We start from the raw sequence: 57,671 nt of genomic DNA on the forward strand, positions 1-57,671 counted from the left end.
TCTTTTGCTGGAGAAGCAATGCCTCTTCCCAATGCTGTGACGGTAGCTGAGGCACCGTTCAATAGACTGTCAATGGCATCGGTTAATGCACACCTTCGGCGTGAATGCATATCAGGCGTGACAAGTGACATTGTTTTCTTCAATATAGGATGAACATTCATGGTGTTTTCGGCTGGTTGTATTTGTTTGGCGATAGATCTGATCACCAAATGCCATGAATGTTCCCTAACGTATCAACTAGACCATTGATTATTAGTAATTATTTGTGGGGATAGCTCAGGGTCAGAGTGATTGACCCATTGATTGGGTGCTATCCCTGCCAAACAAGCTATTTTTTTATTCTGCCCTCCTAAATATTCTTTTATAGAAAGTCAGCTATTTAACCAATCTTAACGTGAAATAACTCATTTTTAACCTACTTTTACACACTAATATCAAAGCTTTTTAAAAATCATAAACTCAATGACGAGGCCATAAGATATGTTTAAAAACGCTTACCAAATAGCACGGACAGTATTAATAATACAGGCGATAACCTCCCAAGTTGTCATCGCACAGGATCAAACAAGTCCTATTGAGTTTGACAAAATAGACGTTGTAAGCGACAGCCCGGATGGCTATATCGTCTCCAATACAAGCTCTGCTTTATGAATACTTCAGGGGCAGAGTTCGCCCTGATGATGGTACGACGGCTTACTTATCTGCTGCAATTAAATATTAGGACGCCATATGAAAAGACGTAAATTTATGCAGCTTACAGGACTGTCGTCGCTTCTAGCGGTAATGGGGAAGTCACCTATCGCTTCAGCTTCGACTTCAGAAAAAGCGTCAACAAAGCACCTGAGTTCTCATGCAGAGGTGATGGCAAAGTATAGCGACCTGTCATCAGGGCCTAAACTCACCATTGTAATGTTGGTCTACCCAGGTATGTTTCTGCAAGACTTAGTCGGGCCTTTAACCGTTTTTGAGTCTTTATTAAACAGAGATATTCACTTAGTTTGGAAAGATACTAACCCTCTTGATAACATAAATAATTCACCGATTCCAATCACACCAACAACTTCTTTTAATGATTGCCCAAAAGAATGTGATGTCCTATTTGTGCCTGGCGGTGTACCAGGGACTTTTGATGTTATGGAAGATCAAGAAGTGCTAACTTTCTTAAAACGACAAGCATCATCGGCAAAATATGTAACGAGCGTCTGTACTGGCTCGCTCATTCTAGGTGCTGCTGGCTTACTAACCGGTTATAAAGCAACGTCAAATTGGTTAACCTTAGAGGCTTTAAGTAAGTTTGAGTCAATCCCCGTTAAAAAGCGTGTTGTGGTGGATCGCAACAGAATTACAGGCGCTGGCGTCACAGCAGGAATAGATTTTGCCTTAGTGATTGCAGAAAAATTGAGGAACAAGTTCTGTGCCGAATCAATCCAGCTTTATTTAGAATATGATCCTCAACCACCATTTAATGCTGGCTCCCCTGATACTGCACCCAAAGAAGTGGTAACGTTTCTTGAAACGATGTTCGTCTCTGTCAAAGATATTGTCAATACTATTGCCAAGAGGACATATAAAAGACTATGACGATACCTCAGAGTCAGAGTAAAAATAGCTAATTATAGATAATCGCAGTATTTATCTTCGTCGATAAATACTGCTTTTAACTAGTTTGTAGACTCAACCTCATTTATACCGCCCCCACTCAATCAAGTGGGTCTTACTCTGCCCAAAATAGCTCAAAATATCGATAAAACTAACAAGCTAATAGGCTCAGAACTTAAACCGGTTAGCCAGCTTACTCAGATGTTCACTTTCATTACCCAAAACCAAACATGACTGTTCTGTTGATTGAGCACTTTCTGCAATCCGATCAGACGCCATATATATTGTGGCAATACTTTCACTCAAACTCCTGACGACGGTACTCTGTTGTTCCGTTGCTGTGGCAATCTGACTACTCATACCTGCAATTTTGTCTGAGACTTTTAAAATATTACTAAATGAAACACCGACCTCTCGTACCTGGTTTAGGCCTGATTGCATCTGTTCTTGGCTCGTATTCATCATATCTGCTGCTTGCGTTGCATTGTGTTGAAGTGAACTAATAACTTCAGCAATCTCTTCGAGTGATGACTGTGTTTTATGCGCCAAATTACGCACTTCATCAGCAACAACGGCAAAGCCTCTACCCGCCTCACCTGCTCTGGCAGCTTCAATAGCCGCATTTAATGCCAGTAAATTTGTCTGCTCAGTCACGCTTGAAATGACTTCAGAAATAAGTGTGATGTTATGGCTATCATGTTGTAATTTCAAAACCACGTCGGCGGTCTGACTAAGGGCTTGTGCCAAGCTCTCAGTATGCTCAATAGATTGCTGTATCTTACTACCACTATCTTGAGCCTCATTCCGAGCTTGTTCACTATATTGTGAAGCTTCAACCGTTCTTTCAGCCACTTCATCAAATCCGACATTCATTTGCTCAGTTGCTGCAGCAATCTGAGAGATTTCACTGCGTTGAGTATCGAGGTTTTGTGACGTATCTTGCATACGAGTTTGTAATTCATTACTTGTTACTTCCAATGAATTTACACTGTCATTTATCTCCTGAGCTAATGTCGTTAATCCTTGCTGCATCTGGTCGAAGTAGAAAGCAGCAGCGCCTAACTCATCTTGAGCAAACTCATCTAAGACTAAACGTTCGCTCAAATTCCCCTGCTCTACAGATTGCATTTGTCGGATCAATTTATCTAAAGGCACTGTCACTTTTCGTGTGATGAACAACACCATTATCAACATGAAGGTGACTGATATAACTCCCACTATTGCTGTCTGCTTAACTAACAGCTGGATATGCTCAGCCTCTTTCTCTTTAATCGCAATCGCTTCGTCTTGTAATTCCTGTTGCAAGTCACTCAACAAATCTACAATGGCATTAAACGGTGCCAACATAGGCCCCAGCATCTCTTGTCTGGCATCTTCTATACGGCCTTGATCAATCAACGCTAAATAATGCTGCTGCATAGCGATATATTGCGTTATTTGCTGCTGAAAGCTTTCTATTTTCTGCCGTATTTGTGGTGTATCAGCTAAGCTCAACATATGCGTCATCGCATCAGCCATTTTGTCATTATTAAAATCAATGGTGACCAGGATTTTCTGATGCTCATTCGCATCAGCAGTTAAGCCGTAATCCAGAGCAAAGCGTCTGTATGTCACAGTGTAATAACGAAGATCCGAGATAGTAGTCAACAGACTCACATTACGATCAACTACAGAAACAAATTTATTTTGTAACTCATAGATAGCGATTAGAGGGTAAATAGCCAAGGCAAGAATGATAACTATCGATGTACCAAAGGTGATACGCAAAGCTTTAGGTATGGAGATTTTTTTAAACATGGCTATTTCCCTATAAACAAGGCTAAACAAATAAGGGAAAACTTAACGTTCATAGAGGCCTTAGCCACCTCCCTTAAACAAGGCCATAATTTAATCAATCTTAATGATTTAGTATAACGATTATTTCTTGTTATTTTAATCGACAAAACAGATTAATAAACAGCTGCCGCCAAAACCATACAGCTAGTAAAGTGCTGTTATTTAGTTACTGCATCAAAGAAGAGCCCTAGGGAAGTTTTGTATTGTTTTTAAATACTGTTTGATTCAGTATTCAGGCTTCATTTGTAGAACCAAAAATTGGATATTTCAGATGGAGGTATTGTTAGGATAAATTTCAAAAGAATAAGGAAGAAATAACAGGCATAAAAAAAGCGCTTAAGAGCGCCTGATGCTGATTATTTTGAGAGGTTAAAACCAGAGTTTTCACCTGCGCCTTGAGTGTTACCATCAAAGTTACCACTAAAATTGATGGGAAGTACATAGAGACATCTGAGAGCCCAGGAAAGCCTAAACGAGTAAAAACATTTATAAAGCTTGTTTTATGGAAGGTTTTGGATGTTTATGGGGAAGGAAATGGAGGCTGGGGTCGGAATCGAACCGGCGTTAACGGAGTTGCAGTCCGTTAATTATATATGTATTTCAGAGTGTTACACAAGAAACACATTCTCTGACACCCAATCTAATAAATTTCTTTATTTTTTTCTTCAAAATTACCACCTAATTCTTAGCTTTGCGCAAACATCAATTAATCAGAAGTATTATCCATTATACACACGAGCCAGGAAATTTCTTAGATGAGATCGCCTATTGGATTTTTCGAAGTCACGGTTAGTGCTCTAATCCAGTGAATACGATTCTCTGTATACGTTTCCATGTAAATATACAGCTGCTCTTTAATATTCATCATAGCCATTATATCTCTTACAAACTCCTTCCCCATCCATAAGTCAGCTTCCCAGGCTGGCTTCCCTCTTACCTTACGATAAGTGCCAACTCCCTTTGGCGGTGGACTAAGTATTGGGACATTATCTTCCTTATACTTTCTATACATACGACTTCCAAACTCGTCTCTTTTATGAAAGTCATCCAGAGTAGCTGTTAGGTTACTTACCCCTAGCTCTCGACCAATAATCTGAGCTATAAAATTATGACCAGATAGTTTCTCTGAATAGAGACACTCACCGTAAAGAATGACCGATGGATAGTAATCGTGAACATGGTCAGAAGGTTGATAAGATATTGGTCTATTTGTATAAAGATTGTAATGCAGAGATGCATCGCACTTGAGGTCAGCACTCTTAACCATAACTACCACTTCATCATAATTTCGTCCGGTCATAATAGCTCCGCAACACGATTTAGTTTGCTTGATGCTGGTAGTATTTTCTGAGAGATTTTTTGCATTTTGATAAATCCAGTACCTTTCAGGCCATAGATCACATCTATAATATGTTAGATCGATATTACCTAAGCTTAAATATCACCATAAACGTGATGTTCAGTTAATATCCTTCTAGAAATCTTCTAAAAAGTAATGAAAGAGACTATGCCAACCTTGGCTTTTAATATGAAATTATGAAAGCTTTTTTAAGAGTTCCCTCAGATTTTTAGTGACACACTTAAGCTATATACGTAAAATAATTACGTCATAAACGTAAAATTTAACATACAATGAATACTGGATACTGTTATAACTTCCCTGCCGTAAGAGGCACTCAAGCCGGTCGCCCTTTCTACGTTGCAACGTGCCCATTAAGAATCATTCCAAGAATATTCATGTTTGATGAGGACGAGCTTCCTGCAGACTTGCGTGCTCAAAGAACTTTAAACAAGTCTAGAATCCCAGAAATGGTAAATTATTTAGTAAACAATCCTAATGATTATATTTTTTCTGCTTTGACGGCTTCAGTAGGAAGTGAAGTTAGGTTCAAAGAAAATATAGACAGTACTAATGTGGGAACTTTAAGTATACCTCTTGAAGCAAAAATACTCATTAATGATGGACAGCATCGAAGAAAAGCTATTGAAGAAGCTATATCGGAGTGTCCGGAGTTAGGTCATGACAATATAGCTGTGCTTTTTTTCATCGATGAGGGCCTTCTTAGAAGTCAACAAATGTTTGCTGATCTCAATAAATATGCCATCAGACCAAGTCCTTCCTTATCCACGCTATACGATAAAAGAGAAGAATCCTCCGAATTAGCTCGCTACCTTGCGATGAATGTAGCTCCATTTAAAAGTTTTACAGAGTTAGAGAGGTCGAATATATCCGTCAATAGTGGAAAACTTTTTACCTTGAGTGGTATCAAGCAAGCCTCACGAGCATTATTAGGTAAAAAACCTAAAGATAATTACACATCAGAGGATCAAGAGAAAGCGGCTTCTTACTGGACGAAAGTATTTGAAAATATTGATGAATGGAGAATGATTTATCATAAGGAGCTTTCCGCTGTTGAAGCAAGGAAGGATTTAATTGTCGTCCATGGTCTAGGTTTACATGCATTAGGCACTTTGGGGAATACCTTACTGAAGAAATATCCTGAAAATTGGGAGTCAATTCTAAAAGAGTTAAAAAAAATCGACTGGCGAAAAGCCAATCCAGAATTTCAAAAAAGGAGCATGCTCCATGGAAAACTTAGCAAAGCACAAACCAATATTACTCTTACTGCAAACTACTTAAAACTTCAGTTAGGGATAGAGTTAACGGATGATGAGTTGTTAATTGAAGAAAAGGTCAATTGATACTGATGACTGATACGAATCTATCTAAAAAATATCAAGATTTTCTAAGTACAGAACAATTTGCAGATACTGAAGCAAAGCACTTTATTTTAGACGTACAAGAAGTATATTTGAGTGATAACCGTCCCTGGGTAATTGGCTATAGTGGGGGTAAGGACTCAACTGCTGTTCTGATTCTGATATACCTTGCTTTATTGGATCTACCCAAGGCTAAGAGACATAAACAAGTATTTGTCGTTGCTTCAGATACGCTTGTTGAAACACCTGTTGTTGTAGACCACATCACTAAGTCACTTGATGCAATTCAGCTCGGTGCAATTCGTGATGAACTTCCTATAACTACGCATAAGGTCATACCTGATACCAAACAAACATTCTGGGTTAATTTGCTAGGTAAAGGTTATCCAGCTCCGACACGTCAATTCCGCTGGTGTACTGAACGTTTAAAAATAGATCCGGTGTCTGACTTCATAAAGGATAAAGTATCTAAATATGATGAGGTGATTGTTATATTGGGCTCACGGAGTCAAGAAAGTCAGTCTCGAGCTCAGGTAATTGCTCGGCATAAAATTACTGGTACCCGTTTAGCTAGACATACAACCCTCACTAATGCATTTATCTATACCCCAATTGATACTTGGTCTGTGGAAGATGTATGGAAGATCATCAAAGATCTTGATGAATATGACGCACCTTGGGGCGCCAGTAATTATGGATTATGGCTTCTTTACCTAGGCTCTAGTCAAGGTGAATGCCCCATGGTAATCGATGAATCGACTCCATCCTGTGGTAACTCAAGATTTGGCTGCTGGACATGCACCGTAGTCACAAAAGATCGTGCAATGGAAAGCCTTATCGAGTCTGGGGATGACTGGATGGAACCACTACTCAAATTCAGAAATATGCTCGCTGAAACTGGAGTTGTAGAGAACAAAAATACCTTCCGAAACCACAAAAGAAGAACTGGAAGAGTTTCTTACAAATGGGCTACCAAAGGACAGGATATTACTGATGAGCGTGGACACATCCCTGGGCCATATTGGCTTTCCTACAGAAAAAAATGGCTCAAAGAGCTTCTGGAAATAGAAAAGACTCTGAATGAAAAAGGTCATTCAATAGAGTTAATTACTAAACCCGAATTGCATGCTATTCGCAAAGAATGGCTAACTGACCCCAATGAGCCAGACTGGGAAGACTCTTTACCCCAGTTATACCGTTCTGTTTATAACGCTGACCTAGACTGGGTCTATGATGACAATGTGAACTTTGATAAGCACGACGCTGAAATTCTCAAAGAATTAGGGGAAGAGCACGGTGTCGATGCTGAGATGATCATGAAACTCATTGAAGTCGAAAATTCAATGGCTGGATTAAGCCAAAGAAGAGGCATCTTTAACAAGCTTGAAAGTGTTCTAAAACAAGACTGGGGTAGCTACGAGGAAATCCTAGATAAACACTCAAAATACCAAAGTAAAAAAGACTTTGATATTCATGCAGATCGAATTAAAAAGCTTGATGATGCGGTCAGCCAACTCGAGAAACTCGATCGAGAATTCAACTAAAACAACATGATCATTAAAAAACTTATACTAGAAAACTTTAGAGTTTTTCGTGGCGTTCATGAAATAGAACTTGCACCTCAACCACACCACGGAAATGACTCACACCAAAGACCAATCATTTTGTTTGGAGGCCTCAATGGTGCAGGTAAGACCTCGATTCTTAATGCAGTTCGCCTAGCGCTTTATGGAAAAAATTCACTCGGCTATTCGATCTCAAATGAAGATTACAAGAACTATCTTCAATCGCTTATCCATCATGAATCATCCGGCGAGCAATCAAAGCATGGCGCGAGTGTAACTCTGGTCTTTGACTTCAACCACAATGGTGAAACACATGAGTACACAATCAAGCGCAGTTGGGGTGAAGGTCAGGCTGATACTTTAAATGTCTTCCATGGTGACTTACTCAAAGAAGAGCTCAGCCAAGCTCAAGGACAAGGGTTCCTTAATGAGTTGATACCCATAGGTGTTGCAGATCTTTTCTTTTTTGACGGTGAAAAAATCGCAGAACTTGCTGAAGATAGCTCTGGGAAAATACTCCGAACAGCCGTTCAAAGGCTTCTTGGCTTAGATTTAATAGCTAGACTTCAGAGTGACCTTTCTATACTGCTAAGGCGCTCTAATGTTAAAGCAATGCCTGAGAGTGCAAAAAAACAACTCCAAGAGCTAGAAGAAAAACAGAAGAAGCAGGAATATGAAGCTGAGATTCTTGAAAATGAAATCTCATCACTTCACACCACCATTGTTTCAATCAAAAAGGAGTTATCTCAGGCTGAGCAAGCACTGTCTGAAAATGGTGGTGAATGGGCAAAAAGCAGGCAAGCAGAACAAACCAAATTAGATCAACTGTTGAGTGAAAAAGTTGAGCTGGAAAAAGCTATACGACTGGAGATGGATGCGTCGTTTCCTTTATCGCTCGCACCAAAGACTCTCAAAGCCTTGTTGATAAAGCTTGAGACTGAATCGGAGCTGAAACAACAACTCGCATTCAAAACACAATTGAGTGAATTTTTACACAAAGTTGACCAGCGCTTGGATAGCGTGATACCTGACAATACTGGCGTGATGGCTATGTTGAATGACGTTGCAAAACAATATTCGGATATAGTTGCTGAGAGCATCGAGCTAGACATCTCTGACAGAGAGTTAGGTCAACTGCAATATCAAATAAATGAAGCAGCTTTGAATAGTAAATATAGATTTACTGAAGCTAAGGAAAGGCTTATCTCAGTAGAAGAGCAAATTGAGAAAATATCTGTAAACATCGCTCGAGCACCTGAACAAGAGCGTTTAAATGATCAAATTCAGATTATTAAAGGCCTCAACTCAAAATTAACAAACAAGCTACTTGAGAGAAAAACTCTTATTAACGACGCGAAGAGGACATATCGAGACGCTGCAGCTACAGCACGAAAACTGCAATCGCTTCATGATAAATATCGCACAGACTCAAATGAAGAGGACTCCCTTGATAATGCTCACAAAGCAAACAGTCTTCTGGGTGACTTTTCTGAGAGAATAAAACTTTCAAGGATAGAGCTGCTTCAGTCAGCCTTTATAGACAGCTACAAAAAACTAGCTAGAAAGGAAGATTCGGAGCTGTATGCAGAGATTGATGCTGAGACCTTCGATGTAAATCTTGTAAATCAGCATCACCAAAAAATAAATCGAAAATCCCTCTCTGCTGGTGAAAAACAAATCTATGCTATTGCAATACTGGAAGCACTTGCCAAAGCGTCTGGACACAAGTTACCAATTATCATCGACACTCCACTTGGCAGGCTAGACTCAAATCACAGGGACAACCTTGTTGAAAATTATTTTCCTCAAGCAAGTCACCAAGTAATCATCCTGTCCACTGACACTGAAGTGGACAAGCAATATCTGGAATCGATGAAAAACTCAATATCTCGCTCATATGAAATTAAATATGATTCTCGTGATAAGTGTTCGAAAGTTGAAACCGGATATTTCTGGGTAAAAGAAAGCGTTGAGGTATAACCATGCTGCCAAACAGAATGACTCTAGATAAAAAAACAGAAGAGCAGCTGAAACGGCTCAAACAAAATATTGGTGTGACTCCAAATGTCCTAGCCAGGATCGCTTTTTTCCGGTCTATCGAGTCAGGTTATGAATATACTGCTAGTGAAAGAAAGCTAGATGGCAACTTGGTACTTGATAAGGTAACTTGGCTTGGAGACACAATGCTTTTGACAGAACAACTCTTACGCTCTAAATATCCTAGCTCCAGGCCGAAAGAACTTATGACATGCTGGGCAGCGCATGTAGAGGATGGAATAGCATCTTTGCGAAACCATAGAACACTTTTAAGCTTTACCAGCAACCTATAAGTTTACTAAAAGATTATGTCTACCGAACAATCAAGTGCTTCAAATGAAGAAACTATTAATTGCGTCGTAGGTGCTATTTCTGGCCGAGATAATGCGCAAATCACGTGCAGTATAGAGTCTCCCTCCTCTGAAATTTTTGGCTCTTTTACATCGGATCATCTTGCGTCTTCTGCCTCATTTCTAACTATATTTCTAGCTTTAGTTACAACTCTTTACACCATCTGGAGATACCGAAGAGATAGTGAATCGCAACAAATGCAGATCCAAACCGAGAAAAACAAGCTTCATAAGCTCGATCAATTACAAAAAATTGAGAAATTTTATGGGCCCTTTAATGCTCTTCGTGAGGAGTCATTCATTCTTTATCAACATTTCGCACTCGAAGAAAAAGCCAGACTTAAAGAAGATGGAAAGTCCTTCCGAACACTGACTTATCTGACAGAGATAGACGAGTCAGGCTTTGTAGGAATTGAAAAACTTGCACCTCAAGATCAATCGATCTTGAAAAACATATTACAAATCTCAGACAAAAGCCTAGAGCTTATTGAGAGTCATGGTGGCTATATTGATAACTCCGCACTCCATACGTTACTTGGGAAACTTGCTGCACACTTCAGAATTATCAAACTTGCTGCAGATGGAGAATTGGAAGGTCTATCAGAAACTTTAAAAGACATCGTATTCCCAAGAGAAATCGATGGAGCAATAGATAATGAGATCGCTAAAATCGAAAACTCAATTAATCAAAACAATACCCAGAAAAAATATTGCCCCAATGAAACAGTTAAATTCTACGATGAGAACTCACATCAATATGCTTTGAAAACAAAAAAGGCTGATATGTCAGCTGTTTATGGAATCTTCACTAGTTATATTCCCAAAGGAGCCAAGATACTCGATGCAGGTTGTGGGGTAGGCCGGGATACTAAATATTTTATTGAGAGTGGATACAAAGTCAGATCATTCGATGCTTCAAAAACAATGGTAGAAATTTGTAATGAGTATCCCTTCGCATATTGTGAAAGACTGACCTTCAGCGAAATAGAGTTTGGGCCAATATTTGATGCTGTTTGGGCATCTGCGTCATTACTCCACCTAAACTCAAATGAAATAGAAACCGCCTTGAGCAAGCTCTGGCAGTGTCTCAAAACAAATGGCTATCTATACTTCTCTTTGAAGGAAACATATAGCGAAATTGATTCAAGAAAATATTTTGTCCATGAGGAAGATAAATTAACAACTTTACTGCTCAATGTATTGGAAATGAGGCTAGTCAAGTATTGGGAAACCCCCAGCTCAATTAATAAAGAAGATCGCTTCAAAAACTACATCTATAAAAAAGTCTGAATCGCTAAGTTATCACTACTTAGAAATCATTCACCCAATTAGATCTCTAATTACCTTTTTATCCTCTTCGGAACACATCAGTTCATCCACGGATTTGAGTCCAGAAGAAACCAATAGACTATTTTTTACTCTAGTTCTGGCCTTTGATTGCACCCCAAAAAAATTAGAACTAAAGTTAACTTTCTTTACATTTGACAGCAAAAACACAAAAAACTCGATAGTGTATTTATGATCAGCGCCATAGCGCTTCGTTACTTCTTTCAAGAAATCAAATGAAGCTTGGATACCCAGCGTCCTTTTTAGGATAACGCCCCCTTCGTGTTTGTCCCAGATCTCACCTTTAAGCACAAAAAAGTAGTTTGAAATCAGTTCGTATAGGCTTTTATCCTTGCTTCTAATGTAGAGAGCTCTCAAAGGCGCGTTGTTAGTATTATCTAAAGTTTTAAGTAATGTTCTATCCCTCTCACTAAGAGTCACTTTATGAAGTCTATTTCGGTCGTTTTCAGGCTTAGAGCTTATAAGGCTCAAAATACCATCTACTACTGAAGCCATAGAAATACTGGAATCTGTTTTACTTCCACTTAACCCCAGCTTAATTAGATTTTTTAGCGGAGAGTCATCGTCAGAGGCAAGTACACGAGCTAGATAAACGGCCAAGATTTCTGGCCCCCAAGTCTCAGCAGTGCCCTGTTCCATATCAAATTGAAAAAGGTTGTAAGCCAAGTTTTTATCAACTCTTTTTTGGGTTGTATTGATTTTTGTGAATAGCTGGGCATGGTATGGCATCGGAAGGTCAATAAAAACAGAACATACCAAAGGCATATCTTTTTGTGAGGAATTTTCAAACCCAAAAACTCTATGTTGCCCATCAATTATGGATGCTAATTGCTCTCCGGTAGGAATCGTAAGGTAATAATATGTAGAATTATCATGGTAACTAACCTCCTCAATCGCGCACCTAAGCTTTTCATCATCCACAAACTCACCTTCAGGGTTGTAATTAGCTCCCAAGATAATTGCGTTTGGAAAGCATGCTTCTACTTCTTCTGTGTATGCTCTTATTTGCTCTAATCTCGTCTGTTTATGTTCTCTCTGTACCTTTGATGAAGTCTTTCAATTTTCCAAATGAGTCTAACTGCTCATCTTGTCGTCCATCATTCAATAACTCGGCTCTAACTGAGTGACAGGTATCCAGTAAAACCCTGGCGGGTATAGAAACCATGAAGAAAGAGCCTAATGGTTGATCTACTCTTATTGCTTGTGCTCTGAATGGATACATTCTGCTAATCTTCCCTGTCATGTAATTTGCTGGCAGCGGGGACTCTGTGCCCAGTTGAATCTATCTCTGGATGCTCATCACCATCGAACTTTTCATCATTTACATCCACTATCAAAGCCAAAACTATAGTCAGTATCGTCCCTGCGTAAATAACAAAGTTTAAATCCCAGATTTTTGCATTACCTTCAAACAAATACCCCCAAAAAATCAAAGTAGCAGCAATAATTCCCAATACAAGGGCTAAGAATGGCTCTTCCCTCTAAAGATTGTTTCCATCTTTCAAAAATGAGTCGATGAGTAATCCACCAAGTATGGCAATTGAATAGGTAAACAAACTCTGAGAGCTGAGCTCTTTAGTGATTGCCCATGGCAACCAAACACCCATTCCGCCAATAAGTAAGAATAAGAAAGCCCACCCAACAAACTTTGGGCTCTTGAAGCCATTTTTAATTCGATGGCCAAAACTCTCTAATATCTGACCCCAAGAATTTTTCCTAACTTTAAATGCCATCTTTAGGTTTCCAAAAGCTGCCAAAAGGCTTTATCTTTCATTCTGTGAATTTTCTTTTCTCCATCAATATAGAGACTGTGATGCTTATCTAGTGTCCCGATTGTGGACATTAAATTTTCTTGTTCTGTTTTGTCACTGGCATTAAAAATTGCCTTAATATCTTGGTTCTTGAGCTTTGCTACACGATGGATAACCCAGGTCAGAATGTAACTAGAATAATCATTGTCACCGGTTTGAAAATGCGTAATATCCTGAGTGGAAAGCAGTACCCCCACTCCATACTCCCTTCCCTCTTTCAAAATCTTTCTAAGGCTAGGGAAATTCTGTGACATGAAATTATCGGCTTCATCGACCAGTATCATTTTTGTGATTTGTCTGAAATCACCTTTTACTTGTGGTTTACCCTGCTTTTGCATTTGGGAATAAAAAAGATCGAGTGTGAGCGCTACAACAAGGCTTTGTATCTCACCAGGATAGGCTGCTAGCTCTATGACTGTAATCCCATCAATCAGCTCATAAAGACTTTTACACTTTGCTTGATCACTCTCAAACACCTCCAATTCGTGCAGACTCTCAAGCGCTGCATAGAGTGAGTCTTCAGCCGGTTCACTCTCTTCAAAAAGTGCCCAAACATCGGCTATTGTTGGAGATGGTTTTGACCACGTGGATGGGTCTGACTTGACGATACCAGCCAGCTCATATGCATCCGCTATCAATTTTCGCAGTTTTAATTGCTGTCTTTGCCCAAGACCAAACGCTTTCCCCATCGTCTCTGAGAAGCCCCGAGCCGTATGAACAGGCAGCATTGGGGTGTTTCCAAATAGACTCAATGGATTGTATGGAAGTCGATGAAGATTGTATTTTTTCCCTTTAGTTGCAGATAAAAACTCATCATCCACATAGTCAGATTTGTAATCAAAGATAAGCAACCCAATAGGTTTGCTATCAACATTCTCGTGTCCATTTCGATGAAGTTGAGTCACAACCGATTTTGTAAATTGCGTTTTACCTGTACCCATGGTCCCAATAATGCCAGTATTGGTATTCATGAATTTCGAGGTATTGGTGGGTTCCCATACCAAAGGCTCATGAGTTATGTCATTTTGACCGAACATAACTTTGAGATTTGCCACTGATTGAGCCACGGGCATTTCTTGAAGTTCTGTGGTCTCAATCGAGACGGACTCAACACCATCTCCTTCTGGCACCTCAACTTCGCCCTCTGATGATTCGGTAAACTCAACATTGACTTTAGTACTTGATTGCCCTAACAAATACTGCTCAGGCACATGAAATGTTGTGGTCAGGTCGTCATTGATAAGTTTTTGTAGTGGGGTGGATACCAACATATTCAACAATGACATTGGTAACTTAGTAATGAGTACTCCATCATTCATATTGTATGAAGCACCACTGATGTCAGCTGAATCAAGATGAGCTAATACAAAGCCTTGTGGATAGTTATGTAACAACCCAATTTCATAATTACCCTGAAGCCACCATTCCCTGCGATCTTTAACTGGTTCGAAGTAGTCAGGTTCGAACACATCGTAGAGCTCGTATTTGTCTATTTGCATCAGGACTTGTCTGACAAAAAGCCCTCTGTACAACTTGGAAGCCAGAGTTCCTGGGCCCAGTATCTCGTTAGATAAATATCGGAGAAGCTCTTTAGTTTGTTCTATGGCCTTTAAATAGTCCGGTGTTGCCCCAGTTTTTACCTCGAGAGGAAGCAGGTAAAGTTGCTCGTCCTTAAACCCTACAAACAAAACATCATCTGATATTGCGCCGGACTTATAGCCCTGAACATTTCTGGAAAAATCACTGTCGGTCATTTTTAAGCCGATGTTGCCCGACACTCTCAACATTTCACCAACAGACAAGGGCACCCAGGTAATGTCTGAGTCCTTAAGTAAACCAAATATGAATTTATAAGCTCCAATCACACCTTTTCGTTCTTTACGGATAGTGTCGTTGCTTGTCAGCATCTTCAATAGCCAGTCACCATTGAAAGCGTTAAATTCACTGATATGTCCACCACCATCTTTATTCATCAGTTTTTGGTAGAGGTCAACCTGTTTAGTGACAGTGATCGCATCGTAATTAGATGAATTTGTGTATTGGTCTGAGTAGTGGATTAGAACGACATCCTGTTGCTCATGGAAAAACTGAAGCGTAACTTTTGGATCAATAATCGTTGTCCAAATTGAATTGTCGTATGAGCGATCTAGTAAGACAGTGAAAGTTTCACTTATGGCCAATGAGAGAGCATTAGAGCCAGTGTATGGAGTATTCGCTTTGAGAGCAGGAACTTGCAATGAGCCTATTTTATTAGCCAGCCTCAAATGCGGATATTTCTCGTAATCAATTTTATGTAAGCCAAAGCCAGTGTAATAACTCCCTGTTTTCGAGTCTCCAAATGAAGCTTCACCACTAATTAGCCCATCACAACTAACACCGCTGAGGAATTTATCAATGGTTACATAAGCTAAATCTACTTTTTCAACATTTCTAAAAAAACTGACGTGTGAATATGGTTGTGCCCCCTCAACTTGAGAGTGGATGAACTTACTAAATGTGAGCCTGGTTCTGAGCAGGTCTATGACTAGATCAGCATGCTCTTTTGCCCTGCCCTTATGAAGTCCAAGCCATGTTTTAAGTTCGTCATAACTTGCAGTTTCAGAAAAACGATCAAAAGCTGAATATTCAATTGCGTTGTCATATAAATAAACATGAACGGGGTAAGCGCTTTCGAGTCTATCAACAAAATAGTCAAGAACCCCTAAAAAGAACTCATCACAATTACTAAGGTTTACCCCGCTTAAGAGTAGTTTGCTGTGTGTCTCGCTCTTAAATAACTGCTCATATGCCAAAATAAATTCATTTATTTTCTCTTTGACCAGCTTTCGAACAAAATCATAACTGGTGTCTTGCTGAGGCACTAATTTCAACCAAAATGCATTCTCTTTTACCTGACTTGAGTAAGAATAATCATTGTTTGGGTTATAAACGAATGGAAGCAGACCCCTTGGAGTCATGCGGTTTAGAGTCACTTGAGGAAGATAGGAAAAACTGTTTTTCGAATCTTTCCTCATTTCATTTGCAAGATTATAGAAATAGGAGAGTACGAGTGGATGGTACGGAGAGAGATATTCTTCAGATATATCTTCTCGCTGAATGGTTGTTAGACCAATCTTTAATAAATCTTTCTGGGCGAGGTTAAGCGTGCTATCAAGAGGAATTTGCTCTAGTGCATTCTCATAGCAAGATAAGATGTCTTCGATTACTCTCAGAAACTCACTACCCCATGAGACAAGCGAAATTAGTGTCTTATTGTTTTCTAAATAATCGTATAAAGCCTCGTATGCGCTAGCAAGTTTTGTATTGACAGAATTCAGCGCTGATAGCGTTACTTCTTCAGTGCCACTCCTGCTTATAATTCGATTTTTAAGAAAATAATTTTCTTCTCGCAGGAGTTGAAGCCTGACACCGAGAACTGAATATTCACTATTGTCGATACTGACTTTGTCTTTCGATGCCAAATACTCGCCGAAATATCTATCATCAAACAGTTTGATGATTCTATCCCTATTCAGAAGCAGCGGTAATGCTAGAGAGGAGGTCGCAACTGCACCTTCGATGCTGAAAGTGAGGCTGTTATTGCCGGATTTGATAACAAAATCTAGATCATCTGATTCATTAGCTAAACTCTCATAGTCAATAAGACCAAACTCAGATACATCAATAGTTTGTCCTGTGTCAGTCAACTCAAAATTGTGAGCACTATCTGCCCTGATTTGTAGTTGATTATCTTCCGTCTGAAGAGTAATGAGCTTTTTTTGTGGGTTAATCTGAAAAGCACTTTTGAACGCGTCAATATAGAAATCACCTTGCCTCATAACAAGACATCTAAATATAAAGGTCTCAGATGAGTTATCCCTATTTAGGGTAATCGTGAAGTAGGCTGGGATCTCGTCATATAAAGCTGAAATGGTTGCATAAGACTTCAAGCCATTCCTTACGTTGACTTCAGGCGCACTATTTAAATCGCTGTGCTTGACCGTAAACTGCGACTTTTCAATATTCCCATTTTGAAACGAAAGCTTGAGATCAAACTTATTGATCTGTTCACTCAGCAAAATGATTATGTGTCGCTCTCTCAGCCCCGCTTTTGTATCCGATTTAGGTCTAGCAATTATATAACCTCCTGTGACTTCTTCGCTCAGAAGCTGGAGCTGTTGAACTCTATTTTTTTCAATTTCTTTTCTAAACGTCTCATAGTCAACACTTTTCCAACTAACTGGAGAAGAAAAGTGCTTATCAATAAATTTGTCACTGAAAATCTTTAACCGGTCATGTCTCTGTTCGTAAAAATGCTCAGTTTCAAAAAATAAGTGCTGATAAAGCTCCCTGTTCTCATCCAGACGCTTCGCAATCTGTTTAGGATTTTTTTCCATTGAAACGACTATGGGATCATCAAGCAGGTCAAGCTCATTGAATTTTAAGTCGCCATCTACTAACAGGGCATTGAATAGAGGTTCAAATCCAAAAATGGTCGAACCATCATCTTTGATGACACTGAATTGATATTCGAGAAGACACTTAGAAACATCTTCAGCAAAATGTGCTTCATTAATTAATGCTGTAAGTGAAGTTTGAATGCTCTCTGGACTCCAACACTTTGTGTCAGCTGCCAAATCTTCTGCCGAGTTCATGAGCGTGTCAAGTTGACTATTGTGAATTATCAATAAAGCAAATCCATCAATAGCCGAAATTTGGCCAGAAACGCCATCCCTCAATCTCGAAATATAATTCTCAGTGAACCCCTTAGCTACTAATGGCTCAAATGAAGATGGCTCTGTTGATGATGGCTCGGAATGAAGAACACTTATTAACTTACCCTTGCCAAACTCAATGACTGGAAGATGGACGTCCTCATCGATCACCACCTCATCAGTTGAGCACTTCAAAAGTGCACCATAAAGCTCTAAGCTGTTGTCAAAATCTGGGGATTTGAATTTGTATTTATTTCCTGGTCTAAACTCTAAGCCTGATAGGTCAGCCAACAGTTGTTCAACAAGAAAATCTTCAAACTGTTTTTCTGACATACACCGCATCCCCGCTATCACTCATCCTTTCAATATTGCCGATTCTCTCGTAAAAATTAATGAGGGCTTGCTCACTTTGCTTATCAAAAAAGACACCCCTCGACTTAAAGCCATCTGTCAAATCATGGAGTTGCATTCGTTCATTTTCACCAACGACTAAATTGGTAAGCAGAATTAAATAGTCTTGACTCAGAACTAAGACCCTTCCGGCTCGTCCTCGAGTTTGTATAAAATGCTTACCAAACTGCCCCTGAACTTCTCGCATGTACTTATCATTGATCTCCCCGCGAGTAGTCTTAAGTGACTCAAACTGTTCCAACGCCAAAGTCATCAGATCTTGTATAACATCTGAAAGCTCATTGGAATTAGTTAACACCGAGTTGAGCTCGCGCTGCTCTTTAAAAGCCTGTGAATACACTTTTAGTCTGTTAACAACTTCCTCGTAATTGGGCGACTTGTCCAGCTCCGAGTATAGCTTCCAAAGAGGCCATACGAAGTCTTCGTCAGGCTGCAGGTTCTCCAGCATTGATAAAATTGGAAACAATTTAACTGTTGAATTTTGAAATGACTTAAAGCCATCTCGCTTGATATGGGTTCGTTCTGCACTTGCCTTCTCAGTATCCATGATGAAAAAAAGCGGTTTTGGTGCAGGAGGAAGTCCGGTGCTCCAATCATCAATACACAAGGCCAACTGTGCACAATATAGGAATGCGTAAAACGTCAGAAAGTGCTTTATTTCAGCTAGAAGGTAATGGGGGCGCCTAGCTAAAAACGTAAAATCTCTTTGAAAGTTATCAGCAATAAATGGAATATATGGATACTCTTTTGTTAAAGTCCCATGGTCATCATTGATTTTGGATTTGAAGAGCGACAGGATGTCCTTCTCAAGGAAATTCAGCCTTGTCTCAAACTCAGGCAAGTTATGGTCTTGGAGCAATTGGGCAAATAATGCTGCCACCCGCTCTTCAGACTTGGTGTACTGCCCTTTCTGAGCATTGAACAAATGAAATTCCGGGCTAACATTCAAAATATCTCTGTGCTTGAAATACATGTTTTCCAAGACTGACCAGAACTTTTCTTCACCAAGCTTGCCAGCTAGATAAGCTTTTGAATCAATGACAAAAGTCTCATAGTCATACTTTTCTGCAGACATGCGGAGAGCCATTTTCATCACTAAGCCAATTACACTCTCCCACCGAAACTCATTTCCCCGATTTCTGACGGGTAGGTAGTGATGCAGAGTATTCTTGTTTACAACCTGGTCTTTTGACTGAGGAAGCATTGCGTTGATCATCAGGTCACAACTCTCCATGTTTAGATACCGCTAATCTCGTAGTAGTCATTTTCCTCATTGACTATTTTGTAACGTGCTTCTTTATGAAATATCAGCAAAGTATCACTTTGGTTAGCAATCTCGAGAATATTCTCGAGAATCTCATCAAGCAAGATTATTGCACTCTTATCATGTTTGTTGGGCCTGTACCCCTCATTAATCTTCAACATCAGCTCAAATAAATTCATTGTTATCTCAACACACACATGGCTGGTTTCATTGACCTTTAAATGGGCTTGAAAATGACTTATGTTGTCATGGCGGTCTGATTTTATACTCTCAAAATCGGCCCTGATGTCTACAGTGGTTGCAACGTTATAACCGCGCAAACTTGTTAGATGGAAGTGATCTTTATCTAGAGACTGAGCATTCCTATTGCAATATCTATGTAGTGAGGAAATTAATGTGTCTTTGTAAAACTTATTAAGCAACTGCTTATGCTGTGCAGTGCCGTCAAAGTTAGCATGCAACCGCCATGTCGCTGAATAGAAGTCGAGTGTGGAATCTTTAAAATCGGAGTTGAGCACCCTCTTAAAGCCGCTTGAAAGATCCGAATCGCCAAGCAAGTATGTCAGCCTTATGTATGACTCGGCCTTAGAAAGAGAATATAGACCTAGCTCTTCAATGTTGTCCTTGAATGCATGAAACTCTGGCTCTACTATCTCTAAGTCAAACTTCAGAATAAATTGGTCAATATTTCTATTTCTGATGTTAGCCGGATCAAAGTCAACTAATCTTTCTTGTATTTCGTTGTCGCCTCCAAGGAATAAGTTGTCAAATAAGTAATTATCACCACTCAGAATGCAATATATAAAATCTAACAACGTTCTTGCGGTAACAAATTGGTCCTTAGAGAGTCTTGCTTTAATTAATAGCTCAACCAGAACTACTTGAACTTCCGGCAGAGACAGCAACATATAATTAGTTGTTAATTTAGTCTGTCCATGCTTGGCTAGCTCTTGTTTATACAGCTGAAAGAAAGGATTGCCATCTGTATCTGATGTTAGCTTTTTAAGGAATGGCTCGACAAAGGATGATGAAAATCCGTCTTCCATGAACATAAACTTAGGATAATCTTCAAAGTCAATGAACTGAAATTCTTTAGCGATGAGACTCCTGTCTCCCTCAATGAAGTGGATGATTGCATCCTTTAAATAACTCAGTTCATCATCACCACTTTTTGCATAGTTGCCCAACATACCGATGTTAATGCCAACAACAAGAGGACGCTTTGAGTTTATTGTTGCTTTGAACAGTTGATCTAAAGCTTGAATTGCAGTCTGATTAGGCTTAAAACTGTGTGTCGCATCAAGATGAAAATCTATATGTTGAAACTCATCTTTATTGCTAAAACGAGTCATTATCTCTGATTTTCCATCACCACTACTTCCACACAAGAAGAGTATTTTTCCAGGACCTAGCTCTCTCAACTTTTGTTCAAAGTCAAGTTCAACTTTAGTTTGGATATACAAGTAACTTTTGTATTGACTCTGACTCGAGTTACCTTTCTCCACCGCAACTGCTTCAGCAGAAGACTTTGAAAGGACTCTTAGTGCATTCTCTAATGTTAATGCTTGTTGATTGTAATCCATGTTATTTCTACTAAAAGAACATTCCTTCGTCGCTATAAATAGCCTTCAAATTCTCAACTGAGCTATTATATTTTGGCACCACGTTTGATATGTATTGATTTATGACGAGCTAAAAAGAATTACAACTTTTAAATGTGTCAAAGATTCAATATCGTGATACTACATGACCTTGTTCCAAATATACATATGGATTTTTTAGGAAATAATCGAGAAGTAATCTAATGTACTCGTTGAACTATATAGCCTACATCACATAAAGGTAATAAATTCCTTAAGATAAATGATATTTCTTCAGCCTTGTATATTTCATTAACGAAACAGCAAGTATGAATTCAATAATCTGTTTCTTTGCTTGAACTCAAGTCCACTTAGACCGCCTCAAACAAATAAGAAAATATCTCTCGCTATCAGTGAACATTCGCGGGACTTTGTGAACAGGAGAATTTCTCCTGATTTCATCCATGTAATCTGAACGCAGATAGCATTTTTTAAATAACTCTTCGTCATTTAGTATTTCAGTCCATGCTTCGGTGAAATATGGGTGATAGGTATCTCTCTCCGATAACCTTCCAAAAACATACTTCACCTCATCAAATAAAGTTGGATCCTTTTCAATTCTTTCAAGCGCAATATAGTGCATGAGAGAGATGACGAACTCTTTTTTTTCTATCGGATGGGGATCGTGATTCGGAAACCCTAATTTACGTTTACATTCTTCAACGTATGCTTTAAATTCATCACTGACGTCTTCTGGTGGCTCCCAAGAACCAAAATCTGATTTATTCTCGTCACTCATTTTTATCCATCTTTATTTTTTTAATATTATCTTGTTCGTATAACCCAAAAAAATTTCCCAGACTTATTTTTTCTTGAGACTAAGAATTCCTGGCATGACGTCTTTGGGTTTGTCGAGAAATGTATAGTGAGATCCAGATAGCGTTTTACCTGTATTTGTTTTTTCATCGTAGTAAAGTATCGGTGTGCTGAGCCTGTAGTGTTTGGCTAACACACTATAACCAATAAAGTGTCTATTCGTAGTACCATTATAGTCATCAAGCTCAATGATGGCCCAATTACTCATCAGTATATTTCCGGGTTTTAGGAGCCTCTTTATCCTAAACATGTCATCAATCTCGATAATTGCGATCTATCAGTAATCATATTACTAAACCTCTATGACAAGACTAGAATCAAACTTCACTGGCAATCGTTCTTCCCTGTAACCTCTCTGATTACTTACAAGACGACAGTTTCCTATCCTCATATCTAAATTGGCATGAGTGTGCCCATAGCACCATAAATCGACTTTTAAAACATAGTCCTCCAAATCAGATATGAATGCAGGCGAAATGTTATCCATTCCATAGTATGGATGAACACATTTGAGTGACGGCGCATGATGAGTGATAACTATCGTCTTCCCATCAAAAGGTTTATCTAGCTCGTCTGATAACCACCTTATCGACTCCAAGTGAAGTTGAAATGCATCTTCAGGAGTAAATAATTTATCTCTAAATTTTATAAGTCGATGATCCGTTATTTGTGCAGCATACTGTTGGTATTTCTTTTTTTCAGAATCACCATATTCAGCTCTATAATTTGTCCAAAGTGTAGTACCTAATAACCTAACTCCCAATAGTTCTATGGAATTTTTTTCAAGAAAATATAGGTTATCAACACTGTCAGCAAACTCTCTGAGTTCTTGAGTCAGTTTGTAATACTCTCGTCTGTAATATTCATGATTCCCAGCGATATAGATAACTGGTTTTTGATGCTTTTCTGCAATCTCTGCGGCCCAGTCAATACCAAATAAACCTATGTGAATATCTCCTGCAAGAATAATGGCATCACTATCCATCACTCGTAAGCTATAGTTTGCAGAAGAGACAGTTTCAAGATGCAAATCACTGAACAGCTGTAACTTCATCTTTAGCTTTCACCCCATATGTCATATTTAAGCGTGATCTCAACGTCATCATGCTGTTCAAGCATATTAAAGACTCTCTGAGCACATGGGTGCAATTGCCCTGGCCCACCTAAAAACCGATATATTGAACCTGAAAGCGTTCTCCCTGTTTTACTCTCAGAATCATAATATTCAATTTGACTACTGATTCTATAATCTCTGTCATCCAGACTATAGCCAAGAATTTTTTCAATTGTCTTTCCGTTGTGCTTAATAACAACAATGTTCCAACCTGACATAACAACATTGGTTGGTGGTACCCATTGAGCCATGTTTTTTCTCCCTAATAAACCAAAAACTTTCTACCCTTTATCCATTTGAAAAGACTCTTTTCCTTTCAAACGAATGAAGTAGTTTCTACTAAAAACACAGACAACGCAAGAATAAAAATATATATTTTACTATAGATATCAATTGGTTAAATTGTATTATGTATATGTTACATTAATAGAAGGAGGTAAGGGATGAGACAAATAAAAAATGATGACATACAATGTACTACGGATTTAAAAGCATCCTTTCTTAAAGCTCAGAGTGTTCTTCTTGAGGAGCACCTTTCACATAAAGATGACTCTATACAGAGCCACATCAACTACCCATTTGATATTGAGATAGAACACGACTGGAAGTTATTCAGTAAAACGCTGCAGAGTTTTTCACCAGAGTCTTTAAAAGAAACAATCAACTTCGGTGAGTCATATGTATTGACTAATAATAATCATATCTTCGTGCAAGCTATCCTAGAGAATTCTTCTCCGAGGACTAATTGAATGGAAGATTTAACGCTCGCGCTAGATTTGGAAGGTGTTCTAATAACGAATGCTTATACTCAATTGCCTAGACCTGGCCTCATGAGGTTTCTTTTAGAGTGTGAGTCAATATTTGGGCGAAATAATCTCTGCATCTTTACACGCGTTGAGGAACAACTTTTCAGACAGATTGCCCATAAATTGCGAGACGATAATAAAGTACCGGATTGGTTTCCTGATATTCGTTATACAGACTGGGTAGGAGAGCACAAAGATTTACGCTTTGTAGATGATGATATTGATAAAGTGATTATCATTGATGATTATCCACCGTATATTAAGCAATCCCAAAAGCATCGCTTGATTCCAATTAAACAATATACAGATCCATATACCCATGAGTTACCAGATGACACGGATGATGAACTAAGCTTTGTTTTGAAAAAGTTGCTCAACTATATTCAATAATTTTCACTGTGAGTTATATTTCTGAGAGCAAAAATAACCTTTCAGGTGATTATTGATTAACAACTCACCAGGAGCAAAAACCAGGAATTTTTTGAGGATTATCTGACAGTTTGAAGCCAATAAGACTAAAACGATGACTTCGAGATGATTTAGGCTATTTTTCTAATAAAAGAGTAATTACTGATTTCACATAGTTATAAATCTCTGGGCACTGGCTATGTCGAGGACCGGCAACATTGAGTATCTCAATATCATAGTCAATAATGAATTTTTGAAGACTTTCCGTTGCTAGTTTTTGTCCTATCAAGTCTATATCAATGAGTTTATATGGCTTTTTATGCTTAATACAAAATGCTACCGTCAGCTCAGTTCCCCCACTAATATAACCACTATAAAAAACGGCAGTGCCATCTGCATCCTCAACATTCTTTTTAGTTCTAGCTCTGTAGCCACCACCTATTTCTACTAAGTTATAAATTGAGTCTATTTTTCCATCTTCCGCAATACGCCCTATTGGACAGGATCCTGAATATGGGAAAGAGTGCAAGATTGAAGCATCAAGTGCAGCTCTGTCTGCACCAGTTTGTCCTCCACTAATAATTTTGCACAACACAACCTAGCTCCTTGCAGAAGAAATTATCTATGATATTGATACTTACTGATTTAACGACTCTCCAGCATTAAGATAATATATCAATGTCAAAGCTATTCGAGTAATGCTCTTGGATCAGGTTCTGGGAAATGCCCTATTTCACTTAGGTGAAACGATCTTAGTTATTCCAAAAGGTCGTTAATTATACGAGGCCATTAAAGAAAGAACTTAAACTCGTTAATTATACGAGACAATTAAAAAAATGAACTTATACTCGTTAATTTTACGACCTTTGGTTAATGTAAATTAATTCAGTCACTTATCGACTACGCAGACTACTATCGGGTTCAAACAATTTGGTTCGGTAGCTCAGTGAAGCCCATTATTAACAATACATTACGGCTTGTGTTCTTAGACTCAAACTAAGGTCGTAGAATTTACGACAACATGCTCATTATAGATCTCATTCTCTAATAAACTTTTCGCTTGATGGAATTAGTCTCTAGATTAAGTATTAGTAATCACAATACCTAGAATAAGCAGTTATGTTTCTTGTATTTTGAGTGTGAATGAGAGAAATGGATGGCGTCAGCTAAGTAATGAAGTGTCGTGATTTTTCTCCTTTTTGTACGACTCTGGGCCAGCGGCTGTGTATTTGTGCATCTTCAAGCTCTGGTTCAATCGTCACCACATACACCCGTCGCTCATTTCCTTCTTTTGCCAGTAACCCCTGAATGTATTGTCCTTTTTGCAGGTCATACCAGTGACTAATACCTTCGAGATCTTTTTCCATAAAACTCAAAACAGGCATTTTCACCGGTGTCGGAAAGTATTTATCCCACCTACCGGCATAGATAGAATCGAGTCTCGCCCAGCCTGTCATCGGTAAGTTACCAGGTTGTTTTTGTCGCCGCCCCCATGCAATCAATTTGATACCGCCTTCTGACGTTAATACAGGTAAAACAGCTTTGGGATTAGGATAAAAAATTCGCAGCACATCCTCACCATGCTGGAAATAAACGCCACCACACATTAGATGGTTTTCCTATGTCCTGTAGGCTTCCATGCTGGGGCAATCACATTGGGCATTTCACTTCGCCCAATGACGCGTGTCGGGGCAACTGTAAACTCACCGTAACGCTCATTAATTTTATCAATAGCCGTATTGAGCGCCTCACGCTTTTGTTTTTTTGACTCATCGACGAACATATCTTGCTGTTTATGATGGGTTGGATTCAAAGCCGTGACTTGAACCTGACCACATTCTTCACCGCTATAACGACTCTTAATAAATTGCTTACATAGGTCATATATCAATGCCCCATCATCTGTAGCGTTATCGATTTTTTGTTTTGTCCCTAGCCAGCCAAAAGGTGTCTTTAAACCAATGAAGAAGGTATCACTCAGGAAGTGATGCTTACGCAAACGAGCACCCACCTTTTCAGACATATGCTGAAAGAAGGTCAGTATCGTATTCATATCACGGGTACCAGGCGGCATGACTTTGCCATGACCAACTGATTTGGGTTCTTTTACTGTGGTGATAACAGGTTCGGGATCACGCCCCTGAGCCATGAGCCATATCCGTCTTCCGGGATTACCGAAACGTTTAGCAATGAGGCTCATCGGGACTTTTTTCATATCCCCACATTTTGTGATGCCGTACTTACCTAAGAATCTGGCAATACCTTTATTGATGCCACTTAGCTCTGTCACGTCTTCTTTACTTAGGCGCGCTTCAGCTTCCCAAGGGGCAATAATGGTCATGCCATCCGGCTTATTGAGTTTTGCAGCAAATTTGGCTGTCGTTTTATCACCGCTAATGCCGACACTACAGGTTAGCCCTGACACCTGGCTTATGGTGTCTTTTATTAGGAAACCAATATGTTCTGGCGAGTCATAGAGTGTCTGACAGCCAGTTAAATCCAAAAACGCCTCGTCGACCGAGTAAATCTCTACAGTCGGTGTAATACTGAATAAAGCGTCCATAATCTCGGTGGATACAGCCGCATAACGATATGGTCTGCTTGGAGCTTGGATAATATTAGGACAAAGCTCTCTCGCTTCTTTGAGGCGCATACCAGTTTTCACACCATAACTTCTAGCCTCGTACGAGGCCGTGATAATTGTGCTACCAAGTTTGCCATTGGTGACTCCCACAGGTTTATTTCGCCAGTATGGATAGTCTTGCTGTTCTATCTGAGCAAAGAAGCAATTCATATCAACCAGCGCAATCATTTTGGTCCAATGATGGGATGATGCGTTTGAGCTCATAGATTGCTAAATAACCTAATAACCTGTTGTGGTGTGTGCATCAGATTTTTCCTTTTAATCAGTTAAAGAGGTCTGATTAGATTTAACGACATGAGAATAAAACGAGAAGAGAAAATATAGAGAATATTTTATATAAAAGCAAGTATATTAAGCACGCCGAATCAGATTGGTTGAAAAATAAAACCTGTACTTTTATTTTTATGACATGAACGTAACTCGCCAAATGGATTATCTACGTCATTCTGTTCATTACGACAATGAACACGATTTACAGCTTGATTCATATCATTCCAGATCGCGTCTTACGTTGGATTGGTGGTGGTGATGCCCCATTAGGTGATATGGGTGTTGAACAAGCCAATAAACAAGCCTTCGGTATTGCGGTGGGCACCGGTTCACAAGCGACCAGCCAAGGTGCTGGCGCCATGGGTAATAAAGGTACAACGCCTACGCCAGATGGTGACAAAACTAAAAACCCTGGTAAAGACGATGATAAGCAGAATACGGATGCTGAAAAGGAAGAAAAGGCAGGCAGTAACCCAGTAGAAAAAGATGACACATCAGTACAACCAAAGAAGTCAAATAGATAACTGGAATTGTAATAAAAAAGCCCCGTCTTTCGGGGCTTTTTTACAATTATTTTGATATTTTAAACAACGTATTTTTCGTTGTTAAGCTTATCCGATACCTCTAGCTTTATTTTGTTTTGTTGGCCGGCATCAATATGTAGTTTTAATTCATCATTAAGAAGATTAAATTCTGTTCTTAAGGCCTCCATTGATTGTAATTTGCTGTATCCATCCTTTTTCTTAGTATCGGCGGCATCATCTTCCCAGCGCTTTATGGCGCGCTTAAGCCCATCAATGGCTTCAAATTTGACTTTCGCCACCGCAAAATTGGGATTGATGGAGACAAAATACTCATTCACTTCTTGTTGATTTCGGCTACCCTTATACCCCAGCACTCTTTCCAGTTCCTCTGGGTTAGCGATAAGATTCGTATAGTGCTCGACCAGTTTTTTATAGCTTTTAATTTGCAGGGAAAGGTTTTGAACAATTGCTATGGCATCTTTTATATCATTTAATGATTCATAATGCCTATCAACCTCACCATTAAATTTAACAACAAGTTCACCATACTTATCAATCCACTCAATCGTTTCCCGCACCGCCTTAAAATACTCTTCCCGCCACTGGGCGGCATTACGATTGGCTCGTTGCGCCGAGGCCATGGCCGCATTGGCATTGTTTCTTTCTGCATTGAGTTGGCCTATCCGCATGCCGGTCATGGCGTTATTGGCAATCCCGCTATAAATATTACTCATAAAGCACTGCTTCCTCTGTCTGCGGGCCGTTAAAGCCCCCTTTATTAACGTTACCTTTACTTTAAAGCAATCTTTTTTCTTTGTCAGTGAATTTGCTCTCGATAATGACAGCTTCACCGGTAAAGATGGCTTTGTAAAATCTGGCAATTATAAAAATTATCCTAAAATAAGCCTCAAAATTAGTAAGATTTTTATAAATGAAGTAGATATAAAAATAACCCTAAATAAGCCCTCAAATATAGTAAGTTTTTTATAAATGTGGTCGGTTACCTGACATATCATCAATACATATTTTTTGGAATACTTGAGTTAATTACATCCATCTTCGAGATATTGCTGAAACCGCGTTAAATCCATACCTCTCTGGAGGTTGTAGCTCATTGCTAAGTCATCTCTAGCAGGTCTCTCTGGATGGTATTCAGCAGAGAAGAATGACATAGACGGTGACGCGCTCTTTGGATCGATTTTATCTACCAGCAAAGCTGAGTCAAAAGGTCTAAATCCAAGAAAAGTAGATAGTGCCTCGGCAAGATATTGAGTTTTTATGTGTGTATCGTGACCATAACTTCGAGATAACTGAATTAGATAATTCCAATTATCGACTGACTCTATAAGATGCTTACAAACATCGAAGAAGGTCTCTTCCCAATGACGATACCCATCATAATCTTCTTGAGATCGCAGCAAGTTCAAAACTGACTCACAGACTTTTTGTTCATCAGTGTATTCATGCATATTTATTTAGATGTTTTGCTTGAAAAGTATTCTGTAGCATCCCTAATCCCAGAAAAAATGAGCTTTTTATCACCTATGTAACTATCCAGTGTTTCTTTTGCCCTGCTTTCAAACTCACTTCTATTAAAAAAGCCCATATCAGCCAGTTTCTTTATTGCTAAATCACCCCCATCATAATATCTCGCTAGTTTTGAAACAGCTAAATCCAAAGGGGATATGACATATAGTGCAATCTTATCTGTGTTAGCAGCATGGCAAATAAATGAAGAGTCATTTTTATAATCTGGATGCAATAAACCAGCACCATCATGGTAACTCCTATCTAGCCTGATGGTTTTTAATTGCTTTTTCATATCCGTCTCTAACTCATCGAGGTAAGTTTCTACCATACCTTCTGGAATAATGAGGCGTTCAGAAAAACAAATTTCGATTGATAACGGTTTAGCCTGCTTAGTGTAAAGATATAATGCACTGTCATTTATGATGTATGCTCTTATAGCAGTGTGTTCAGGTAAATCTTCAGTAAAACATGAAACTAAGCGACAAACAGCCCTCCAAAAATTTGTTTCAAATCCAAGATGTCTATTTTCTATGGTGTCAGTCTTGTTCATGTACACATCTCAATTAAACTCATGAACCACTGTGTTTATCATCGAACATTTTGAGTTTATCAATTAGTTCAGCATCATCGATGTAATATAACTCAGGATATGACTCGCTATTATTAAGAGCATTAATCAGTAGCTGCATCAGTCTCATCTGAGGATGTTTTTGCCAAACATTTAAAAGTGAATGCAAGAGCTCAAACTGTCCCTCTACACTTCTTGCTGAAGAGGGAGCATCTTCAAGAGACGCCATAGCATCATTCAACCAGTCTGTATTATCTTTGTCTCGTGCTGTCATATATCCTCTCATAGAGAATCTTTTTACATGTTGAATTCAATACCTAAACTTAGTTGTTCGCTTCCCACCAATCTATGATTTTATAAAAGTCATGACACAGATTACACAACTATTGGTATTCTTCTTTTTTGTACATTAACACCAGTTCCATAGGTGTACTATTTTTGACTAAAAGACTTGCTAGAAGATATTAGAAAACATCTAAATAACCATCATTAATAACAAGGAGAATTGATGCTAATACTGACAAGAAACATTGGCCAGAAAGTAGTTATTGCTGACAACGTTGTGATAACAGTTCTTAATGTTGACATCAATGAACAGGTCAAATTTGGTATCACTGCACCGAAGAATATCTCCGTACATCGTGATGAAATATACAAAAAAATTCGTAACGAAAAAGACTATGACTAGGAGCCTGTTTAACTGTCATTAGTATTCCCCATTCTCCGCTATCGTTGTCATAAAGTAGTTTTACTTGAAGGTTTTTTCAATCGTTAAAGACAGCCTTACTCCATACTTCAAGCAAGAAAACGAAGAAAACATCTTTGTTGCAAACTGCGTTGTTGATTTTTATAAACAGATAACACGGTTTGACTCTGGAAGTATGGGTGGGGAGTAAAAAAGTGTTTATCTTTTTACGACCCAAAAAGCTGTCTTTTTTATAAAGAAACCTATTGCTCTATGCGACCTTATTTCTATGCCACTTTTGCATATATAGGGCTGTTTTTTTTGGCATAATCAAAAAGCTAACATCGTATTTACATACCTGAATCAGCAACGATGACTTTGTCATAAAACGATCAGAAATAAGCCTCAAGGAAACTGAAAAGCATGAAAAGATGCCAGCATACATACTGGGCTAATTTTAAAAATATTGATGGATACTTGTTTCGTTTTGACACCAGAATCTATTTAAAACCTATATCTGATGTTTTACCTAATGACGAGTGCATTGGGGCCGTTGTAGGTAAAAACCCTGGTTCGGCATCACCTCTCTATCATTCTGATGGGATTATTCCCATCGACATTGGAAACGATAAACTTCTACCAACACTCAAGTCTCTCATTGAAAAATCGTATAACAATTCAAACCTAAGTTTACCTGATAGGAAATACATACAGGTGATGAACCTTTTTTATCTTTGCGAGCATAATCTGCCTTTAGCAATTCATAAAAATATGCGTTCTCAAAAAGCAATAACCTGCAAATCTGAATGTAATAATTATCCTTGGATATGGTATTTGTGGGGTAATGGAAGAGATAACAATGCCAAATTATTGAACGCTTTTAAGCAAAGGTTCAGAACAATAAAATCAGAGCATCATTTTTACTTAGATAAGAATTCATCACAGATTGTTTGGTCTATGCCTGATGCTACTGATTTTGCAAAACACCTTCAGGGCATACCTCACAGAAAAGTATTACCCACTATCAGCTATTTAATTTTGCAACAAAAAAATGAGCCTAATTAAGCTCATCTTGAATATTTTTTTGCGATAGATTTTATGCTAGCTTTAAATTCAGCAATTCTGTCAGGATGTCTTGGCCCTCTATTTGTACCTGACTCAGGCCTCATCATGATGTATGAATAATGATGAATCTTTTCAGTTGCCGGTACCTTCAGCCCTAACTTAATCATGTAATGAATAATTTTCTCTGACTGCCCACCCAGTAATACCAGTACTTTAGGATCACCATTGTCAATTTGTTGCTGAAGTATTGGTAGCCAAAGCTCTGCTTGAGCTTTCCAGTAATCAGAGTTTCTTTTTTTTAGATTTCTTTCTGTAACAATCTCTGGCTCTTTAATTGCGTTAGTGATGTAACAGTTCCATCCCTCATTCAATTCTGCTAGCCCATGCTTGAGACCGGCATCCGTCATTGCCTCACGTAAAAGTTTATCCCCAGCATGTGAGTTCCATTGTAGATTTTCAGTTTTTTCTGTCTCTGGTGAACGTTTATTAACATTGATTACACCAGTCAAACTCGGATTTTCACCAATAAACCAAACTGACGCATTTGGATTACCTAAGTATCCAGTCAACCAAGGGTAATCATTCAACCAATCGTTTAATTGATTGTCCTTTATCGTAGTTCTGGTAGCTTGCACTATGTCCATTAGTTAACCTCAGGATGAGTTATTTGATTGCTATCAATGATAACTAAACATCAATAAATCCTATTCCTTTGTATGACATTTGATGTGTTTTTGCGTCCTTAGGCCAGAGCTTATTCCAGTTAGGATCTAACTTAAATATAACGATCTTTCTTCCATCAACATCATGCATTTCGTCTTTACCTAGAGAAACTAGTAATGTTTGATGTTTAGCCACCTCTTCTTTTGAGGCATCACGTAGACCAATTATTTTTCCGCCCTTGTGCGCTCGATCATTTTTTGATTTATGTAAGGATATATATGACATTTTTTCTTCACGGTGCGATAAATTCCACATCCATGACTCTAGAACGCCTCTTTCTTTACTAGGCAAAATACCGTGTTTTGATATTAAAAAAGAGTGTTTGGAATAGTCATAGCCTATTTATATCCAATAATGCAGTATTTGTATTTCCTCAAACTAAACTGTCGCCATCGCTTTGTCATGCTAATAAGTATGGATTTCACTTTCCATCTAAGTCTCGTCTAATTTTGGTGCTTCTTGCTTGCTCGATATTTCTTGTTAGCCAATTCTTTTTTTCTTAGAGCCATTACCTCTGTTGGTCTTAATTTAATTTCAGGCAATAACATTTCTATATCATTCAACCGCCCTAATGCTCTCATGACATTAATGAAGTTGACCATGTCACATCCTTGACCTGACTCAAGCCTTTTTATAGTGCTGAGTGACACCCCCGCTCTATTTGATAATGCCAGTTGGGATAGATCACTTTTTAACCTGTATTCACGCACAGAGTTTCCAAGCCGTAATAGGATGAGTTGATTCATGGCCATATTGGTATCATATTTGAGCTATTACTGCTATTTATAACACTTAACAGCCCATATTTGAACCTATACAAATCATCAACCGAGCACATTTACATGTGATAACTCCATATTTCAGTCCTATAAGTAGGATTGGATTCACACTATAGAATTCACTTCTGTGAATTTCATAACATTAATGCTCCAGAAACTTCGATAGTCTGAAACTAAATAATAAACCGAGCATGAAAACATGCAGGATAAAACACGACAAGAATACCTTAGTCTTGCGCATTACTTTTTCGAAGAACACATGCGAAATTACCCAACTAACCACTTAACCGATGTCATTGACTGTTTAGATGGACTTGCTAAATCATATCGCCCTGATTACTGGAGACGAATTCGGAAAGGTATTCAGCTCTATTTAACCGCTCACAAACGATTTGATGATGCATTAAAGGTAAACCAACATAAAAACCCTGTATCAACAGCTTCAAGAAAAAGTACGATTGCAAAGCAGGCACGCATAAAACAAGTTTCAAATAACGAGTTGAAACTGCTTTCCACAAAGCTTAGAACAGCTCAAGACAAAGCGCTTCTTGGAGCAGTGACTCTGGCAAATTTTTTAGGTTGTAGGCCTACAGAAATGTGGTCATTAAAATTCACTGACGATGGCACTATCGTAATAGAAGGCGCCAAGAAACGTGAAACAGATGATCGAGGGCTAAACAGAGAAGTGATACTTCCAGCAGAGTTAACTGAAAGACTCAAGCTTGCTCATACTTGTTTGTTATCAGAGTTACGCACAGAAAATGAATCCCGGCACAAGGCTATGAGACGTATCCAAGGTAGGCTGAATACGGTATGCAGACAAATATGGCCAAAACGTAAATATCAGATTTCTTTGTACTCCTTCAGACATCAAATCAGTTCTAATCTCAAGTCTTCAGGTATGGACAGAATGGAATTGGCGGCAATAATGGGGCATCGAACAACCGACTCATCTGACCGATACGGTAAACCGATAAAAGCAAATACTGCAAATGTACTTATCCAATGTACAGAGCATTCCTCATTGCAGGTGAGACTGAAACAAAAATACTCTCCTCATTCTAGAGAGCTTACACAATCACATAACATTTAAACAAAGTCAAACAACCCTTTGTTTTTAATATACTTATTGCATTATCTCTACAATATATTCATAATATAAATTGTGAGGTAGACTCACGAAACATGAAGATCATTAAGATGCATAAAAAAATTAAAACAAGCATCGAACATAGGTTAAGTCTTGTTCATTCCATATATCTAAATCACTTTAATCAATCCTCAGCACAGTTACGGAGGATGAATCAATGAGTGATGATTTCATTCCAAAAACACTGACCTCTGATGAAGTTGCAGAGATATTAAAGTGTAGTGTCAAAACTGTACTAGATAAAGCAGGATCTGGTGAAATACCAGGTGCTAAAGTCGGAAAAGCTTGGTGCTTCAGATTGAATGATGTCAATACATATTTAGAAGACACCATTCAAGCTCAATCTGAAGCAAGAAAAGTTCGCTACAATCTGGAAGAGACTTATGAACTCAAGCCAAGGGCTTACGCGCAGCCTAATCTAAAAAAATCGACTTATCCAGATCTGACACCTTATCGAAAATATCTAGATCAGTAACAACAGCGATTATTCACCAAAGCCTCTCTGCGAGATTAGAGCCTCGCAGATTGGCGTATCGTTGTAACGTTTTTAAATTTTTATGACCTGTAATTTTAGCTACCTCGAGATCGGTTAGATTCGTACGTTCATAAATCCGACTCGTGGCCTCATGTCTTAAATCATGAAAACATAAATTCTCACATTCAGCATATTTAAAGATTCTATCCCACTGCTTGGATATATTTGCTGTTGTTTTTTTAAGTGCTTCTTTCGTATATTTTCCATCAAACCAAGGAAAAACATACTTCGATTCCGGTTTATTAAAAAAATATTCTTTAAGTATTGTCTGAAGTGGACCACTGATTGGTACTTGACGCTTATCACCATTTTTCGTCTTGTCCAGAAAAATAGTTCTTTTGGCAAAATCTATTTGACCAAATTCCAATGTATACATTTCCCTCATACGCATTGCCGACTCTATGGCTAAGTAAAAAAAAGTGAGATATGCCTCAGAATGAGTGATAACTAGCTTTTTGCGTTTGTTTACTGGTTGGTATTGACCAGATATAACAGAGGTAATCTTATCTTCTTCCCCCTGTTCTAAGCGTCGGTCCCGCTCTATATCTATACGTTTTATTCCTGCTTTCTTAATATCGTCGTCAGTATATGTAGCATAGCCACGCTGAAGAAGCCTCAGAGGATTATTCTGAATATACTCATGCCTTATTCCCCAGTCCAGACACCTTGCTAGCGAACCTACATGCTTTTTGATTGTGCTAGGTGCGAGCTTATAGGTTTGCTTCATATCTTTTACCCAGCTCTCAGTCCATTTATAGGTTATCTTCTCAAGCTCTATATTTGCCAATCTTTTTTTATGTATGTCTAGAAGAAGTCTATTGTCATATGTAACGTGCACAGCTTTGACGTAATTGTCGATTAACTCATGCAACTTAACAGACTCTTTTGATACGAGGAATTGTTTCGGAACAATCCCTTTTGCTAGACAGGCTTCTAAGTCTGCCACATAGGCTTCACCATCTGCCTTATCATCAAAAGTAAAATGAAGTGGTTTAGGGAGTAATTTTTTGTTTTTGACTATGAACTGATACTTTCCATTTCGAATCCGTATTGAAGCCATATCTTCTGTTCCTCAACTGAATGTAACGGAGATACTATCCGTTGACGGATGGTTTCGCCACCTTTTTGGGGTGGCATGAATGGAAATCACGGGAAATATCATTAAAAACACGAGACGAAAAAAAAGCGCCAAAAGCGCTTTAATATATTGTTTTTATTATAATTTTAAATGGAGGCTGGGGTCGGAATCGAACCGGCGTTAACGGAGTTGCAGTCCGCTGCATGACCACTCTGCCACCCAGCCATTTAAACATTCAGTCTAAGACTAAAAAGCCGCGATAGTGACTTGACTGACCGCGGCTTTTTATATTCTTGGAGCGGGAAACGAGATTCGAACTCGCGACCCCAACCTTGGCAAGGTTGTGCTCTACCAGCTGAGCTATTCCCGCTGAGGAAGACGTGCATTATAGGCACTTAAATTTTTATGTCAACCCTTATTTCTCATCATTGGCCAAGCAGCCAAAAGATAGTAGTACATTGACTGTAGAGTTAACCACACAGCCGCATACAGGAGAGCTACACCGATTTCAAAAACTGGTAATCCAAATAAGGGCTTATAGTAAATCAAGCAGGCAATCGCCATCATTTGGAAGGTGGTTTTCCATTTTCCCATTTGAGATACTTTAACAGCGCTTCTCTGGCCTAATTCGGCCATCCATTCACGTAATGCGGAAACAATTAATTCACGTGCGATGATTAATGTAACAGGTATCAGGATGTACCAATCCGGACTCTTAAACAGCACCATAATGAGTGCCATCACCACGATGAGTTTATCGGCAACAGGATCAAGAAACGCACCAAAGGCTGAGGTTTGTTGCCACTTTCTGGCTAGATAACCATCAAGCCAGTCGGTAAAAGCCGCAATGACAAATATCAACGCTGCCCAGCAGGATGCTGATGGCATAGGTAAAAAATAGAACAGAATCAAAACGGGAACGAGCAGAATCCGTAAGCAGCTTAAAATATTTGGCAAATTCAACATCTTGTGTCACTTAAAATTAAAATCATGTTTATGGTATCACTATGCAGGTCTAATTATCGCCATGAAAGACGTCGTAGATTTTTTGAGCAAGTGATTTGCTGATGCCGTCCACCTTAGCTAAATCTTCCACTCCGGCACGTTGTACTTCCTGAATACCACCAAATTGTTGTAGTAGTTTTTGTCGGCGTTTCGGGCCTAAGCCTTCTATATGCTCTAGTGTGGAAGTTTTACGTGCTTTGGCGCGACGCTGTCGGTGACCGGTGATAGCAAACCGGTGTGCTTCATCCCGTACTTGCTGAAGTAAATGTAAGGCTGGCGAATCGGCTGTCAGCGTCACTTCCCCTGCCCTGCCGACAAGGAATAATGTTTCCTCACCAGGTCGACGCTCTGGGCCTTTTGCGATACCTAATATAGGTAAGTCAGATAAATTGAGTTCTTCAAGCACTTCCTGTGCTTCTTTGATTTGGCCTTTACCACCATCTATTAATAATAGATCAGGTCGTTTACCTTCACCTTTCTGCAGGCGGGTAAAGCGGCGTGTTAAGGCCTGATTCATCGCCGCGTAATCATCGCCGCCAGTAATGCCTTCAATATTAAACTTGCGATAATCCGCCTTGATAGCGCCTTCAAGCCCAAACACCACACATGACGCCACGGTCCGTTCACCTCTGGTGTGACTGATATCAAAGCACTCAATACGTTTGGGTAATTCATCCAGGTTTAATGCGTCCTGCAACATCTCAAAACGTTGCAATAGATTAGAACGGCTACTTAACCGCTGGGTTAGGCTGATATCAGCATTAGTAGAAGCCATCTGCATCCAACGGACCCCCTGACCACGCTGTGGTTTTCTTATACTGACTTTATGACCAGACTCGGTTTGTAAGACGTCTTGTAATAAATCGCTGTCTTCAGGTTCGTGACTCACCAAGATTTCTGTGGGCACATTTTTGCCCAGATAATATTGAGGAACAAAAGCGGATAATAATTCTTCCGGACTGCTATCGCCTGAACCTTTAGGAAAATAGCTTTTACTCCCCAGATTACGCCCTCCACGGATAAAGCAGACTTCAACCACGGCCATGCCATCTTTGACAATTGCTGCCAGCACATCAAACTCGCCCTGATCTGAGCTGACATATTGACGCTCTTGCACTCGGCGTAAGGCAATCACTTTATCCCGAATCACCGCTGCCTGTTCAAAGTCGAGTCGTTGTGAAGCTGCATCCATTTCGGCACTCAGATCGTCCATCACCTGTTTATTTTTGCCTTCCAGAAACATAATCGTATGTTCGACATCTTTCTTGTATTCGTCTTCACTGATCAGACCAACACAGGGGGCTGTACAACGTTTTATCTGATATTGCAGGCAAGGTCGGGAGCGATTTTGATAATAGCTGTCTTCACACTGTCTGACTGGAAAGAGTTTCTGTAGCAAGTTAAGACTGTCCCTGACAGATCCAGCACTGGGATACGGGCCAAAATAACGCCCGGCTTTGCGTTTGGCTCCACGGTGATAGCTTAAACGGGGGAATTTATCGCCAGAGATTAATAAATAAGGATAGCTTTTATCATCTCGAAGCAGAATGTTGTAACGCGGCATTAAATCCTTGATGAGATTGTTTTCAAGAATTAACGCTTCGTTTTCGGTGTGAGTGACTGTGGTTTCGATAGTCGCTATCTGGGCGACCATGACACGAGTCTTGGATGTTAGTCCGGTTTTGCGAAAATAACTGGAGACGCGTTTTTTAAGATTTTTGGCTTTACCAACGTAAATAACCGTACCAGTATCATCGATCATGCGATAGACACCGGGACGGCTAGTCAGGTTTTTCAGGAATGAGGCTGAATCGAATTCGCTCGTCTTTGTTTGCTTAACTTCTTCAGCCATGTTTCATTTCAAGTGTGGTCGTTTTGTCTGGGCGCGTACTGACGCTGGTAACATTTATGCGCTTGATAGAAGCTATTTGCTGATAAGCCCAGCAAAATAAAGCCGCCAATCAAGGCAGGTATATCAGTATAAAAAAAGTAAAACATCGCTAGAGCTGCTATCAGTTCTGCACTTCCAATGGTTTTTAGCAACACGACATTTTCGATTCGTTTCATTATTATTCTCCCGCACCTTTGCTAATTGATTCAAGCATGTAATCACTTATAAATTATAAGGGATAATGTGCCTTAATTCAGGTCTTTGTGACAAGACTTCTTCGTTTTATGTGAAAATAGGCGTTTTTGTAACGAATCAGACTAGTGAATCATACTCAGCCTAATCTTCTCAATCCCCAGCTACCGCCATCTAATAAAGAAATACTCTATGCAGGCCAGCTTTATGGCAGCGCACAAGGTTTGTTATTAGCGAAAGCGGCGCAACAACATGATGGCCCACTGCTGGTGATTACCGATGACATGAATAGCGCACATCGGCTGGAATTAGAAGCAACATTTTTCCTGGGTGACGATAAGCGACCTGTTTTGCATTTCCCAGACTGGGAAACACTGCCATACGATACTTTTTCACCCCATCAGGATATCGTCTCAGAACGATTAGAAACTCTGCATCAATTACCTGACTTTAAACAAGGTCTGTTAATGGTGCCGATCGCGACATTAATGCAACGTATTGCTCCCCGTGCTTTCCTTGAAGGCAACACGTTGATTCTCAAAACAGGCGATCAATTTGATATTGAGAGCTGGCGTTTAAAGCTGGAAAAAGCGGGCTATCGTAATGTTTCACAAGTCATGGAACATGGCGAATTTACCGTACGTGGGGCGATTATTGATTTGTACCCAATGGGCAGCAAACTGCCCTACCGGATTGATTTGTTCGATGATGAAATTGATACCCTAAGAACCTTTGATCCGGAAACACAGCGTTCGATAGATACCATTAATAGCATTCAGCTATTGCCAGCTCGCGAATTTCCGATGACTGAAGACGGTATTCAGCTATTCCGGCAACAGTTTCGTCGCCATTTTGAAGGTGACCCTCAACGTAGCTTTATTTACCGGGAAGTCAGTGATGGTAATGTGCCGGGTGGCATTGAGTTTTACCTGCCATTATTTTTTGAAGAAACCAATAGCCTGCTCGACTATCTCCCAGAGAATACGCTGATTGTCAGTATTGCTGACCCACATGTCGGTGCCGACCGATACTGGCAGGAAATCAGTGAGCGTTATCGTCAACATCGAGTCAATCCAGAACGTCCTTTACTTGAACCTCAACACGTATTCATTCCTGTTGAAGAGTTATTCGGTCGCTTCAAGTCCTATCAGCGAATGCAGTTACAAAGCTTTGAGCAGCAGGACAAAGCGGGTCATATTAATTACGGCAGTGGTATGCCGCCACAACTGACAATGAATGCTCGTAAAGATAAACCGTGTGAGGCATTACAACAGTTTATTTCCCAGTTTGATGGACGTGTTTTATTTGCTGCTGAAAGTGCAGGCCGCCGCGAAACATTAGTGGATATGCTGCGTCAGCACGATATTAAGTGCCAGCCGGTCAGTAATTGGGATGCCTTTATTGATGGTGATGATCACTTAGCCATCACTGTCGCACCGCTTGAGCAAGGTTTGTTATTAGGTAATGAAAACCTGACTGTTATTGCCGAAACGCAGTTGTTTGGTCAACAGGTCATGCAGCGCCGACGCCGCAGTCGCAAGAAACGTGATACCGATGCCATTATTCGTAACCTGGCTGAATTATCTATCGGTGATGCCGTTGTTCACGAAGATCATGGTGTTGGTCGTTATCTTGGTCTGCAAACGTTGGATATCGGCGATGTCAAAGCAGAATATGTGACTTTAGAATATGCCAAAGGCGATAAGCTTTATGTGCCTGTGGCTTCCCTGGACTTAATCAGTCGTTACTCTGGCGCCGCTCCTGAATTGGCCCCATTACATAAGCTTGGTACTGGCCAATGGGAAAAAGCCCGCAAACGTGCAGCTGAAAAAGCACGCGATGTAGCGGCAGAATTATTGGATATTTATGCACGTCGGGCGGCGAATAAAAAACAGCCGATGGATATGCCGGATGAAGACTATGCCGCTTTTGCAGCAGCCTTCCCTTTTGAGCCGACACCAGATCAGCAGGATGCGATTGATGCGGTCATCAGCGATATGTTATCTGAACACCCGATGGACAGGCTGATCTGTGGTGATGTTGGTTTTGGTAAAACCGAAGTGGCGATGCGTGCAGCGTTTATGGCAGTGCATTCCGGCAAACAAGTGATGGTATTAGTCCCCACTACCCTGCTAGCACAACAACATTACGAAAACTTCAAAGATCGCTTTGCCGACTGGCCTGTGAAAGTGGAAGTGTTATCACGTTTCCAATCTAAAAAAGCGCTGGATAAAGTCAAAACAGGCATCAGTGAAGGTAATGCCGATATCATTATCGGCACACATAAATTACTCCAGCAAGATATTGATCCTAAACGTCTTGGTCTGTTTATTCTGGATGAGGAACATCGATTTGGTGTGACTCAGAAAGAGCAGATAAAAAAATACCGTGCTCATATAGATGTGCTGACGCTGACAGCAACACCAATCCCACGCACCTTAAATATGTCGATTTCCGGTATTCGGGATTTGTCGATTATTGCTACAGCACCTGCTCGTCGTCTGGCCATTAAAACCTTTGTTTTACAATGGGATGCTGAGAAAATACGTGAAGGCATGTTGCGTGAAATCAAACGTGGCGGTCAGGTTTACTTCCTGCATAACAAAGTAGAAGACATTGATCGTGTTGCCCGTGAAATTGAAGCGATTCTGCCTGAGGCTAAAGTCGCCGTCGCGCATGGTCAAATGCGTGAGCGTGAATTAGAGCAGGTTATGCTCGACTTTTATCATCAGCGTTTTAATGTGTTGGTTTGCACAACCATTATTGAAACCGGAATCGACGTGCCAACCGCCAATACTATCTTTATTGATCGTGCTGATAAGCTGGGTCTGGCGCAGCTTTATCAAATTCGTGGTCGTGTCGGGCGTTCGCATCACCGGGCTTATGCTTATCTCATTACGCCACCACAAAAAGTCATGACCAAAGATGCGGTGAAACGTCTGGAAGCCATTGAGTCTATCGAAGACTTAGGCACTGGTTTTACTTTAGCTACGCATGATATGGAAATCCGTGGTGCTGGCGAGTTACTCGGTGATGAACAAAGCGGTCAGATGCAGGAGATTGGTTTCAATCTGTATAACGAACTACTTGAGCGCGCTGTCAGAGCATTGAGATCGGGTAAAGAGCCAAGCCTGAATCAATCAGACCGGCATTTTGTTGAAATTGATCTTCACGTTCCAGCCCTGATTCCATCTGATTATTTACCTGATGTACATACGCGTCTGGTGCTTTATAAACGTATCTCTGCAGCAGCGGATAATGAAGCCTTACATGAACTACAGGTAGAAATGATTGATCGTTTTGGTTTATTACCTGAACAGGTGAAAACCTTATTTGCAATTCATGAGCTGCGCTTTAAAGCCAAACAAATCGGTATTCGTAAAATCGATGTGTTTGACCAGGGTGGACGACTATTGTTTGAAGAGTCACCAAGCGTGGATCCGATGACCATTATCAACCTCATTCAAAAGCAGTCTAAGAAGTTTAAGTTAGATGGTCAGGACAAGTTGCGATTTGTTGAGGACATGCCAGAAGCAGAGGACCGTATCGTCGCCCTTGATAACTTATTAGATGCCTTATTAACGAAAAGCGCATGACAATAAAACACGATCGTAATTTTGATGATTTATTCGATAGATTCGATAGCAAAATCTACGATACCGTTAAGGGCGAATGGCGACTACGTTTATTAAAAGAAGATCTGGCACAGTTCACTGCAGCATCGCCTATTACTGTATGGGATGCAGGTTGTGGTCAGGGGCAAATCAGCCTCTGGCTGGCTGAGCACGGTCATCAACTGACGCTATGTGATTTGTCTGAAAGAATGCTTAACACGGCTAAAACCAATTTTGAGCAGGCCAATATTCAAGCCGACTTTTATCAGCAATCAGCACAAAGTCTAGCTAAACAGCTTCCTCAATTTGATTTGGTGATCTGTCATGCTGTACTGGAATGGTTAAGTGAGCCGATAGCGTCTTTGCAGACGATTATGGACAAAGTCCGTCCTGGTGGTTACTTATCACTGCTGTTCTACAACAGAAATGCCATGGTTTATAGCAATGTCATAAAAGGTGGTTGGCGCTTGCCACCTATTCTTGATGATAGTTATATCGGCAAAGGCAATAAGTTAACGCCACCAAATCCACAATTCCCGCATGAAATTATTGATGTTGTTCATCGCGCGGGATTTACTGTCGAAACGCATACTGGCGTACGTGTATTTAATGATTATATGAGTCAGCAAGCCCGAGACAATAGTGACCAGACGGTGTTATTCGAACTTGAACATAAGTATTGTCGTATGCCGACCTATAGGGATATGGGACGCTATATCCATTTGTTATTGAAACGCTAAATATATCTTAAGATTTATTAAGAGTCTGCTTATCAAAACCACTGTGTCTGCTACAATAGCCGCTATTTTTTTAGTAAATCTAATCAATTATCCTTACAAGGTCATTATGTCTAGACTATTCGTTCTGATTGCAACTTCAACTCTTTTTTTAAGCGCTTGTATTCAACAAGGTCCGCAAACGCCTCCCGTGTCTGCTACCGAATTAACGGAATCTCTACAACAGACTGAATCGCGTTTGATTCAACAAATACAACAGCAATGTGACGGCTTAAGCAAACAGGAAAAATCACAAGCTGATGAGCTACAGAAAATCAGTAAGACACAACGTCAGTTTGATGGACGTATGGATGTCATTGAAGGCAAGATTGACACGGTTATCGTTAAACAACATAAAGGTGATGCTGCCCCCCCACTCTGTCCTAAGCCAGCAGCTGTCAGTACTAATATTGGCAATAAACTCGTTGTCGGTAAAACAGAATGGTTATGGATAGAAGCTGTTAACCGCGTTTATGAAGCCCGTGTCGATACCGGCGCTACCACATCATCTATTAGCGCTATCGATATCACTCCATTTGAAAAAGATGGTAAAAACTGGGTGCGTTTCCGCTTAGCACCAGATGATGGCGATGACAGCTTTGTTGTAGAAGCACCGCTGGTACGTTACGTCAAAATTCGTCAGGCTTCTTCAGAAAAATTAGACAAAAGACCTGTTGCTTCACTCACCGTGCGTCTTGGCAAAATGACCGAGGTGGCAGAGTTCACTTTGAATGACCGTACTCAAATGAACTACCCAATCTTATTGGGACGTGAGTTCTTACGTGATGTTGCCGTTGTAGACGTAGCCAAAGACAATGTTCAGCCAAAACCCGAGATTGTTCAAAATCAACCGCAAGCGCCATCTGTCAGCAAAACGAAGAAGAAATAAGGAATCCAGGCCGTGACATCTCGTAAAGCATTTTATCTGTTGGTGGGCTTGCTGATCGTCTCAGGCCTGGGTTTAACCTTACATAGACATTACACGTTTGATATTCCATGGCTTCCGGGAGAACAGCGCCAAACCTGGTCTATTGAGGCCAAAGTGGAGTTTGAAGCACAAGGCAAAGAAGTGCTGGCGTCGCTTGCTATTCCTGGAACACAACCCGGTTTCACTCAGCTCAGCCAACAAACAGCCAGCCCGGGTTATGGTCTGGCTTATACAAAACGCGACAATGGTGGACACCGGGCTGAATGGTCAATCCGCCATGCTAGTGGTGAACAAGCCTTGTATTACAAGGTTGATATGCTGTTGGATCCATACGCTGTACCACCTGAACCGAGTCAGCCACCAGCGTTGAAAGTCAGCATTGAAAAAGAACCTTATGCGACCTCAGCTAATCAGCTACTTGATCGTGCCGAAGAACGTTCTTCAACACCTTACACACTGGCCAGAGAATTAATTCAGGAATTCAAAAACCAATCACAAAATGCTGAGTTATTAGCTCAATTAAAACCACAAACGCAGTGGATAGTTCAGTTATTACAACAAGCAGGCGTACCCGCTCGTCAGGTTCATGCTTTGTTCCTCGAAGATGGACGTAGAAGACAAGAACTTGTTACCTATATTCAGGTATTTGATGGCAGTGATTATCAGTTATTTAATCCTGAAACCGGTGAACAAGGCCGACCAGAGAATTTATTACTTTGGGAGTATCACTCTGGCCCTGTGCTTGAACTGATTGGTGGCACCAACTCACATGTCACGTTCTCCATGATTCAGCAGGAGCTGCCTTTTGGTGTGGCTCTAAATCAGAAATTTGCTGATGAGAAACTGATTAACTTCTCTCTTTATACCTTGCCTCTTGAAGAACAGGCACTGTTTAAAGGTATTTTATTAATACCTGTGGGTGTTCTGGTCGTTGTTCTAATGCGTATTCTGGTGGGTTTAAAAACATCTGGTACCTTTATGCCAGTATTGATCGCCCTTGCCTTTATTCAGACCAGTCTGGTCACCGGTCTTGTAGGTTTCTTATTGATTGTCGGAACAGGGTTATTGATTCGCTCATACTTGTCCTATCTCAACCTGCTCCTGGTGGCCCGAATATCCGCGGTCATCATTATGGTCATAGGGATCATCGCCATATTCTCCATTCTTGCCTATAAACTGGGTTTAACTGAAGGTATGAAAATCACCTTCTTCCCAATGATTATTCTGGCATGGACCATTGAACGTATGTCCGTTTTATGGGAAGAAGAAGGACCACACCAGGTCGTCATTCAAGGTGGTGGCTCTCTGTTAGTGGCTGTTTTGGCCTACTTAGCGATGAATAACGAATTCATTCGTCATTTAACATTCAACTTCCTCGGCATACAGTTGATTCTAATGGGATTAGTGTTAATGGCAGGTAATTACACTGGTTATCGTCTGCTCGAGTTAAAACGCTTCAAACCGTTAACTGAGGATCACCTATGAATCTGAATGTGCTGAATTGGCTGAAAGACGTCAAATCTCGGTACGTTCACCCAAACAAGCTCGCCAAGATTGGCGTGCTTGGAATGAACGAACGGAATATTGCTTATATTAGCCGCTATAATCCCAGACGCCTTTATCCTCTGGTCGATGATAAATTACAGACTAAAGAAATCGTCCTGGAAGCTGGTGTGAATGCACCCGATCTTATTGGGACAATCACTGAACAACATCAGGTTGATGATCTGCTCGATATCATCAAAAATACTGCCGGTTTTTGTATCAAGCCTGCACATGGTTCTGGCGGCAAAGGAATTTTAGTTGTCACTGGTTCTGATGATTTTGGTTATCACAAAGCTAATGGCCAAATTCTGAAACTGGCTGACCTTGAACGTCATGTATCAAATATTCTCGCCGGCCTATTCTCACTCGGCGGTCGTACTGACGTGGCTATCATTGAAGCTCTTATCCAATTTGATGATTGCTTCAATGGCTATACGTTTGAAGGTGTACCAGATACCCGTGTTATCGTTTTCAAGGGGTTTCCGGTAATGGCGATGATGCGTCTATCTACTGCAGACTCTAACGGTAAAGCTAATCTTCACCAAGGTGCTGTTGGCGTGGGTCTGGACATCGGTAATGGCAGTGCGGTGCGTGCGGTGCAGTTTGATCGTCCGGTGTTGTTACATCCTGATACAGGAAGAAATCTGCTCGATCTTCAGGTACCGCATTGGGATCAGTTACTGCATTTATCAGCCTCATGTTATGAAATGTCAGGTCTGGGCTATCTCGGTACAGATATTGTTTTAGATAGAACAAAAGGCCCAATGCTACTTGAACTCAATGCCCGACCAGGCCTTAGTATTCAAGTCGCGAATGGCGAAGGCTTATTACCACGGCTGAAAAAAGTTGAAGCATTAACGAATGCAAAAAAAATGAGCATTGAACAGCGAATAGCATTTTCAAAAGAGCATTTTTCCCGTCGATCATAAGCGGCGTTTGCTTTACACTGCAGGTATATTTCCTTCGAGTGAGAGGAGTCACGTATGTCATCGTTCAATAAAACCAGCAGTCTGATTCTCGGTATTGCCTTAGTTCTTGGTTTTAGCAGTTTAGGCTGGTTTCTCTCAAATGCTGCCATCAAATACAAAGAATATGAACGAACAGTGACAGTGAAAGGTTTGGCTGAAAGAGAGTTCACTGCAGATGTGGTGATATGGCCTATCCAATTCACACTGGCAAGTAATAATTTGCAAGCCTTATATAATGATGTTGATACCAACACCAATACCATTATCTCCTTCCTGACTAAACATGGAATCAAACGTACTGATGTCACCATCAGCGCACCGGCCATTACAGATAAATCTGCCCAACAATATGGAGGTAATGAGCGTGCTGAATTTCGTTATACGGCTGTACAAACAGTCACGGTTTATTCTGATGCCATTGATACCGTACGACAAGTGATGGGCCAACTCTCTGAGCTTGGTAAGCAAGGTATTGTTTTAACTGGCAACAACTATGCTGCCCAACCTGAATATTTGTTTACTCGTCTCAATGAAGTCAAACCACAAATGATTGAAGAAGCAACCAGAAAAGCACGTGAGGTTGCTGAAAAATTTGCTCAGGACTCTGATAGTACGCTCGGTAAGATCCGTAAAGCCAGCCAGGGACAGTTCAGCATCAGCGCACGCGATAACAATAATCCGCAGATAAAAAAAGTCCGGGTTGTTTCAACTATTGAGTATTACCTGTCTGACTAATGTCAGCACACCCTAAAGCCCAAAAAGGTCGGGGAACGATTAATGGTATTGACGGCCGCTTCAATGAGTTTCAACGCACTGAAATTGATGATGGCTGGTTTCATGATGAACCAGCCCTCATCCCCACTGTCATTAGTGTAGAAACCCCTCGCAGCATTATTAGTAAAAACCAATCGCCTGATGTTCCATTCCAACAATCAATTAATCCATATCGTGGCTGTGAACATGGCTGCATCTACTGTTACGCACGTCCTTCACATGCCTATCTAGGACTCTCACCCGGAATCGATTTTGAAACAAAACTAACCATTAAGCCCAATGCAGCGGACATACTTCGTGCTGAGTTGATGGCAAAAAATTACCACTGCTCAACGCTTTCTCTGGGTGCAAACACCGATCCCTATCAGCCAATAGAGCGTGATTATAAAATCACCCGGGACATACTTAAGCTAATGATTGAGTTTAACCATCCAGTCAATATTGTCACAAAGTCATCACTGATAGAACGCGATATCGATTTACTTAAGCAACTTGCTGAGAAGCAACTGGTAAATGTTCAGCTCTCAATTACAACATTAGATAAAACACTTGCCAGGAAACTCGAACCTCGTGCCAGCAGCCCACAACGACGCCTGCAAACAATTAGTACACTCATAGATAATGGAATTCCCGTATCAGTTCTCATTGCCCCTGTCATTCCAGTGCTAACAGATACAGAGTTAGAAAATATTATTGATGCTTGTGTAAAAGCTGGGGCAGAGAGTATCGAGTATATTTTTGTCAGACTGCCAAGAGAGGTCAGCCCCCTTTTCAGCGATTGGTTACAAATCCATTACCCTGACAAAGCAGAACACGTTATGAATCGCATTAAGGATTCCAGAAGTGGCAAAACAAATGACCCAAGGTTTGGTTATCGACTGCAGGGTGAAGGCATTTATGCAGAAATGGTCAAAAAACGATTCAACGTCGCGATCAAGAAATACCAATTAAACCCGTCTTCATCGGTTCTACGAACCGACTTATTTCATAAACCAACAAAGCAAATGAACTTGTTTTAGCAAGAGAAGATTTTCGGACATAAAAAAAGGGGAACCGAAGCTCCCCTTTCAATCTAACTAACAATTGTTAACTTGATTTTTACTTCAAGTTTATGCAGCTGCTACAGCTGTTTTTCTACGCAGACCCAAGAAACCTAACAGGACTGGAGCGAATAAGAACAACGCAGCAGGTACTGGTACAGCTGACACAGAAACATCATATTTAAATACATTCCTAGTTGCATCAATGATGTCAACCCATGCTGTATACCCATGATAAATCATTGCTGTAAAACTAAAGTCACCGGCAATGTTAAACAACTGAATACCATCAACACCGTTGTTAAATCTTAACGTGGCCCCTGCTAATGAGCTAGTAGGATTAAATGACCACTCGATTTTAGCAGCTGTGTCTGTGTTTGTTTTAACATCAAACAATGAGAACCATGTACCTGGTCCTTCACTTACAGTGCCACCACCTAAAACTACGCTACCGTTTGGTACATCAACCTTCTGCTCAAAAGTAGAACCAGCACCAGACATAGATAACGTAGCGGCATTAACACCAACCGAAAATAAAAGAGCTACAGCAAATAGCATCGCTTTTTTCATAATAAATTCCTATTTAATATATGAAGCAATGCAACCCGGCCATCTCCAATCAAACCAGAGACCCGTGGCTTTCCGACCCCGCCTCACGACGAGTTTGGCTTTATAAAAAACACATTGTTAAAACATTCAACAATGCGGTTATCTGAACCATTCAGATGGTTCGATATTACAAATCACTTTGGAAGTTAACCACTGTGAGTTATATGTTTTGAGATGCGTCTCACAGCATTTGTTAGATCACGTGACCAGTATCACAATAAAACTGTGAACTAGTTGTTAATTTGAGTCGGCCTTTGCAAAAAACAATATAATATTCCGACTATAGCAAGTTAACTCGATTGCTTTTTTTATGCATCATAATCTGGCAAATAACCAAAATCCTCCCGCGTAAAGACGTTAATTTTTGTTAATAAAAATCAAAAATCCTTATTTTCTATCAATGCAAACTAAGTTAAAATTTGGATGCTGAATTAGTCAGCACTAAATTCATAGCCGACCTTGGTGCGAGCCAAGCACGGAAAGCTACAGGTCTCAAGTATGCTGATAATTGAGATGGCTGAGTTGCATTTTCACTTTACAAATAAGGAAAATGGCATGAAAAAAACGTTACAAAACATTCTCTTTGGTAGCATCATTCTTGGAGCAATATCCACTACAGCTATGGCGGCCCCTCAACCCGTTGATTTGTCTTCATGGAAAGCAAACGGTAATGGTAACTGGGTATTACAGTCGGGTAATAACGCTGTTAAACAAACCTTGAATAATAACCCTACTGTTTTTCATAACAATAAAAATAGTCAGGGCACTGCATTATCCGGTCAGATAACGGTAGAGACTACTTCTGATGATGATTATATCGGGTTTGTCTTGGGTTATAATAATAATGACCTAACCAACTCATCTGCTGATTATCTGCTTATCGACTGGAAACAAGGAAATCAGAATTATAACGGAACTGGTAAAAAAGGACTGGCTATCTCACAGGTTAGTGGTGTACTAGGTGATAACTCTGGTGCTTGGGCTCATGATCCAAGCAATAATGTGACCGAATTGGCCCGTGCAACTAACCTGGGCGATACAGGTTGGGTAGATTATGAAACATATGACTTTGATATTACCTTTACGTCTTCTTTAGTAGAAGTATTCGTCAATGGTATTAAAGAACTAAGCATCACTGGTGCATTCAGTAATGGTTCTTTTGGTTTTTACAACTACAGTCAACCAAATGTTTTGTATGCCGGGATTGAAGAAGTCACTCTTCCTTCAGCTGTACCCGTTCCAGCGGCAGCATTCATGTTTGCACCTGCTTTGTTAGGATTTATCGGTCTTCGCCGCAAAGTAAAATAACTTCAGCAATAAAAAAAGCCGTGGTGTTCTACCACGGCTTTTTTGTTTATAACGATCAATATCTAGTCAGATAATTGAATTTTTGTTCCTTCTCTTACCGAAGCTAATGCAGCACAAATTGCAGCACAATTATTTCTCGCATCCGCCATGGTGAGCTTAGGCGCCTTACCTTGCAGGATACAATCTGAAAAGTATTCTATTTCCAGATTAAAATGGTTGGCTTTTGGTATTGATACGGTTTGTTCTTCTTCATCATTCCACCAGCTTATCGTCGCTTCTTCAGTTTCAGGTTGCCAAACGGTATGACATTTGATGCCACCTTTAGTACCGATAATCTCATATTCGCTACGTCTGGCATGCTCAAAGCTCATTTCGAAGTGAGCAAACTTACCATCGGTAAAATCAAAAACACCACTTAAACTAACGTCTGCACCGCTGTCATTAAGCTTAGCCATCGCCATTGCCGAAACAGGCTCATTATCAAACCACAATCTGGCAGTATGGATAGCATATGGACCAATGTCCCACATCGCACCACCACCATCATTAATATCGCGATCTATCCGATACATTCGGGCCGGTTTCATCGGAAAAGCAAAGGCAGTTTTCACCGTTCGTACATCACCAATTTTGCCATCATCAATCAGCTGTCCTACATAATCATGCTGAGGATGGAAGATATACATAAAGCCTTCCATTACCGTGACATTATTTGCTTTGGCGGCTGCTTCTATAGCATCAATATCTGCCACGGTGAGAGCCATCGGTTTTTCAATTAACACATGTTTACCGTGATTAATGGCTTTGAGCGCCCATTCGGCGTGCTCTTCATTGGACATCGGTAGATAAATTGCATCAATGTTTGGATGAGAAAGTAAGGCTTCCGGATCATCGAGCGTTTCTACAGCCGTTTCTTGTGGCGCCAACTTTTGCAATATTTCTGCCGCCGCGCCAGGACGACGACTGGCAATAGCCACTAGCTCTGCATTAGCTGCTTCAACAATAGCGGGCAGTAGTTTTTCGTTAACACGAGCAGCACCTAGAATTCCCCAGCGTAATTGTTTTTCAGCCATATGTTTATATCCCTTCAATTCAATTTAGTGATCAACATGATATCGACTCACCAGCACAATTCCAAACTGATAAACCCGCATGTTTCATAGTGTTTTTATCTGTTAACGATTGCCTTATGCTAGATACCCTGTAAATAAAAATAACGGATTAAGGAGCAATTATGACAATAGAAACTGGACAGAAAATTCCCGCAGCGACACTTTCTGAATGTGTTGATTTTTCGGCGAGCAGTGGCTGCCCTGTGAACCCTCAACCACAGAACGTTCAATCATTGACTGCTGGTAAGACAATTGTTCTTTTTGGCGTTCCCGGTGCTTTCACTCCACTGTGCTCAGAAGAGCATTTACCTGGCTTTATTCGACTTGCAGATGAAATCAAAGCGGCTGGTGCCGATGAAATCTGGTGTATGGCTGTTAATGATGCTTTTGTTATGGGTGCCTGGGGTCGACAAGTCAATAATGAGGGCAAAGTTAGAATGATGGCTGACGGTAGCGCTGAGCTGACTAAAGCCATGGGCTTAGATCGTGACTTAACTGCTGGAGGAATGGGTGTCCGTTGTTATCGTTTTGCCTGCATCCTGAAAGATGGTGTGGTGACGTATATCGGCGTTGAAGGCTCAGGCGAGTTTGGTAAATCTAAAGCAGAAACCATTTTAGATGAACTAAAAAAAGCCTAATTCATTATTAGAATGTATAAGGGGGGAAATGAATTCCCCCTTTTTTTTACCGTTAGCTTTTACCGCCAATGCTCTTCCACTTCTGACTCCCCACCGATAAAAACGGCAGATGCTGTGTCACTGAAAATACCATGCTGAACAATACCAGGAATAGTATCTAGTATCATGGTTAATTCTAAGCTATCCATTTGTTTGAATTGCATATCAAGCACCAAACTACCACTTGCTGTGACAGCGACATTATCGCCAGAAGCATTCAGTCGAAGCTGACCTTCACCACCTTGCTGTTTAAGTTGGGTCAAAACCAGACGCCAGGCTTGCGGCATGACTTCAACTGGAATCGGAAAGTTTTGTCCAATATGCTCCACCAGTTTCGATTCATCTACTAATACAAAAAACTGATCAGCAGCTGAAGCTAACAATTTTTCATTAACGAGATCCTGTCCGCGCCCTTTCAACAAAGTCAGATCGGGTGTGACTTCATCGGCTCCATCCACATACATATCAAGCGCATCGAGCTCTACGATAGATAGCACTGGCAGCCCTGCTTCACGCGCTTTAATCTCACTGATTGCAGAGCTACTCACCGTATGAATTTTTAATTTTTCCGTCTTACAACGTTTTGCCAGAGCTTCAATAAAAAAATTCGCGGTAGAACCCGTCCCCAGACCCACGATCATATCTTGCTCAACCAGATTAGCAGCATGTAATGCCACTCGTTGTTTTGGGTTAATAGTCATAGACAAGCTCCTTATGCCATCTGTAAATATTGTTCAGCTTACATAGCAAACATCAATAAAAAAACGGACAATCCATATGGTTGATGGTTCTGACACCTTTTTATTAGTTATTAACATTGAGATAACACAAGTGAATCGTTTATGTGAAACTTGATGCATCAACGCTTAGCTCATATCCTTAAGATATTTCTCAATCCAAATAGGTACAGTAATGGCACAACTTGACTCCATTGTTGAACATATTGAATCAACCACCAATCAGAGTCTTCAGCCATATCAAATAAGCAGTATTGGCGGCGGCTGTATAAACAGCGCTTATCAACTGAAGACTGAACAACAAAGTTATTTTATAAAAATTAATCAGCCTTCCTTATCGCATATGTTTGAAGCAGAAGCTCTCGGTTTGCAGGAGATGGCAGCAACTAAGAGCGTTCGGGTTCCTGAGGTTATATGTCAGGGGTCAAATCAACAGCATAGTTACCTGGTGTTGGAATATATTCCCCTCAGAGGTTTACGCGGTGATGGCAATATTACTCTAGGTGAACAGCTAGCCCATATGCATAACGTCAAACAGCCCTTCTTTGGCTGGCAAATGGATAATACAATTGGTAGCACCCCACAAATCAATGATCAAACACATGATTGGTTAACCTTCTGGCGAGATGAGCGCTTAGGTCAGCAACTTGAGTTTGCTGCTCAAAATGGTTACACAGGTCGTCTACAATCTCGCGGTGAAAAACTCATTGATAATCTGGATAAACTGCTTGAAAATCACCAGCCTCAACCCTCACTACTACATGGTGACTTATGGGGTGGGAATGCAGCAGCTGATGATCTTGGACAACCGGTCATTTTCGATCCGGCTTGTTACTATGGCGATCGTGAAACGGACTTAGCGATGACAGAATTATTTGGTGGTTTTGGCCGGGATTTTTTTGCTGCATATAACTCTGTCTATCCTGTAAACTCGGGCTATTCAACACGTAAAACCTTGTATAACCTTTACCATATTTTGAATCATCTTAATTTATTTGGCGGTGGTTATATGGGTCAGGCTGAGTCAATGATAGACCAGCTTCTTTCTGAAATTTAAATTGATAATTGATTGATTTCATTTATCTTTACTCTCAATTTTCACTAGTTAAGCAAAAGAAATAAATAATGAATCAAATAAAAGTACTTTTTGTCTGCATGGGTAATATCTGTCGCTCACCAACCGCTGAAGGTGTATTTACAAAATTAACAGAGGATTTAGGCACGAGAGACCGTTTTCTGATCGACTCGGCTGGCACCCATGCTTATCACGTCGGTGAACAACCTGACAGCCGGGCTCAACAAACGGCAAAGCAACGTGGTATCGATCTGTCTTACATCCGTGCCCGAAAATTTAAGCAAGCAGATTTTGAAGAGTTTGATTATATTCTGGCTATGGATACCAGTAATTATGAGATTCTGATGGATGCCTGTCCTGATGCTTATAAAGATAAAATCAAAATGTTTTTAGACTATGCACCACAGCGAGAAGAGTCTGATGTGCCAGATCCATATTACGGTGGCCAAAATGGCTTTAATCATGTTTTTGATCTGGTTGCAGATGCCTCTAAAGGATTTCACGATAGCGTCGTTAACTAATAAATCATTTGTTCATGTAGTTTTCGGGCGTATTATTGCCGGGTCTCGTCATTCATAAGGATTTTAGTCGTGAAATCATTTCTTCAAGGACGCTCATGGCTCCTCTTCAGTTTTGCCGCACTTTTAGTGCTACCCCACTCTGCTTTTGCAGCAGAGAATGCAAAGCTGTTGGACCTCACCTCGCATTGGGTGGGTTATGTGTCTATCTTCTTATTCGTGGTTGCCTATGCTTTAGTAATCGTTGAAGAAGAAATTCATATGCGAAAATCCAAACCCGTTATGGTGGCTGCAGGTGTCATATGGGGATTGATTGCACTTATCTATGCCCAACAACCAAATTCAGAATATCATCACACTGCTGGCTTAATGATTCGTCATAACCTCGAAGAGTATGGTGAATTATTATTATTCTTACTGGCAGCGATGACCTACATCAACACTATGGGGGAACGCGGTGTATTTAACAGTCTGCGTGCATGGTTAATCAATAAAGGTTTTTCTTTACGTAGCATCTTCTGGATCACAGGTCTTTTAGCCTTCTTCATCTCACCAATCGCTGATAACCTGACCACTGCTTTATTGATGGCAACTGTTGTTATGGCCGTCGGCGGTACCAATATCAAATTTGTCTCTGTCGCCTGCATCAATATTGTTGTTGCAGCCAATGCCGGTGGCGCTTTTAGTCCGTTTGGTGATATCACGACACTCATGGTGTGGCAAAAAGGCGTTGTTGAGTTTCAGGAGTTCTTTAAGCTATTTCTTCCTTCTGTAGTGAATTGGTTTGTACCAGCCATGTTAATGTCTCTAGCTATCAAAAATGGACAACCACAAGCTAATTCAGATGAGGCAGAACTCAAAGAAGGCGCTATCGTGGTAGTCGGATTATTCTTACTCACCATCGGCATGGCTGTCTGTGCGCATAATTTCCTTCATTTGCCGCCAGTGATTGGCATGATGACAGGTCTGGGTTTATTAAAACTCTATGGTTACACATTAAAAATGCGTGACAGACGCACCTTCATCAACACAACATCAGATGCAGAAGGATCAGCAGGTGTCAAAATTGAAGGATTGGATCGCCGCAAACCTTTTAATATTTTCCAACAAGTTGAACGGGCAGAATGGGACACCTTAATGTTCTTTTACGGCATTATTTTATGTGTCGGTGGTTTGGGAACAATCGGCTATCTCAACTTAGGTTCACAATTGATGTATGGGGACTTAGGTCCAACTACAGCCAATATTTTGGTCGGTATTGTATCTGCGATCGTAGATAACATTCCGGTAATGTTCGCCGTACTGTCGATGAATCCTGATATGAGTCAGGGACAATGGCTGTTAGTAACACTTACTGCTGGTGTTGGCGGTTCGTTGTTATCGATTGGCTCTGCAGCAGGTGTGGCTGTTATGGGTCAAGCCCGGGGCATTTACACATTCTTTTCTCATATCAAGTGGATATGGGCTATTGCTCTGGGTTATGCCGCCAGTATTTATGTCCATCTGTGGATCAATAGTGCTATGTTCTGATAGGACATACATCTTATCGAAACAAAAAAGGCGGTGATTCAACCGCCTTTTTTATTATTCATATAAACGTAATAACATTTCCGCGATACACGCTGGTCGCTTACTATTTTCAACTTCAATTGTGACTTCACGTACTAATTCCAAGCCTCGTCGAAGGGGCGTCACAGCAATAATCCGAGTTCGAGCTCGTATACGTTTACCCGCTCTAACTGGTGATGGGAAAACCACTTTGTTCATTCCATAATTGACCAGCATTCTAGCTTCAGGGTAGTCATTTTTCTCAGGATTAACCGTGTCAGTCAGTTTGGGTATCAAAGATAAAGTTAAAAAACCATGAGCAATGGTTGATTTAAACGGTGACTCATTTTTCGCTTTTAACGGATCGGTATGAATCCATTGGTGATCGCCTGTCGCTTGTGCAAACTGATCAATACATGCCTGATCGACTAGAAACCATTCCCCAATGTAATTCTCAACTCCCAGATTAGACTCTATACGTTTATGTAGCTCAGCAAACTTTTCACTTAACTTAGGAGTCGTTTCGATATCATTAACAATTACTTCTTCACTATCATGAAAGAAATGAAAATACTGCGTCCATGGCAGCGAGAAGTTTCGGATATCAGAGACTTTTTTATTGATTGTTTCCGGCCAGTTTTTGAGTGTTGTTTCTACTCGACTTTTTATTTCTGAATTAATTGACTCAAGCTTTTCTTGACCCTGCTTAAATGACTCTACCAGCCGCATAGTTGATCCTTTCTTCCAAACCTTAACGCCATATATTTGACTTATTCCATAGTCATAAGTTTTTCTGCATATAGTGTGCCACAGGATCCGATCCTCCGTTTGAACCATCACATTATTAATTGTCACATGCTTGAGATAGCACAAAACGCCTTCAGCGGTTACAATTCTGTGTTTAATTCATCGATACCATACATACTATGCTCTACAGCACAGACGACCTGCGAATCACTGGCATTCAGGAAGTGATCCCTCCGGCTCAACTTCATGAGGAATTACCCATTACCGATCAGGCATCGGAAACAGTTTTTCATGCTCGTAAAGCGACACAGGATATTCTGCACAAACGCGATGATCGTTTAACTATCATCGTCGGTCCATGCTCTATACACGATCCTCTTGCTGCACGTGAGTATGCCACAAGACTCCGACCTTTGATTGAAGAACTTAAAGATGACTTACAGATCATCATGCGAGTTTATTTTGAGAAACCCCGTTCTGTGGTTGGATGGAAAGGATTAATTAACGATCCCTATCTTGATGGCAGCTTCAAAATCAACGATGGACTTCACATTGCGCGCAAGTTACTTCTAGATCTTGCTGAAATGGGCGTACCTTCAGCCACCGAATATCTGGACTTAATCAGCCCGCAATATAT

General features: G+C 40.2%; 57 protein-coding genes, 3 tRNA genes and 2 riboswitches (1 of these 62 running past the window's edge). Of the genes, 25 read left to right on the top strand and 35 right to left on the bottom strand.

The window, feature by feature from the left end:
* On the bottom strand, nt 1-206 hold a 206-nt coding region (locus BM232_RS14830; RefSeq protein ID WP_425435545.1), incomplete at its 3' end, for a hypothetical protein.
* Between the two features lie 523 nt (nt 207-729).
* On the opposite strand from BM232_RS14830, the gene BM232_RS11340 reads away from it, so the two are divergent.
* On the top strand, nt 730-1,581 hold the full coding sequence (locus BM232_RS11340) for a DJ-1/PfpI family protein (RefSeq protein ID WP_091714771.1): 852 nt from the start codon (nt 730-732) through the stop codon (nt 1,579-1,581).
* Nucleotides 1,582-1,767: 186 nt separating this feature from the next.
* On the opposite strand, the gene BM232_RS11345 is transcribed toward BM232_RS11340, so the two are convergent.
* From BM232_RS11345 to BM232_RS11355, 3 genes are all read right to left on the bottom strand, one after another.
* Nucleotides 1,768-3,396, bottom strand: coding sequence for a methyl-accepting chemotaxis protein (locus BM232_RS11345; protein ID WP_091714774.1), 1,629 nt, complete (start codon nt 3,394-3,396; stop codon nt 1,768-1,770).
* Nucleotides 3,397-3,970: 574 nt separating this feature from the next.
* Nucleotides 3,971-4,076: transfer RNA gene (locus tag BM232_RS14915), tRNA-Ser, on the bottom strand.
* A gap of 110 nt (nt 4,077-4,186) precedes the next feature.
* Nucleotides 4,187-4,735: a hypothetical protein gene (locus tag BM232_RS11355; protein WP_091714778.1), complete on the bottom strand. Its 549-nt coding sequence runs from the start codon at nt 4,733-4,735 to the stop codon at nt 4,187-4,189.
* A gap of 332 nt (nt 4,736-5,067) precedes the next feature.
* Between BM232_RS11355 and dndB the strand changes: the two genes are divergently transcribed.
* The 5 genes from dndB to BM232_RS11380 are packed head-to-tail and all read left to right on the top strand — an operon-like array spanning nt 5,068 to nt 11,398.
* The gene (dndB, locus tag BM232_RS11360) at nt 5,068-6,138 is read left to right on the top strand and encodes a DNA sulfur modification protein DndB (protein ID WP_091714780.1); all 1,071 of its coding nucleotides are present in this window, start codon (nt 5,068-5,070) and stop codon (nt 6,136-6,138) included.
* A gap of 5 nt (nt 6,139-6,143) precedes the next feature.
* Nucleotides 6,144-7,700 carry a DNA phosphorothioation system sulfurtransferase DndC gene (gene dndC / locus BM232_RS11365; RefSeq protein WP_091714782.1) on the top strand — a complete coding sequence of 519 codons (1,557 nt, stop codon included), beginning with the start codon at nt 6,144-6,146 and terminating at the stop codon, nt 7,698-7,700.
* A gap of 6 nt (nt 7,701-7,706) precedes the next feature.
* Entirely contained in the window at nt 7,707-9,701 is a 1,995-nt protein-coding gene (dndD, locus tag BM232_RS11370; protein WP_091714784.1) for a DNA sulfur modification protein DndD, read from the top strand.
* 2 nt (nt 9,702-9,703) lie between these two features.
* Nucleotides 9,704-10,051, top strand: coding sequence for a DNA sulfur modification protein DndE (gene dndE, locus BM232_RS11375; RefSeq protein WP_091714786.1), 348 nt, complete (start codon nt 9,704-9,706; stop codon nt 10,049-10,051).
* 15 nt (nt 10,052-10,066) lie between these two features.
* Complete coding sequence (locus BM232_RS11380; protein ID WP_091714789.1) at nt 10,067-11,398, top strand: class I SAM-dependent methyltransferase; 1,332 nt, start codon at nt 10,067-10,069, stop codon at nt 11,396-11,398.
* 30 nt (nt 11,399-11,428) lie between these two features.
* Here BM232_RS11380 and BM232_RS11385 read toward each other — a convergent pair whose 3' ends face one another.
* The 11 genes from BM232_RS11385 to BM232_RS11435 all read right to left on the bottom strand — a co-directional run bounded on the left by BM232_RS11385 (nt 11,429) and on the right by BM232_RS11435 (nt 23,456).
* Nucleotides 11,429-12,460 (bottom strand): DGQHR domain-containing protein, encoded by a 1,032-nt coding sequence (locus BM232_RS11385; protein ID WP_091714792.1) that lies wholly within the window; start codon nt 12,458-12,460, stop codon nt 11,429-11,431.
* Nucleotides 12,461-12,479: 19 nt separating this feature from the next.
* Nucleotides 12,480-12,677, bottom strand: coding sequence for a hypothetical protein (locus BM232_RS11390; protein ID WP_143092285.1), 198 nt, complete (start codon nt 12,675-12,677; stop codon nt 12,480-12,482).
* Nucleotides 12,678-12,681: 4 nt separating this feature from the next.
* Entirely contained in the window at nt 12,682-12,909 is a 228-nt protein-coding gene (locus BM232_RS14985; RefSeq protein WP_091714796.1) for a hypothetical protein, read from the bottom strand.
* Between the two features lie 27 nt (nt 12,910-12,936).
* Nucleotides 12,937-13,188 carry a hypothetical protein gene (locus BM232_RS11400; protein ID WP_091714798.1) on the bottom strand — a complete coding sequence of 84 codons (252 nt, stop codon included), beginning with the start codon at nt 13,186-13,188 and terminating at the stop codon, nt 12,937-12,939.
* A 2-nt stretch (nt 13,189-13,190) separates the two neighbouring features.
* Complete coding sequence (dptH, locus tag BM232_RS11405; protein ID WP_091714800.1) at nt 13,191-18,293, bottom strand: DNA phosphorothioation-dependent restriction protein DptH; 5,103 nt, start codon at nt 18,291-18,293, stop codon at nt 13,191-13,193.
* Nucleotides 18,274-19,446, bottom strand: a complete 1,173-nt coding sequence (dptG, locus tag BM232_RS11410) for a DNA phosphorothioation-dependent restriction protein DptG (RefSeq protein WP_218153340.1) — start codon at nt 19,444-19,446, stop codon at nt 18,274-18,276. The genes dptH and dptG overlap by 20 nt, the downstream gene beginning before the upstream one ends.
* A 161-nt stretch (nt 19,447-19,607) precedes the next feature.
* A complete protein-coding gene (gene dptF, locus BM232_RS11415; protein WP_091714805.1) occupies nt 19,608-21,218 on the bottom strand; it encodes a DNA phosphorothioation-dependent restriction protein DptF in 1,611 nt (536 codons plus the stop codon).
* Between the two features lie 358 nt (nt 21,219-21,576).
* Complete coding sequence (locus BM232_RS11420) at nt 21,577-22,014, bottom strand: hypothetical protein (protein WP_091714807.1); 438 nt, start codon at nt 22,012-22,014, stop codon at nt 21,577-21,579.
* A 63-nt stretch (nt 22,015-22,077) separates the two neighbouring features.
* Entirely contained in the window at nt 22,078-22,299 is a 222-nt protein-coding gene (locus BM232_RS11425) for a hypothetical protein (protein ID WP_091714809.1), read from the bottom strand.
* 84 nt (nt 22,300-22,383) lie between these two features.
* Nucleotides 22,384-23,145, bottom strand: coding sequence for a metallophosphoesterase (locus tag BM232_RS11430; protein WP_091714811.1), 762 nt, complete (start codon nt 23,143-23,145; stop codon nt 22,384-22,386).
* A 2-nt stretch (nt 23,146-23,147) separates the two neighbouring features.
* Nucleotides 23,148-23,456 (bottom strand): hypothetical protein, encoded by a 309-nt coding sequence (locus tag BM232_RS11435; protein WP_091714813.1) that lies wholly within the window; start codon nt 23,454-23,456, stop codon nt 23,148-23,150.
* 498 nt (nt 23,457-23,954) lie between these two features.
* On the opposite strand from BM232_RS11435, the gene BM232_RS11445 reads away from it, so the two are divergent.
* Complete coding sequence (locus BM232_RS11445; RefSeq protein WP_091714817.1) at nt 23,955-24,401, top strand: NIF family HAD-type phosphatase; 447 nt, start codon at nt 23,955-23,957, stop codon at nt 24,399-24,401.
* Between the two features lie 154 nt (nt 24,402-24,555).
* Here the strand turns inward: BM232_RS11445 and BM232_RS11450 are convergent, their stop codons facing one another.
* The 3 genes from BM232_RS11450 to BM232_RS11460 all read right to left on the bottom strand — a co-directional run bounded on the left by BM232_RS11450 (nt 24,556) and on the right by BM232_RS11460 (nt 27,267).
* Nucleotides 24,556-25,014 (bottom strand): putative molybdenum carrier protein, encoded by a 459-nt coding sequence (locus tag BM232_RS11450; RefSeq protein ID WP_091714819.1) that lies wholly within the window; start codon nt 25,012-25,014, stop codon nt 24,556-24,558.
* Nucleotides 25,015-25,585: 571 nt separating this feature from the next.
* Nucleotides 25,586-26,026 (bottom strand): hypothetical protein, encoded by a 441-nt coding sequence (locus BM232_RS11455; protein WP_091714821.1) that lies wholly within the window; start codon nt 26,024-26,026, stop codon nt 25,586-25,588.
* Entirely contained in the window at nt 26,026-27,267 is a 1,242-nt protein-coding gene (locus BM232_RS11460) for a DNA polymerase Y family protein (protein ID WP_091714823.1), read from the bottom strand. The genes BM232_RS11455 and BM232_RS11460 overlap by 1 nt, the downstream gene beginning before the upstream one ends.
* Nucleotides 27,268-27,524: 257 nt before the next feature.
* Between BM232_RS11460 and BM232_RS11465 the strand changes: the two genes are divergently transcribed.
* Nucleotides 27,525-27,857, top strand: a complete 333-nt coding sequence (locus BM232_RS11465; protein WP_091714826.1) for a hypothetical protein — start codon at nt 27,525-27,527, stop codon at nt 27,855-27,857.
* Nucleotides 27,858-27,916: 59 nt separating this feature from the next.
* Here BM232_RS11465 and BM232_RS11470 read toward each other — a convergent pair whose 3' ends face one another.
* From BM232_RS11470 to BM232_RS11485, 4 genes are all read right to left on the bottom strand, one after another.
* Nucleotides 27,917-28,591, bottom strand: coding sequence for a hypothetical protein (locus tag BM232_RS11470; RefSeq protein WP_091714828.1), 675 nt, complete (start codon nt 28,589-28,591; stop codon nt 27,917-27,919).
* Nucleotides 28,592-28,900: 309 nt separating this feature from the next.
* A complete protein-coding gene (locus tag BM232_RS11475) occupies nt 28,901-29,326 on the bottom strand; it encodes a hypothetical protein (protein ID WP_091714830.1) in 426 nt (141 codons plus the stop codon).
* Between the two features lie 2 nt (nt 29,327-29,328).
* On the bottom strand, nt 29,329-29,937 hold the full coding sequence (locus BM232_RS11480) for a hypothetical protein (RefSeq protein WP_091714832.1): 609 nt from the start codon (nt 29,935-29,937) through the stop codon (nt 29,329-29,331).
* 19 nt (nt 29,938-29,956) lie between these two features.
* A complete protein-coding gene (locus BM232_RS11485; RefSeq protein ID WP_091714835.1) occupies nt 29,957-30,229 on the bottom strand; it encodes a DUF1040 family protein in 273 nt (90 codons plus the stop codon).
* Nucleotides 30,230-30,463: 234 nt separating this feature from the next.
* Here BM232_RS11485 and csrA point away from each other — a divergent pair, with 234 nt between their 5' ends.
* Nucleotides 30,464-30,643: a carbon storage regulator CsrA gene (gene csrA / locus BM232_RS11490; RefSeq protein ID WP_007146346.1), complete on the top strand. Its 180-nt coding sequence runs from the start codon at nt 30,464-30,466 to the stop codon at nt 30,641-30,643.
* A 420-nt stretch (nt 30,644-31,063) separates the two neighbouring features.
* On the top strand, nt 31,064-31,705 hold the full coding sequence (locus BM232_RS11495) for a hypothetical protein (RefSeq protein ID WP_091714837.1): 642 nt from the start codon (nt 31,064-31,066) through the stop codon (nt 31,703-31,705).
* A 2-nt stretch (nt 31,706-31,707) separates the two neighbouring features.
* Here BM232_RS11495 and BM232_RS11500 read toward each other — a convergent pair whose 3' ends face one another.
* From BM232_RS11500 to BM232_RS11510, 3 genes are all read right to left on the bottom strand, one after another.
* Nucleotides 31,708-32,349, bottom strand: a complete 642-nt coding sequence (locus tag BM232_RS11500; RefSeq protein ID WP_091714840.1) for a uracil-DNA glycosylase family protein — start codon at nt 32,347-32,349, stop codon at nt 31,708-31,710.
* Between the two features lie 43 nt (nt 32,350-32,392).
* Complete coding sequence (locus tag BM232_RS11505; RefSeq protein WP_091714842.1) at nt 32,393-32,683, bottom strand: hypothetical protein; 291 nt, start codon at nt 32,681-32,683, stop codon at nt 32,393-32,395.
* 188 nt (nt 32,684-32,871) lie between these two features.
* Nucleotides 32,872-33,180, bottom strand: coding sequence for a helix-turn-helix domain-containing protein (locus BM232_RS11510; RefSeq protein WP_091714845.1), 309 nt, complete (start codon nt 33,178-33,180; stop codon nt 32,872-32,874).
* A gap of 226 nt (nt 33,181-33,406) precedes the next feature.
* On the opposite strand from BM232_RS11510, the gene BM232_RS11515 reads away from it, so the two are divergent.
* Nucleotides 33,407-34,300: a site-specific integrase gene (locus tag BM232_RS11515; protein WP_091714847.1), complete on the top strand. Its 894-nt coding sequence runs from the start codon at nt 33,407-33,409 to the stop codon at nt 34,298-34,300.
* A gap of 214 nt (nt 34,301-34,514) precedes the next feature.
* Nucleotides 34,515-34,832 carry a helix-turn-helix domain-containing protein gene (locus tag BM232_RS11520; RefSeq protein ID WP_091714849.1) on the top strand — a complete coding sequence of 106 codons (318 nt, stop codon included), beginning with the start codon at nt 34,515-34,517 and terminating at the stop codon, nt 34,830-34,832.
* A gap of 13 nt (nt 34,833-34,845) precedes the next feature.
* Here BM232_RS11520 and BM232_RS11525 read toward each other — a convergent pair whose 3' ends face one another.
* The 6 genes from BM232_RS11525 to BM232_RS11550 all read right to left on the bottom strand — a co-directional run bounded on the left by BM232_RS11525 (nt 34,846) and on the right by BM232_RS11550 (nt 39,042).
* Nucleotides 34,846-35,952, bottom strand: a complete 1,107-nt coding sequence (locus tag BM232_RS11525; protein ID WP_091714851.1) for a site-specific integrase — start codon at nt 35,950-35,952, stop codon at nt 34,846-34,848.
* Between the two features lie 169 nt (nt 35,953-36,121).
* Nucleotides 36,122-36,195 (bottom strand) — tRNA-Cys (locus BM232_RS11530).
* Nucleotides 36,196-36,264: 69 nt separating this feature from the next.
* Nucleotides 36,265-36,340 (bottom strand) — tRNA-Gly (locus tag BM232_RS11535).
* Nucleotides 36,341-36,378: 38 nt separating this feature from the next.
* Nucleotides 36,379-36,936 (bottom strand): CDP-diacylglycerol--glycerol-3-phosphate 3-phosphatidyltransferase, encoded by a 558-nt coding sequence (gene pgsA / locus BM232_RS11540; RefSeq protein ID WP_091714853.1) that lies wholly within the window; start codon nt 36,934-36,936, stop codon nt 36,379-36,381.
* Nucleotides 36,937-36,985: 49 nt separating this feature from the next.
* Nucleotides 36,986-38,827 carry an excinuclease ABC subunit UvrC gene (uvrC, locus tag BM232_RS11545; RefSeq protein ID WP_091714856.1) on the bottom strand — a complete coding sequence of 614 codons (1,842 nt, stop codon included), beginning with the start codon at nt 38,825-38,827 and terminating at the stop codon, nt 36,986-36,988.
* Between the two features lie 8 nt (nt 38,828-38,835).
* Nucleotides 38,836-39,042, bottom strand: a complete 207-nt coding sequence (locus BM232_RS11550) for a hypothetical protein (protein WP_091714858.1) — start codon at nt 39,040-39,042, stop codon at nt 38,836-38,838.
* Between the two features lie 144 nt (nt 39,043-39,186).
* Between BM232_RS11550 and mfd the strand changes: the two genes are divergently transcribed.
* From mfd to BM232_RS11585, 7 genes are all read left to right on the top strand, one after another.
* On the top strand, nt 39,187-42,654 hold the full coding sequence (gene mfd, locus BM232_RS11555; protein ID WP_091714860.1) for a transcription-repair coupling factor: 3,468 nt from the start codon (nt 39,187-39,189) through the stop codon (nt 42,652-42,654).
* Nucleotides 42,651-43,412 carry a methyltransferase domain-containing protein gene (locus tag BM232_RS11560; RefSeq protein ID WP_091714862.1) on the top strand — a complete coding sequence of 254 codons (762 nt, stop codon included), beginning with the start codon at nt 42,651-42,653 and terminating at the stop codon, nt 43,410-43,412. Before mfd ends, BM232_RS11560 begins: the two co-directional genes overlap by 4 nt.
* A gap of 106 nt (nt 43,413-43,518) precedes the next feature.
* Nucleotides 43,519-44,337, top strand: a complete 819-nt coding sequence (locus BM232_RS11565) for an ATP-dependent zinc protease family protein (protein WP_091714864.1) — start codon at nt 43,519-43,521, stop codon at nt 44,335-44,337.
* 12 nt (nt 44,338-44,349) lie between these two features.
* Nucleotides 44,350-45,861 carry an inactive transglutaminase family protein gene (locus BM232_RS11570; protein ID WP_091714866.1) on the top strand — a complete coding sequence of 504 codons (1,512 nt, stop codon included), beginning with the start codon at nt 44,350-44,352 and terminating at the stop codon, nt 45,859-45,861.
* Nucleotides 45,858-46,850, top strand: coding sequence for an alpha-L-glutamate ligase-like protein (locus BM232_RS11575; protein ID WP_091714868.1), 993 nt, complete (start codon nt 45,858-45,860; stop codon nt 46,848-46,850). Before BM232_RS11570 ends, BM232_RS11575 begins: the two co-directional genes overlap by 4 nt.
* Before the next feature lie 54 nt (nt 46,851-46,904).
* Nucleotides 46,905-47,624 carry an SIMPL domain-containing protein gene (locus BM232_RS11580; RefSeq protein WP_091714871.1) on the top strand — a complete coding sequence of 240 codons (720 nt, stop codon included), beginning with the start codon at nt 46,905-46,907 and terminating at the stop codon, nt 47,622-47,624.
* Complete coding sequence (locus BM232_RS11585; RefSeq protein WP_091714873.1) at nt 47,624-48,682, top strand: PA0069 family radical SAM protein; 1,059 nt, start codon at nt 47,624-47,626, stop codon at nt 48,680-48,682. Before BM232_RS11580 ends, BM232_RS11585 begins: the two co-directional genes overlap by 1 nt.
* A gap of 90 nt (nt 48,683-48,772) precedes the next feature.
* Here the strand turns inward: BM232_RS11585 and BM232_RS11590 are convergent, their stop codons facing one another.
* Nucleotides 48,773-49,273: a hypothetical protein gene (locus BM232_RS11590; protein ID WP_091714876.1), complete on the bottom strand. Its 501-nt coding sequence runs from the start codon at nt 49,271-49,273 to the stop codon at nt 48,773-48,775.
* A gap of 26 nt (nt 49,274-49,299) precedes the next feature.
* A riboswitch (cyclic di-GMP riboswitch) is annotated at nt 49,300-49,382 on the bottom strand.
* A gap of 372 nt (nt 49,383-49,754) precedes the next feature.
* A riboswitch (cyclic di-GMP riboswitch) is annotated at nt 49,755-49,842 on the top strand.
* A gap of 25 nt (nt 49,843-49,867) precedes the next feature.
* Between BM232_RS11590 and BM232_RS11595 the strand changes: the two genes are divergently transcribed.
* Nucleotides 49,868-50,620: a PEP-CTERM sorting domain-containing protein gene (locus tag BM232_RS11595; protein WP_091714879.1), complete on the top strand. Its 753-nt coding sequence runs from the start codon at nt 49,868-49,870 to the stop codon at nt 50,618-50,620.
* A 62-nt stretch (nt 50,621-50,682) separates the two neighbouring features.
* On the opposite strand, the gene BM232_RS11600 is transcribed toward BM232_RS11595, so the two are convergent.
* The gene (locus tag BM232_RS11600) at nt 50,683-51,693 is read right to left on the bottom strand and encodes a Gfo/Idh/MocA family protein (RefSeq protein WP_091714881.1); all 1,011 of its coding nucleotides are present in this window, start codon (nt 51,691-51,693) and stop codon (nt 50,683-50,685) included.
* A 161-nt stretch (nt 51,694-51,854) separates the two neighbouring features.
* Here BM232_RS11600 and BM232_RS11605 point away from each other — a divergent pair, with 161 nt between their 5' ends.
* Entirely contained in the window at nt 51,855-52,370 is a 516-nt protein-coding gene (locus BM232_RS11605) for a peroxiredoxin (protein ID WP_091714884.1), read from the top strand.
* Nucleotides 52,371-52,429: 59 nt separating this feature from the next.
* On the opposite strand, the gene rpiA is transcribed toward BM232_RS11605, so the two are convergent.
* Nucleotides 52,430-53,110 (bottom strand): ribose-5-phosphate isomerase RpiA, encoded by a 681-nt coding sequence (rpiA, locus tag BM232_RS11610; RefSeq protein WP_177207321.1) that lies wholly within the window; start codon nt 53,108-53,110, stop codon nt 52,430-52,432.
* A 211-nt stretch (nt 53,111-53,321) separates the two neighbouring features.
* On the opposite strand from rpiA, the gene BM232_RS11615 reads away from it, so the two are divergent.
* The 3 genes from BM232_RS11615 (at nt 53,322) to nhaD (ending at nt 56,269) form a co-directional block, all read left to right on the top strand.
* Nucleotides 53,322-54,203, top strand: a complete 882-nt coding sequence (locus BM232_RS11615) for a fructosamine kinase family protein (protein ID WP_091714887.1) — start codon at nt 53,322-53,324, stop codon at nt 54,201-54,203.
* A 68-nt stretch (nt 54,204-54,271) separates the two neighbouring features.
* Entirely contained in the window at nt 54,272-54,742 is a 471-nt protein-coding gene (locus BM232_RS11620) for a low molecular weight protein-tyrosine-phosphatase (protein WP_091714889.1), read from the top strand.
* A gap of 69 nt (nt 54,743-54,811) precedes the next feature.
* Complete coding sequence (gene nhaD, locus BM232_RS11625; protein ID WP_091714892.1) at nt 54,812-56,269, top strand: sodium:proton antiporter NhaD; 1,458 nt, start codon at nt 54,812-54,814, stop codon at nt 56,267-56,269.
* Nucleotides 56,270-56,323: 54 nt separating this feature from the next.
* Here nhaD and BM232_RS11630 read toward each other — a convergent pair whose 3' ends face one another.
* Complete coding sequence (locus tag BM232_RS11630) at nt 56,324-57,016, bottom strand: MaoC family dehydratase (protein WP_091714894.1); 693 nt, start codon at nt 57,014-57,016, stop codon at nt 56,324-56,326.
* A gap of 197 nt (nt 57,017-57,213) precedes the next feature.
* Between BM232_RS11630 and BM232_RS11635 the strand changes: the two genes are divergently transcribed.
* Nucleotides 57,214-57,671 carry the 5' portion of a 3-deoxy-7-phosphoheptulonate synthase gene (locus BM232_RS11635; protein WP_091714895.1) on the top strand. Its footprint extends 598 nt past the window's final position, so only the first 458 of its 1,056 coding nucleotides appear in the window; its start codon is at nt 57,214-57,216; the stop codon falls past the right edge of the window.

The sequence above is a fragment of the Methylophaga sulfidovorans genome, assembly GCF_900114205.1.
Lineage (GTDB): Bacteria > Pseudomonadota > Gammaproteobacteria > Nitrosococcales > Methylophagaceae > Methylophaga > Methylophaga sulfidovorans.

Excerpts from the sequence above, each read along its gene's own strand:
- BM232_RS11515 (WP_091714847.1), top strand. The coding sequence starts at position 33,407 with ATGCAGGATAAAACACGACAAGAATACCTTAGTCTTGCGCATTACTTT.
- BM232_RS11550 (WP_091714858.1), bottom strand. The coding sequence starts at position 39,042 with ATGAAACGAATCGAAAATGTCGTGTTGCTAAAAACCATTGGAAGTGCA.
- BM232_RS11615 (WP_091714887.1), top strand. The coding sequence starts at position 53,322 with ATGGCACAACTTGACTCCATTGTTGAACATATTGAATCAACCACCAAT.
- BM232_RS11475 (WP_091714830.1), bottom strand. The coding sequence starts at position 29,326 with ATGCATGAATACACTGATGAACAAAAAGTCTGTGAGTCAGTTTTGAAC.
- BM232_RS11420 (WP_091714807.1), bottom strand. The coding sequence starts at position 22,014 with ATGAGTGACGAGAATAAATCAGATTTTGGTTCTTGGGAGCCACCAGAA.
- BM232_RS11595 (WP_091714879.1), top strand. The coding sequence starts at position 49,868 with ATGAAAAAAACGTTACAAAACATTCTCTTTGGTAGCATCATTCTTGGA.
- BM232_RS11435 (WP_091714813.1), bottom strand. The coding sequence starts at position 23,456 with ATGGCTCAATGGGTACCACCAACCAATGTTGTTATGTCAGGTTGGAAC.
- BM232_RS11565 (WP_091714864.1), top strand. The coding sequence starts at position 43,519 with ATGTCTAGACTATTCGTTCTGATTGCAACTTCAACTCTTTTTTTAAGC.
- BM232_RS11500 (WP_091714840.1), bottom strand. The coding sequence starts at position 32,349 with ATGGACATAGTGCAAGCTACCAGAACTACGATAAAGGACAATCAATTA.
- BM232_RS11455 (WP_091714821.1), bottom strand. The coding sequence starts at position 26,026 with ATGTGTGGTGGCGTTTATTTCCAGCATGGTGAGGATGTGCTGCGAATT.
- rpiA (WP_177207321.1), bottom strand. The coding sequence starts at position 53,110 with ATGACTATTAACCCAAAACAACGAGTGGCATTACATGCTGCTAATCTG.
- dndC (WP_091714782.1), top strand. The coding sequence starts at position 6,144 with ATGACTGATACGAATCTATCTAAAAAATATCAAGATTTTCTAAGTACA.
- BM232_RS11585 (WP_091714873.1), top strand. The coding sequence starts at position 47,624 with ATGTCAGCACACCCTAAAGCCCAAAAAGGTCGGGGAACGATTAATGGT.
- BM232_RS11560 (WP_091714862.1), top strand. The coding sequence starts at position 42,651 with ATGACAATAAAACACGATCGTAATTTTGATGATTTATTCGATAGATTC.
- pgsA (WP_091714853.1), bottom strand. The coding sequence starts at position 36,936 with ATGTTGAATTTGCCAAATATTTTAAGCTGCTTACGGATTCTGCTCGTT.
- dndD (WP_091714784.1), top strand. The coding sequence starts at position 7,707 with ATGATCATTAAAAAACTTATACTAGAAAACTTTAGAGTTTTTCGTGGC.
- BM232_RS11525 (WP_091714851.1), bottom strand. The coding sequence starts at position 35,952 with ATGGCTTCAATACGGATTCGAAATGGAAAGTATCAGTTCATAGTCAAA.
- BM232_RS11575 (WP_091714868.1), top strand. The coding sequence starts at position 45,858 with ATGAATCTGAATGTGCTGAATTGGCTGAAAGACGTCAAATCTCGGTAC.
- BM232_RS11485 (WP_091714835.1), bottom strand. The coding sequence starts at position 30,229 with ATGACAGCACGAGACAAAGATAATACAGACTGGTTGAATGATGCTATG.
- BM232_RS11380 (WP_091714789.1), top strand. The coding sequence starts at position 10,067 with ATGTCTACCGAACAATCAAGTGCTTCAAATGAAGAAACTATTAATTGC.
- BM232_RS11520 (WP_091714849.1), top strand. The coding sequence starts at position 34,515 with ATGAGTGATGATTTCATTCCAAAAACACTGACCTCTGATGAAGTTGCA.
- dndE (WP_091714786.1), top strand. The coding sequence starts at position 9,704 with ATGCTGCCAAACAGAATGACTCTAGATAAAAAAACAGAAGAGCAGCTG.
- BM232_RS11465 (WP_091714826.1), top strand. The coding sequence starts at position 27,525 with ATGAACACGATTTACAGCTTGATTCATATCATTCCAGATCGCGTCTTA.
- BM232_RS11495 (WP_091714837.1), top strand. The coding sequence starts at position 31,064 with ATGAAAAGATGCCAGCATACATACTGGGCTAATTTTAAAAATATTGAT.
- BM232_RS11460 (WP_091714823.1), bottom strand. The coding sequence starts at position 27,267 with ATGAGCTCAAACGCATCATCCCATCATTGGACCAAAATGATTGCGCTG.
- BM232_RS11580 (WP_091714871.1), top strand. The coding sequence starts at position 46,905 with ATGTCATCGTTCAATAAAACCAGCAGTCTGATTCTCGGTATTGCCTTA.
- BM232_RS11620 (WP_091714889.1), top strand. The coding sequence starts at position 54,272 with ATGAATCAAATAAAAGTACTTTTTGTCTGCATGGGTAATATCTGTCGC.
- BM232_RS11400 (WP_091714798.1), bottom strand. The coding sequence starts at position 13,188 with ATGGCATTTAAAGTTAGGAAAAATTCTTGGGGTCAGATATTAGAGAGT.
- dptG (WP_218153340.1), bottom strand. The coding sequence starts at position 19,446 with ATGTCTGCAGAAAAGTATGACTATGAGACTTTTGTCATTGATTCAAAA.
- BM232_RS11470 (WP_091714828.1), bottom strand. The coding sequence starts at position 28,591 with ATGAGTAATATTTATAGCGGGATTGCCAATAACGCCATGACCGGCATG.
- BM232_RS11590 (WP_091714876.1), bottom strand. The coding sequence starts at position 49,273 with ATGAAAAAAGCGATGCTATTTGCTGTAGCTCTTTTATTTTCGGTTGGT.
- BM232_RS11605 (WP_091714884.1), top strand. The coding sequence starts at position 51,855 with ATGACAATAGAAACTGGACAGAAAATTCCCGCAGCGACACTTTCTGAA.
- dptF (WP_091714805.1), bottom strand. The coding sequence starts at position 21,218 with ATGGATTACAATCAACAAGCATTAACATTAGAGAATGCACTAAGAGTC.
- BM232_RS11630 (WP_091714894.1), bottom strand. The coding sequence starts at position 57,016 with ATGCGGCTGGTAGAGTCATTTAAGCAGGGTCAAGAAAAGCTTGAGTCA.
- dndB (WP_091714780.1), top strand. The coding sequence starts at position 5,068 with ATGAATACTGGATACTGTTATAACTTCCCTGCCGTAAGAGGCACTCAA.
- BM232_RS11430 (WP_091714811.1), bottom strand. The coding sequence starts at position 23,145 with ATGAAGTTACAGCTGTTCAGTGATTTGCATCTTGAAACTGTCTCTTCT.
- BM232_RS11510 (WP_091714845.1), bottom strand. The coding sequence starts at position 33,180 with ATGGCCATGAATCAACTCATCCTATTACGGCTTGGAAACTCTGTGCGT.
- BM232_RS11340 (WP_091714771.1), top strand. The coding sequence starts at position 730 with ATGAAAAGACGTAAATTTATGCAGCTTACAGGACTGTCGTCGCTTCTA.
- dptH (WP_091714800.1), bottom strand. The coding sequence starts at position 18,293 with ATGTCAGAAAAACAGTTTGAAGATTTTCTTGTTGAACAACTGTTGGCT.
- BM232_RS11390 (WP_143092285.1), bottom strand. The coding sequence starts at position 12,677 with ATGTATCCATTCAGAGCACAAGCAATAAGAGTAGATCAACCATTAGGC.
- BM232_RS11345 (WP_091714774.1), bottom strand. The coding sequence starts at position 3,396 with ATGTTTAAAAAAATCTCCATACCTAAAGCTTTGCGTATCACCTTTGGT.
- BM232_RS11425 (WP_091714809.1), bottom strand. The coding sequence starts at position 22,299 with ATGAGTAATTGGGCCATCATTGAGCTTGATGACTATAATGGTACTACG.
- uvrC (WP_091714856.1), bottom strand. The coding sequence starts at position 38,827 with ATGGCTGAAGAAGTTAAGCAAACAAAGACGAGCGAATTCGATTCAGCC.
- csrA (WP_007146346.1), top strand. The coding sequence starts at position 30,464 with ATGCTAATACTGACAAGAAACATTGGCCAGAAAGTAGTTATTGCTGAC.
- BM232_RS11600 (WP_091714881.1), bottom strand. The coding sequence starts at position 51,693 with ATGGCTGAAAAACAATTACGCTGGGGAATTCTAGGTGCTGCTCGTGTT.
- BM232_RS11505 (WP_091714842.1), bottom strand. The coding sequence starts at position 32,683 with ATGTGGAATTTATCGCACCGTGAAGAAAAAATGTCATATATATCCTTA.
- BM232_RS11480 (WP_091714832.1), bottom strand. The coding sequence starts at position 29,937 with ATGAACAAGACTGACACCATAGAAAATAGACATCTTGGATTTGAAACA.
- BM232_RS11355 (WP_091714778.1), bottom strand. The coding sequence starts at position 4,735 with ATGACCGGACGAAATTATGATGAAGTGGTAGTTATGGTTAAGAGTGCT.
- BM232_RS11445 (WP_091714817.1), top strand. The coding sequence starts at position 23,955 with ATGGAAGATTTAACGCTCGCGCTAGATTTGGAAGGTGTTCTAATAACG.